The sequence below is a fragment of the Paenibacillus bouchesdurhonensis genome (genome assembly GCF_900155685.1).
GTDB classification, from domain to species: Bacteria; Bacillota; Bacilli; order Paenibacillales; family Paenibacillaceae; genus Fontibacillus; species Fontibacillus bouchesdurhonensis.
Map to the genome: position 1 here is coordinate 4,680,686 of NZ_LT732548.1, position 57,671 is coordinate 4,738,356.

At 45.5% G+C, this 57,671-nt stretch carries 55 protein-coding genes and 1 pseudogene (2 of these 56 running past the window's edge); 8 read left to right on the forward strand and 48 right to left on the reverse strand.

Going from position 1 to position 57,671, the window contains the following annotated elements:
• From CZ379_RS27030 to CZ379_RS25210, 6 genes and pseudogenes are all read right to left on the reverse strand, one after another.
• Positions 1 to 785, reverse strand: the 5' portion of a protein-coding gene (locus CZ379_RS27030) for a stalk domain-containing protein (RefSeq protein WP_199925775.1). Its footprint begins 2,671 nt before the window's first position; only the first 785 of its 3,456 coding nucleotides appear in the window; its start codon is at positions 783 to 785; its stop codon lies off the left edge, out of view.
• 290 nt (positions 786 to 1,075) lie between these two features.
• Positions 1,076 to 5,380: a LuxR C-terminal-related transcriptional regulator gene (locus CZ379_RS25190; protein WP_199925776.1), complete on the reverse strand. Its 4,305-nt coding sequence runs from the start codon at positions 5,378 to 5,380 to the stop codon at positions 1,076 to 1,078.
• 384 nt (positions 5,381 to 5,764) lie between these two features.
• A complete protein-coding gene (locus tag CZ379_RS25195) occupies positions 5,765 to 7,399 on the reverse strand; it encodes a formate--tetrahydrofolate ligase (protein WP_199925777.1) in 1,635 nt (544 codons plus the stop codon).
• Between the two features lie 314 nt (positions 7,400 to 7,713).
• A complete protein-coding gene (locus tag CZ379_RS25200) occupies positions 7,714 to 8,304 on the reverse strand; it encodes an ankyrin repeat domain-containing protein (RefSeq protein ID WP_110934555.1) in 591 nt (196 codons plus the stop codon).
• 211 nt (positions 8,305 to 8,515) lie between these two features.
• A pseudogene (locus CZ379_RS25205) lies at positions 8,516 to 8,711 on the reverse strand (class I SAM-dependent methyltransferase); the annotation flags it as partial.
• 140 nt (positions 8,712 to 8,851) lie between these two features.
• Positions 8,852 to 9,427 carry an SF0329 family protein gene (locus CZ379_RS25210; protein ID WP_110934141.1) on the reverse strand — a complete coding sequence of 192 codons (576 nt, stop codon included), beginning with the start codon at positions 9,425 to 9,427 and terminating at the stop codon, positions 8,852 to 8,854.
• 193 nt (positions 9,428 to 9,620) lie between these two features.
• Between CZ379_RS25210 and CZ379_RS27255 the strand changes: the two genes are divergently transcribed.
• Positions 9,621 to 9,776 (forward strand): DUF1648 domain-containing protein, encoded by a 156-nt coding sequence (locus CZ379_RS27255; protein WP_407668712.1) that lies wholly within the window; start codon positions 9,621 to 9,623, stop codon positions 9,774 to 9,776.
• A gap of 198 nt (positions 9,777 to 9,974) precedes the next feature.
• On the opposite strand, the gene CZ379_RS25220 is transcribed toward CZ379_RS27255, so the two are convergent.
• Both CZ379_RS25220 and CZ379_RS26445 read right to left on the reverse strand, forming a co-directional pair.
• A complete protein-coding gene (locus tag CZ379_RS25220) occupies positions 9,975 to 11,237 on the reverse strand; it encodes a sugar efflux transporter (protein WP_110934142.1) in 1,263 nt (420 codons plus the stop codon).
• A 322-nt stretch (positions 11,238 to 11,559) separates the two neighbouring features.
• Positions 11,560 to 11,784, reverse strand: a complete 225-nt coding sequence (locus tag CZ379_RS26445; RefSeq protein WP_199925859.1) for a hypothetical protein — start codon at positions 11,782 to 11,784, stop codon at positions 11,560 to 11,562.
• A gap of 368 nt (positions 11,785 to 12,152) precedes the next feature.
• On the opposite strand from CZ379_RS26445, the gene CZ379_RS25230 reads away from it, so the two are divergent.
• On the forward strand, positions 12,153 to 13,133 hold the full coding sequence (locus CZ379_RS25230) for an alpha/beta fold hydrolase (protein WP_110934143.1): 981 nt from the start codon (positions 12,153 to 12,155) through the stop codon (positions 13,131 to 13,133).
• 635 nt (positions 13,134 to 13,768) lie between these two features.
• Here CZ379_RS25230 and CZ379_RS25235 read toward each other — a convergent pair.
• Together CZ379_RS25235 and CZ379_RS25240 are read right to left on the reverse strand one after the other, a co-directional pair.
• Positions 13,769 to 15,391 (reverse strand): alpha/beta hydrolase, encoded by a 1,623-nt coding sequence (locus tag CZ379_RS25235; protein ID WP_110934144.1) that lies wholly within the window; start codon positions 15,389 to 15,391, stop codon positions 13,769 to 13,771.
• Between the two features lie 738 nt (positions 15,392 to 16,129).
• The gene (locus tag CZ379_RS25240) at positions 16,130 to 16,447 is read right to left on the reverse strand and encodes a hypothetical protein (protein ID WP_110934145.1); all 318 of its coding nucleotides are present in this window, start codon (positions 16,445 to 16,447) and stop codon (positions 16,130 to 16,132) included.
• A gap of 713 nt (positions 16,448 to 17,160) precedes the next feature.
• Between CZ379_RS25240 and CZ379_RS26450 the strand changes: the two genes are divergently transcribed.
• A complete protein-coding gene (locus tag CZ379_RS26450) occupies positions 17,161 to 17,337 on the forward strand; it encodes a hypothetical protein (RefSeq protein WP_199925778.1) in 177 nt (58 codons plus the stop codon).
• A 35-nt stretch (positions 17,338 to 17,372) separates the two neighbouring features.
• Here CZ379_RS26450 and CZ379_RS25245 read toward each other — a convergent pair whose 3' ends face one another.
• From CZ379_RS25245 to CZ379_RS25330, 16 genes are all read right to left on the reverse strand, one after another.
• Positions 17,373 to 17,804 carry a protein-export chaperone SecB gene (locus CZ379_RS25245; protein WP_199925779.1) on the reverse strand — a complete coding sequence of 144 codons (432 nt, stop codon included), beginning with the start codon at positions 17,802 to 17,804 and terminating at the stop codon, positions 17,373 to 17,375.
• Position 17,805: 1 nt separating this feature from the next.
• The gene (locus tag CZ379_RS25250; RefSeq protein WP_110934147.1) at positions 17,806 to 18,081 is read right to left on the reverse strand and encodes a hypothetical protein; all 276 of its coding nucleotides are present in this window, start codon (positions 18,079 to 18,081) and stop codon (positions 17,806 to 17,808) included.
• A 5-nt stretch (positions 18,082 to 18,086) separates the two neighbouring features.
• Positions 18,087 to 18,710 carry a hypothetical protein gene (locus tag CZ379_RS25255; RefSeq protein ID WP_110934148.1) on the reverse strand — a complete coding sequence of 208 codons (624 nt, stop codon included), beginning with the start codon at positions 18,708 to 18,710 and terminating at the stop codon, positions 18,087 to 18,089.
• A 780-nt stretch (positions 18,711 to 19,490) separates the two neighbouring features.
• On the reverse strand, positions 19,491 to 19,766 hold the full coding sequence (locus CZ379_RS25260; protein WP_110934149.1) for a hypothetical protein: 276 nt from the start codon (positions 19,764 to 19,766) through the stop codon (positions 19,491 to 19,493).
• A gap of 2,151 nt (positions 19,767 to 21,917) precedes the next feature.
• Positions 21,918 to 22,256, reverse strand: a complete 339-nt coding sequence (locus CZ379_RS25285) for a hypothetical protein (protein WP_110934154.1) — start codon at positions 22,254 to 22,256, stop codon at positions 21,918 to 21,920.
• Positions 22,253 to 24,310: a phage tail tape measure protein gene (locus tag CZ379_RS25290; protein WP_110934155.1), complete on the reverse strand. Its 2,058-nt coding sequence runs from the start codon at positions 24,308 to 24,310 to the stop codon at positions 22,253 to 22,255. The genes CZ379_RS25285 and CZ379_RS25290 overlap by 4 nt, the downstream gene beginning before the upstream one ends.
• 341 nt (positions 24,311 to 24,651) lie before the next feature.
• Complete coding sequence (locus tag CZ379_RS25295; protein WP_110934156.1) at positions 24,652 to 25,308, reverse strand: hypothetical protein; 657 nt, start codon at positions 25,306 to 25,308, stop codon at positions 24,652 to 24,654.
• Positions 25,308 to 25,454: a hypothetical protein gene (locus CZ379_RS26455; RefSeq protein ID WP_199925780.1), complete on the reverse strand. Its 147-nt coding sequence runs from the start codon at positions 25,452 to 25,454 to the stop codon at positions 25,308 to 25,310. Before CZ379_RS26455 ends, CZ379_RS25295 begins: the two co-directional genes overlap by 1 nt.
• 25 nt (positions 25,455 to 25,479) lie before the next feature.
• Complete coding sequence (locus CZ379_RS26460) at positions 25,480 to 25,644, reverse strand: hypothetical protein (RefSeq protein WP_199925781.1); 165 nt, start codon at positions 25,642 to 25,644, stop codon at positions 25,480 to 25,482.
• Positions 25,645 to 25,689: 45 nt separating this feature from the next.
• Entirely contained in the window at positions 25,690 to 25,983 is a 294-nt protein-coding gene (locus tag CZ379_RS25300; protein ID WP_110934157.1) for a hypothetical protein, read from the reverse strand.
• Between the two features lie 684 nt (positions 25,984 to 26,667).
• Positions 26,668 to 26,967 (reverse strand): hypothetical protein, encoded by a 300-nt coding sequence (locus tag CZ379_RS25305; protein ID WP_110934158.1) that lies wholly within the window; start codon positions 26,965 to 26,967, stop codon positions 26,668 to 26,670.
• Positions 26,968 to 27,113: 146 nt separating this feature from the next.
• On the reverse strand, positions 27,114 to 29,354 hold the full coding sequence (locus CZ379_RS25310) for a phage NrS-1 polymerase family protein (protein ID WP_110934159.1): 2,241 nt from the start codon (positions 29,352 to 29,354) through the stop codon (positions 27,114 to 27,116).
• An 11-nt stretch (positions 29,355 to 29,365) separates the two neighbouring features.
• The gene (locus CZ379_RS25315) at positions 29,366 to 29,551 is read right to left on the reverse strand and encodes a helix-turn-helix domain-containing protein (protein WP_110934160.1); all 186 of its coding nucleotides are present in this window, start codon (positions 29,549 to 29,551) and stop codon (positions 29,366 to 29,368) included.
• A 150-nt stretch (positions 29,552 to 29,701) separates the two neighbouring features.
• A complete protein-coding gene (locus CZ379_RS25320; RefSeq protein ID WP_110934161.1) occupies positions 29,702 to 30,007 on the reverse strand; it encodes a hypothetical protein in 306 nt (101 codons plus the stop codon).
• 179 nt (positions 30,008 to 30,186) lie between these two features.
• The gene (locus tag CZ379_RS25325) at positions 30,187 to 30,585 is read right to left on the reverse strand and encodes a hypothetical protein (RefSeq protein ID WP_110934162.1); all 399 of its coding nucleotides are present in this window, start codon (positions 30,583 to 30,585) and stop codon (positions 30,187 to 30,189) included.
• 23 nt (positions 30,586 to 30,608) lie between these two features.
• A complete protein-coding gene (locus CZ379_RS25330; protein ID WP_234405014.1) occupies positions 30,609 to 30,932 on the reverse strand; it encodes a hypothetical protein in 324 nt (107 codons plus the stop codon).
• A gap of 177 nt (positions 30,933 to 31,109) precedes the next feature.
• On the opposite strand from CZ379_RS25330, the gene CZ379_RS25335 reads away from it, so the two are divergent.
• Positions 31,110 to 31,736, forward strand: a complete 627-nt coding sequence (locus CZ379_RS25335; protein ID WP_199925783.1) for a helix-turn-helix domain-containing protein — start codon at positions 31,110 to 31,112, stop codon at positions 31,734 to 31,736.
• 149 nt (positions 31,737 to 31,885) lie between these two features.
• Positions 31,886 to 33,124, forward strand: coding sequence for a site-specific integrase (locus CZ379_RS25340; RefSeq protein ID WP_110934164.1), 1,239 nt, complete (start codon positions 31,886 to 31,888; stop codon positions 33,122 to 33,124).
• 169 nt (positions 33,125 to 33,293) lie between these two features.
• Here CZ379_RS25340 and rlmD read toward each other — a convergent pair whose 3' ends face one another.
• The 4 genes from rlmD to CZ379_RS25360 all read right to left on the reverse strand — a co-directional run bounded on the left by rlmD (position 33,294) and on the right by CZ379_RS25360 (position 37,419).
• Complete coding sequence (gene rlmD, locus CZ379_RS25345) at positions 33,294 to 34,955, reverse strand: 23S rRNA (uracil(1939)-C(5))-methyltransferase RlmD (protein ID WP_110934165.1); 1,662 nt, start codon at positions 34,953 to 34,955, stop codon at positions 33,294 to 33,296.
• Positions 34,956 to 35,332: 377 nt separating this feature from the next.
• Entirely contained in the window at positions 35,333 to 36,214 is an 882-nt protein-coding gene (locus CZ379_RS25350; RefSeq protein WP_110934166.1) for a diacylglycerol kinase, read from the reverse strand.
• Positions 36,215 to 36,235: 21 nt separating this feature from the next.
• On the reverse strand, positions 36,236 to 37,126 hold the full coding sequence (locus CZ379_RS25355; protein ID WP_110934167.1) for a sirohydrochlorin chelatase: 891 nt from the start codon (positions 37,124 to 37,126) through the stop codon (positions 36,236 to 36,238).
• A gap of 2 nt (positions 37,127 to 37,128) precedes the next feature.
• A complete protein-coding gene (locus CZ379_RS25360; protein WP_019639846.1) occupies positions 37,129 to 37,419 on the reverse strand; it encodes a YerC/YecD family TrpR-related protein in 291 nt (96 codons plus the stop codon).
• A gap of 229 nt (positions 37,420 to 37,648) precedes the next feature.
• Between CZ379_RS25360 and CZ379_RS25365 the strand changes: the two genes are divergently transcribed.
• A complete protein-coding gene (locus CZ379_RS25365) occupies positions 37,649 to 38,173 on the forward strand; it encodes a hypothetical protein (RefSeq protein WP_110934168.1) in 525 nt (174 codons plus the stop codon).
• 35 nt (positions 38,174 to 38,208) lie between these two features.
• On the opposite strand, the gene corA is transcribed toward CZ379_RS25365, so the two are convergent.
• From corA to CZ379_RS26465, 6 genes are all read right to left on the reverse strand, one after another.
• The gene (gene corA / locus CZ379_RS25370; RefSeq protein WP_110934169.1) at positions 38,209 to 39,168 is read right to left on the reverse strand and encodes a magnesium/cobalt transporter CorA; all 960 of its coding nucleotides are present in this window, start codon (positions 39,166 to 39,168) and stop codon (positions 38,209 to 38,211) included.
• 105 nt (positions 39,169 to 39,273) lie between these two features.
• A complete protein-coding gene (locus tag CZ379_RS25375; RefSeq protein WP_110934170.1) occupies positions 39,274 to 40,263 on the reverse strand; it encodes an inorganic phosphate transporter in 990 nt (329 codons plus the stop codon).
• A gap of 89 nt (positions 40,264 to 40,352) precedes the next feature.
• Entirely contained in the window at positions 40,353 to 40,967 is a 615-nt protein-coding gene (locus CZ379_RS25380; protein ID WP_055109632.1) for a DUF47 domain-containing protein, read from the reverse strand.
• A 193-nt stretch (positions 40,968 to 41,160) separates the two neighbouring features.
• The gene (locus tag CZ379_RS25385; protein ID WP_110934558.1) at positions 41,161 to 42,207 is read right to left on the reverse strand and encodes a DUF3048 domain-containing protein; all 1,047 of its coding nucleotides are present in this window, start codon (positions 42,205 to 42,207) and stop codon (positions 41,161 to 41,163) included.
• Positions 42,208 to 42,524: 317 nt separating this feature from the next.
• A complete protein-coding gene (locus tag CZ379_RS25390; RefSeq protein ID WP_110934171.1) occupies positions 42,525 to 43,355 on the reverse strand; it encodes an alpha/beta hydrolase in 831 nt (276 codons plus the stop codon).
• A 114-nt stretch (positions 43,356 to 43,469) separates the two neighbouring features.
• Positions 43,470 to 43,685 (reverse strand): hypothetical protein, encoded by a 216-nt coding sequence (locus tag CZ379_RS26465; RefSeq protein WP_199925784.1) that lies wholly within the window; start codon positions 43,683 to 43,685, stop codon positions 43,470 to 43,472.
• Positions 43,686 to 43,931: 246 nt separating this feature from the next.
• Between CZ379_RS26465 and CZ379_RS25395 the strand changes: the two genes are divergently transcribed.
• Entirely contained in the window at positions 43,932 to 44,642 is a 711-nt protein-coding gene (locus tag CZ379_RS25395; protein ID WP_110934172.1) for a DUF1129 family protein, read from the forward strand.
• Between the two features lie 103 nt (positions 44,643 to 44,745).
• Positions 44,746 to 45,477 (forward strand): hypothetical protein, encoded by a 732-nt coding sequence (locus CZ379_RS25400; RefSeq protein WP_110934173.1) that lies wholly within the window; start codon positions 44,746 to 44,748, stop codon positions 45,475 to 45,477.
• A gap of 103 nt (positions 45,478 to 45,580) precedes the next feature.
• Here the strand turns inward: CZ379_RS25400 and CZ379_RS25405 are convergent, their stop codons facing one another.
• The 12 genes from CZ379_RS25405 to CZ379_RS25460 all read right to left on the reverse strand — a co-directional run.
• On the reverse strand, positions 45,581 to 46,339 hold the full coding sequence (locus tag CZ379_RS25405; protein ID WP_110934174.1) for a hypothetical protein: 759 nt from the start codon (positions 46,337 to 46,339) through the stop codon (positions 45,581 to 45,583).
• A complete protein-coding gene (locus tag CZ379_RS25410; RefSeq protein WP_110934175.1) occupies positions 46,339 to 47,034 on the reverse strand; it encodes an ABC transporter ATP-binding protein in 696 nt (231 codons plus the stop codon). The genes CZ379_RS25405 and CZ379_RS25410 overlap by 1 nt, the downstream gene beginning before the upstream one ends.
• Before the next feature lie 41 nt (positions 47,035 to 47,075).
• Positions 47,076 to 47,459 (reverse strand): GntR family transcriptional regulator, encoded by a 384-nt coding sequence (locus CZ379_RS25415; RefSeq protein WP_110934559.1) that lies wholly within the window; start codon positions 47,457 to 47,459, stop codon positions 47,076 to 47,078.
• Positions 47,460 to 47,506: 47 nt separating this feature from the next.
• Positions 47,507 to 48,265: an ABC transporter permease gene (locus CZ379_RS25420; protein ID WP_110934176.1), complete on the reverse strand. Its 759-nt coding sequence runs from the start codon at positions 48,263 to 48,265 to the stop codon at positions 47,507 to 47,509.
• The gene (locus CZ379_RS25425; protein ID WP_110934177.1) at positions 48,258 to 49,208 is read right to left on the reverse strand and encodes an ABC transporter ATP-binding protein; all 951 of its coding nucleotides are present in this window, start codon (positions 49,206 to 49,208) and stop codon (positions 48,258 to 48,260) included. The genes CZ379_RS25420 and CZ379_RS25425 overlap by 8 nt, the downstream gene beginning before the upstream one ends.
• Before the next feature lie 131 nt (positions 49,209 to 49,339).
• A complete protein-coding gene (locus CZ379_RS25430; RefSeq protein ID WP_199925785.1) occupies positions 49,340 to 50,164 on the reverse strand; it encodes a response regulator transcription factor in 825 nt (274 codons plus the stop codon).
• Positions 50,136 to 51,911 carry a sensor histidine kinase gene (locus tag CZ379_RS25435; protein ID WP_110934179.1) on the reverse strand — a complete coding sequence of 592 codons (1,776 nt, stop codon included), beginning with the start codon at positions 51,909 to 51,911 and terminating at the stop codon, positions 50,136 to 50,138. Before CZ379_RS25435 ends, CZ379_RS25430 begins: the two co-directional genes overlap by 29 nt.
• A 55-nt stretch (positions 51,912 to 51,966) precedes the next feature.
• Complete coding sequence (locus CZ379_RS25440) at positions 51,967 to 53,016, reverse strand: NAD(P)-dependent alcohol dehydrogenase (RefSeq protein WP_110934180.1); 1,050 nt, start codon at positions 53,014 to 53,016, stop codon at positions 51,967 to 51,969.
• 113 nt (positions 53,017 to 53,129) lie between these two features.
• A complete protein-coding gene (locus CZ379_RS25445; RefSeq protein WP_110934560.1) occupies positions 53,130 to 54,737 on the reverse strand; it encodes a glycoside hydrolase family 43 protein in 1,608 nt (535 codons plus the stop codon).
• A gap of 243 nt (positions 54,738 to 54,980) precedes the next feature.
• Positions 54,981 to 56,234: an ABC transporter substrate-binding protein gene (locus CZ379_RS25450; RefSeq protein WP_110934181.1), complete on the reverse strand. Its 1,254-nt coding sequence runs from the start codon at positions 56,232 to 56,234 to the stop codon at positions 54,981 to 54,983.
• Between the two features lie 55 nt (positions 56,235 to 56,289).
• Positions 56,290 to 57,186 (reverse strand): carbohydrate ABC transporter permease, encoded by an 897-nt coding sequence (locus CZ379_RS25455; RefSeq protein ID WP_110934182.1) that lies wholly within the window; start codon positions 57,184 to 57,186, stop codon positions 56,290 to 56,292.
• A gap of 92 nt (positions 57,187 to 57,278) precedes the next feature.
• A protein-coding gene (locus tag CZ379_RS25460) for a carbohydrate ABC transporter permease (protein ID WP_199925786.1) crosses the window boundary here: on the reverse strand, positions 57,279 to 57,671 show its final stretch. 495 nt of this gene lie beyond the right edge of the window; only the last 393 of its 888 coding nucleotides appear in the window; its start codon lies beyond the right edge, outside the window — the gene reads right to left on this strand; its stop codon occupies positions 57,279 to 57,281.

Genomic DNA, 57,671 nt, shown 5'->3' on the forward strand with positions numbered 1-57,671 from the left:
TTATTGTCGATTGCAATACTGGTAGGCTCATTAAACTTAGCTGCTGACAACTCACCATTCGCGTAATCGCCTGCAGGAACCGCATATCCGGCAATAACCTCTACGACACGATCAGAAGGAGCATTCAGTGTAGTGACCTGGCCCTCCGGTGATATTTGGCGAATTAAATGATTTAAGGTATCCGCAACGAATAAGGTTCCGTCCGCAGCTACAGCAACATCTTGAGGATGATAGAATTTTGCTACTTTACCTTCCCCGTCAACATGGCCGAGAATGCCGTCTCCAGCAATTGTTGATACCATTCCATCTTTTGAAATTTTCCGAATCAGATGATTTTCTGTATCCGCTATATATACGTTGCCTTCCGAATCTGTATCCATGCCCGAAGGATCGTTGAATACAGCCGTTTGCTTCGTACCGTCGTTCCATCCTCCACTCGGAATTCCACTGGCATCTACGTCTAGTATAAAGCCCGCATAAGTGGAAACCTGACCATCCTTAATCTGTCGAATCAGATGGTTCCTGCTGTCTGCAACAAGCACAGAGCCATCCTTCAATACAGCCATTCCTTGCGGCATACGGAAAGACGCTTCCAACGCTGCTCCGTCCCAATCATTAAAATCACCGTTGCCTGCTATCACGGATACGCTTGTCAGAGCTTCATGGCTACCGCTTGAAGGTTGCTCACTTTGTATAGCAGCTGCTCCTGCAGCTCCTGCAACCGTGCTTCCAATCAACGTCAAAATCATAATAGTCATTATTAATTTGCGACCTATTACTCTCATATCGATCTCCTCTTCGCCTAAGTTATACCAATTGGTTGTTAAAGCATATAAATTAATTTTCACCAGAGAAGCAGTCATAGATTTTTAATTTGAATACTAGCCTTAAGAATCCCCTTCCTTTCTCGACCCTTTCTCATATGCCCGATATGATCGTTGCTAAGTCCGAATGCACACATCACAAAAAAACCTACTCTTCGAGGAAATCCCCTATCCTTCGAGCCTAAATGACAGCATAGATCGAATGATAGGAGAACGTATCCTACGAAAGTAGTAGAGTGCAAAAACTATCCTTAATTTTTAATAATATTTAACTCTTTCGCTCGCACAACGGCTTGTCCCCGCCGCTTCACACCAAGTTTTCCATAGATATTAGAGGTATGCGTCTTGACCGTTGTTTCCGAAATACCTAATCGCTCCGCAATATCCTTGTTGGACAATCCCTCAGCGACAGCGGTTAATACTTCGATTTCTCTTTTTGTCAGCGATTCGATCAAACTCTGGTTCGCCAGTTCTGGGACAGATGGAGCACGGTCTTCTGCAGCTGCCGTCTCCTCAAGCAGCATGCTCGAATAGATCATTCGTGTGGCGATAAGCTCCAGCACATGCAGATCACGATCTGTAAACACACATGATACCTGCCGATTTTCCAGATACAATATCAGAGGAGACCGCTCCCTCGGAACCCTAATCGGCATGCAGAGGATCGATCTCGGGCGCTCGCTCTGTATATAAGAGTCCTTCACATAGTAGCTTTGGAGTGCATCTTGCAGCACAACCGATTCATTCGTCATAAGGACATGTCGCAGGATGCTCTCCGAATATGCGCTGGACACCTCCTCGATCGACTCTTGTTCTGACTTGGCTTCGATCTGATAGCGGGCTTTCTGGTTGCTCAATACGTATCCGCGATCCGCACCCGCTTGTCGAAGCGCCGCCTCTAGGAAGCTTTGCTGCCACTTGTCTTTATTCAGCTTGGAAGACATTGTGACAACCTGCTGTATAAGCTCGTCTGTCGAATTCCTACGCTCTTCTGATGCTTTATGCTCCAACATTTTTACAACTGTATCCTTACTTTCGATCTCCAAGATCTGATCTTCTCGTGGCATCAACACATCATTTAATAGGTCATCATAGCGATTTCGGATCTGAGTAACTTTGGAGGTGATGCCCCATACGGAATAAGCGGTACAGGCATCCATCATGGCGATTGTCGCTCCTGAAGGGCTCCTCACAATCGTATGATAATACACAGCCAGCCGTTCACAAGCGATACCTTCCATTAAACCATACTGCTCTGCTCTCGCTTGATTAACCGCAGCCGAATATTTCTTCAGCACATCCAGCTGATTCCCATTGATTCGTTCCCATTCCGCTTTCAGAAGCAGATGTCCAGAGGTGTTTGATCCAAGAAACCCTCTCCATCTTTGCATTTTTCCTATTTGTGTGCGGATCGCTCGTCGAATGCGCTTACGTTCATGGTCATTCACTTCAGGGTATAATGCAGCCAGCGTCAGCGTTTCATACAAGCGCTGTTTACGGATTCGTACCCAATCGGACGCAAACTCATTCTCCTTTGCTCGTTCCGCCCAGTACATAGCTTCCCTGTAATAGCCAGATAAATAAGCTGCTTCTAGCTTGCAGACATAGCTGTAATTATCCTCACTATCGGGTTCTGAAGCACCTGACGAATCAGGGATAGCAACGAAGCTGCTTTGCAAAGTCTCATCTTGCAGAGCTGTTATATAGCTTCTTGCAACCTGCACGATTTCCAGCGTCTTATCGCTTGCGCTCACCCGCAGCTGATCTTCAAAATAATCCAACAAATCAGATAAGGTAAACAAGCTTCCATGATGCGTAATGAGACATGTGATCATGGCTAGATTAGCAAAGCCGATATCCCCCTGTCTCACTCCTCGACGCATCGCCTTATTCAAATAAGCGGATGCCTCTGCAGGCTTATCCAATTTAACAGACAGCGCGATGATATAATCGAGGAGATGATTCGACCACATATGGGAAGAATCCTGGTTGGTAGCACCGATCATGCTGGAAATTGGAATAGTTCGAGTATAGTTCGGGAGCGCTCTTTGTACCAGCGTTTCATAACTTATCATGATATTGATTAGATACTCATTCATCCCTGCCTTTATCCCGTAGCGAATAAATCTGGCCAACAATTCGATTAAAGCCTTTGCATTATGCATAAGCAGCGGTAAAGTAACCAGGAGTATAAGCCAACATAACGTCTTATAGTCTTCATCGTGATTAACAGGCAATTGATGAAGCTTATTACGCACTCGAGACAAGTGCAGCTGGGTATGCGCTACTTCCTTAACGATTGACGGATTAGATACTTTAGTTCGCAAGCTCCATCCATAATCCGCCAACGCCTCTCTCCCATACTTGATCGCAGCCTCGTTCTCAACAAACGTATGAAACTGAATCAAAGGCACCCAGATCTGTGAACGCTCTGCCAGGGTCATTTCCCGATCACACTTCGTCAATTCCAATAATATCTCTCTCGCTTGTTCCATATTGCTACTCATATATTCATTCCACGCCAATGCCAGCTTCAACTGAACATATAGAGAGCTCGAATCACTCTCTGTGTCTCCGTTTACAAACTTCATCCCGGCTTCGGCATATCGCTTCCCCTTAGCATATTCCCCGCGGGCGATAGCATTGCGCGCTGCATGAAGATTATACTCAGGGAGCTGCGCCTTCTCGTCCGCTTTCATATAGGTAGCACCAAGATTCAGATGATCGATCGGAGCTAATACAGTCTCGTCATTCCATTCAAGCTCGTGACGCTGAAGCTGCAGCCTTCCAATCTTCAGATGCGTAAGCGCGTTCTGTTTCTTATTAAATCCATAGGCGATCTGATGCATATGATCATCCAAGAACAGATAAAGCCCTTCATATCTATTGCCAGGCTCTGTATCATCCTCACGGCATACAATTCCTGCTGCCTCTGCTTCTTGCAGCAACCGAAATGTTTCTTGTGACGAATAATCACACGCTTCCGATAGGAGCGATAAACGAAACACCGATCCAATAACAGCAGCCGTGGACAATAGCGTCTTCGTATCATCGGAAAGATTTGTAAAGCTCGACTCCATTAATGAATGATTGGGCTCCAGACTGCTCATTTTTCCTATAATCTGACTATCCCATGTCCATTGGCGCCGCTGCTCGTCGAAACTGAGCTGCTGCTCTCTTACCCAGCCTTCCAGCAAACGTCGTATGGCTCCTGGATAACCTCCAGTTTGATCATACACAGATCGTGCCAATAATCGGATTCGAGCCGTGTCTTCAACTATCACATCGGATAAATATTGTCTGATGTCTTCATATTGCAGGTGGGAAAGAGCAACTTGTTCGGTAGAATGAACACGCATTCTCTCTGACAACCAATCAAGCTTAGTTATAGGTTTCCGACCCTCTTCATCTGAATTGCAATTCAGCTCCGTGCGCCAAGCCCCGATCAAGACGAGACCAGGAATCATTTCCCCCAGCGTAAGCTTACGAATGACAGAATCCGTTCCTTCATCCGCCCATTGCAGGTTATCCATAAATAGAACAAATGGAGATTTACCTTCAGCAAAACAACGAATCACGGCAAGCAGCAGCTCCTCGCAACGATTCTGATCCGTTATTTCCGAGGTTAATCTCTCATCCGACTGTTCTCCAATTAACGGCTTAATCTCAGGCAGTAACGAGGCTAGCACTCTCAAGTCGTGGCCGCATTCAGTATACAGCCTAGCCTTTAACTTCTCTATTACCTCGTGTGGCTCGCTCCACAGCTGATGAATCCATTCCCGCAAGGCTTGCAGAAGCGGCTCATAAGGCTTGACTTGCTTCTGTCGATCGTATTCGACGCTCCCTGTAACAAAGCTTCCGCCTCTGTACGCAATGTCCAGCTGAAGCCTATGAACTAGAGTAGTTTTTCCGCTCCCCTCACCACCCGTCACCCAGCGAAACACTTGCAAGCCCTGTACAGCCTGTTCCAGCCCATCCTCCAACTGTTTCATAGCGAAGCTGCGACCGTAGAATGCGTCCGATAGGCCAAACGAACGGAGCTTATCCATTGAGCCTAGCTCAAAAGAAACTAGCGTTCCGCTGCTCTCCAGCATGCTCTCGCATTGCTTAAGATCATCAAGCAAGCTATAAGCGCTCTGGTAGCGTTCTTCTGGCGACTTAGCCAGCAGCTTCAACAGAATCGATTGAAGTGGTTCATCCCATTCCTGTCGAATTTCGGACAACGGCGGCGGCATCTTATAAATATGTATGTCATCCCAACCCTCAGCATGTTCAGGTCGAAACGGCATTTGTCCCGTCAACATCTCATAGAAAATGACCCCTAAAGCATAAAGATCACTTCGATTATCTGGCACACGATTTAGCCGCCCTGTCTGCTCTGGAGCCCGATAAGCTGCATCCCATTCCGGGCCTTCACCTAGAGTAGCTTCCTTACTCTCCCATTGGATGCTGATATTCGAAGGGTTCAAATTCCCAATCATTGCGGTCTGATGATGTGCACGACAAACCATCTCTGTTACTATGATCGAAAGTCGCACAAATTCTGCTGATTCCATAGGCGAATCTGCTATGTAATTAATTAGTTTCTGTCGATTGTTATTAATCATAAGAACACCTAAAATTTTATATTTTAATCCTTATACTTCATGATAAGAAACGATTAGTCAAGTAGTTAAAGGGATGGATCAAAAAGAAAAAGCCGAGCGACGTTCAGGAGTATCTCTGAACAGCAATATCTCCGAAGAGACCATTTTCCTGCAGATCTAGGCTTCAACCATAAGTTTTGGGTAGTTTCCTTTAATTTTTCGACCCAAAGCAAATCCGTATAGTCAGTCACTTTGGATAAGCCTAGATATAAAAAGAGAGGAAAGGCTTGCTGGGTCTAGGTCTTCCCCTTCACCACTTCCTTTCCCCTACTTATCATGGTAAAAAAGCCAAATTCAAAATAAACCTTCGATATGTCCTGTATCATCCAGTTTTATGCGATATGCCGCTGGTTCCGCAGGCAGCCCTGGCATGGTCACAACCTGGCCTGTCAGCACAACAACGAATCCTGCGCCGGCAGACCAGTGGACATCCTGCACTTCGATGGTAAAGTGCTCCGGCGCTCCAAGCATAGTAGGACGATCTGTAAATGAGTACGGTGTCTTAGCCATGCAGACAGGAATGTCTTTCACGCCAAGCCGCTCCAATTCCTCCAGTGCTCGCTTCGCAGCCGGACGGTATTTGACGCCGTCTCCGCGATAGACACGCTTAACGATCGTTTCGATCTTCTCAGTAAGCGACATATCATCAGGATAGAGCAACTGGAACGTATCCGCCGCCGATTCGTCAGCCAGTGCGGCCACTTCCTGTGCCAATTCACGGCAGCCTTCACCACCGCGCTCCCACGCGTCTGAGGTGATCGCCTTCACACCAAGCTCTGAACAGAGAGTCGCAACCTGCACCAGCTCGGCCTCTGTATCGGCCGCAAAGCGGTTTATAGCAACGATTACTGGCAGGCCGAAGGCACGCATATTCTCAATATGGCGCTGTAAGTTGACGAATCCGGATCGGATCGCCTCCGTATTCTCAGATAAGAGTTCCTGCTTCGGTACGCCGCCGTTGTATTTTAACGCACGCACGGTCGCGACAATGACTACAGCATCCGGCTGAAGGTTTCCCAGTCGGCACTTAATGTCAATGAATTTCTCCGCGCCCAGATCGGCGCCGAACCCCGCTTCTGTCACAACATAATCGGCCAGCTTGAGAGCATAACGGGTCGCCCGTATACTGCTGCATCCGTGAGCGATGTTGGCGAACGGCCCGCCATGAACGAACACCGGGTCGCCTTCGAGCGTCTGCACCAGATTCGGATGGATCGCATCCTTCAGCAGGGTGCACATCGCGTCCACCGTCCGTAGCTCACCCGCCGTCACCGGTCGCTTATCCATGTCATACGCTACAACAATCCGGCTAAGCCGCGCTCGCAAATCGGGCATATTCTCCGCTAAACACAATACTGCCATCACTTCCGATGCGCTCGTAATAAGGAAGCCGTCTTCGCGAGCTGTGCCGTTGTTGTCACCGATTCCGATTACGATCTGACGCAGCGGCCGATCATTCATATCGAGCGCACGTTTCCATACAATGCGCGCCGGGTCAAGACGCAAAGCGTTGCCTTGGTGAATATGGTTATCAATGAGTGCCGTCAACAGATTGTGCGCTGATGTTATCGCATGGATGTCGCCTGTAAAGTGCAGATTAATATCCTCAGCCGGCACGATCTGGGCTCTGCCGCTTCCTGTGGCGCCACCCTTCATGCCCATGCACGGTCCGAGCGACGGCTCGCGCAGCGCGGCAACCGCCTTCCGTCCAATCCGATTTAATCCTTGCGTGAGCCCGATCGTTGTCAACGTCTTGCCTTCTCCTGCCGGCGTCGGATTCATGGCGGTAACGAGGATAAGCTTACCGTCAGGACGCTGCGAGACGGATTCCCATACATCCTCGGTTAGCTTCGCTTTCCATTTTCCGTAAAGCTCAAGCTGATCCGGCTCCAGGCTCAGTTGAGCTGCTACTTCTGTGATTGGTTTCATAATATGATGCCTCCATACCTATTCCGCTTAATTGACTATTTTATTATTAGTTGAATCCATCTCCCTATAGAATATTATAAAAAACTCACCCCAAGCCTTTCTAGTGCACTCACAAAAATTTGTGAGTCCGGTTTTTCTTAATTCCTTTTTTCTTCAGAGATAAGAAGTTAGTGGTACTAAAAAAGGATATAGACGAAAAAATGCGCCTATATCCTTATGACTCTTACTATAAAGTCAAAATTGTCCGGATCTGATCCACTCTCCACGTGTCGTACAATACCTTAATCGCATTTTGCAACGTAAGCATTAAGGAGTTATGCCCCTGCTTCGATTAAAATGTCGGCAATTTCTTGAAATCCTTTTTGACGCGCATGCATTAAGGGAGTGACCCCATTTCCATCACCAATATTCACATCGGCTCCATGGTTAACTAACAGTTGTACGATTTTTTGATGCTTCTCTCCGCCGCTACCTAGAATGACCGCTTCCAACACTGCCGTCCAGTGCAAATTATTAATGTGGTTGACATCGATGTCTGAATGACTAAGCAGTTCTTGGACAACCTCAACATGTCCGCGTTCCGAAGCAGGAATCAGCGCAGTTCCTCCATACCGGTTCGTAAGTTGGGGGTTGGCACCGGCATCAATCGCGAGTTTGACGATTTCAAGAAACCCTTCCGCTCCAGCATATAAGAGAACATTATTTAAGCTTTCGTCGCGAAGGTTAATGTCCGCCCCCTCTTGAATAAGAGCCTTTACTGTTTCAGCCTTATTGTTATAAGTTGCTGCCATGACGGCCGTTCTTCCACGTCCATCCGTTGCATTGATGTCTGCTCCGTCTTGAAGCAGCTTCAGAACGTCTTCAACCTCTCCTTTTTCTGCCGAGGCAATCAATTGTTGATTCATCACTTCCACCTTCTTTTCGTCAGAATTTGATTCATTGGATAGAGGCTGCGAGGAACCGGAATTGATTTGACACCCGGCCAGCAGGAGAACCACGACAATCAGCAAGATACGAGACAACGTGCGGCCTCCTTTATCGTTCTTTATAAATATGCTACCATGAAGGAATCTAAATGAGAAATATATTAAAAGGTTCTAGGAAACCCAACTCTATCTATTTTATAGCCATATGCATTGCTGCGACGCCGCCACTATAGCTTTTTACATCTACTTTGGAAAATCCCGTTTCTAAACAAACTACTTTTCCATCTGGTTTTGATACTCGATACATTTCCTGTAAAACGGTTGAATAATCTGGTACATTTCTCAAACCAAAAACCAATGTTTACATAATCAAATGAAGGATCCTTCAAAAGGAAATCCAATTACTTCTCCGTGCGCTCCTCAATACTCGGTTTTCAACTTGAGGTCTACGAGGTGCTGCCATTTCTTTAACCCCCGTCCACCGTCCAGTATGGTTATTATGTATCATCCAATACTTAAGAGTGATTTATTTCCCTAATGTACTTAGCCTTAATTCATAAAAATACTGTACGATTGGATGCTTCAATCTCATCTTCTCGCCCATATTTATCATTCGTTTTTTTCCAACTCGTCTGTCCACCAAAGCTAGAATATTCAGTAAGATATCATCGGACTCTATGCTTTCCTCTATAGAAGTAGATAAAAACTTATTAGCCACAACGATAAAATTTGATTTACTTAATGAAACCTGTGCTGACAGAAGATCCTTTGCATATTCTGACATTTTTCTATTTCTAGCAATTACGATTAGGCGATCCTCCGGAACGTTCCCCGTAGTATCTTTTCTGACCGCTTCAATTTCTTCATTGTTGATAGGAATCTGGATATTTGAATCATTCTTAATTTCCAGCTCCGTTTCATACCATTTAATTAAGCTCGTTTTATCATTCATATTGAGTACATTCTTTTTATCTACCGAAATATAACAAACTCCCGCTTTATCAGGTAAATAACGGTAACTTGTTGCACGATATTCGACCCTTCCATATAACGCAGGACTGAGAAAGCTCTCCATTTGCTGCTTCAATTTACTCCAGGACATGTAATCCTCCTATAATCTACTAGAATTCGAATAATTCTTGATACAAAAAACAGAGGAAAGTCTTGATGGATCTGAGTTTTCCCCGTTCCCCATTCATTCCTTTCCCAATTTTATCACATCTTATTTCAATTTTTAGCACGAATCTATTGCGAATGTCATACGTGTAAGCACGCATTCGTATTTCATTCCATTTATTATTTCGGCATTCTACTACAATAAGCTCCCTGACCAAGTTGCCATTCACTTTGATCATGCTGGCAATCCTGATAACTATGAGCCGAAGTTTCTAGCCGCATTTGGCATTCCTGCTCTGATGCTTGTCGTATATATATTCATGGTTTCGAAATAAAACCGATCCGAAAAAGAGTTCTTTAGAAGCACTGCGATCACTATTTGGGTGGCTTTATCTTCATTGTAAACTCATTTAGAGCTAATCCTTGGTTGAGCATCAGCGTAATAGCTCTAATGATTGCCATCCCGTTTTTTTATTCCTACAACTTATACAAACGCAACCGATATTAGGTCGCGTTGTTTTGATAAATAAGAGTTATGCATTTATGGACGAACTCGATCCGAACTGGACTCGTTTGGCTCTTACTAATGCGAAGAGCAATATCATGGCGAGAAAGGCAAAGATCGCACACCATAGATAGACGTTACGATACCCGAACGTATCTGATAGTACACCGAATAGCAGGAAGCCGAGCATGGAGCCAATTTTCCCAGTATTGGAATAGAGAGTCATTGCAGTACCCGGCATATTCGGTATGAAGTCCTGGAAGTAGGTAATCGCAATGCCACTTGTAATAGCAATGTATGCCGCGCTAAGTATTTGGATAGGGAAAATGTGCCAGATATCAGTGGCGAAGAAGGTGGTGGCGAAATATGCAAAAGCAAGCAATGAGCCTAGACGAATCAGGTTGTCGCTCTTGACCCGCAACGCCAAAATTCCAAACCCAAGCATAAAAGGAACTTCGAATACAGGCGGAATACTGAAAATGATACCAACATGCTTCTCTTCCCCGTTCAATACTTTCGTTACGAATTGGGCCATGTTCAAGGAGCTGATCGTAGTCGCTGTTGAAATCAGTGTAAAGGCGATTAAGTTAACAAAAATAAAAGGTTGAAAGATGACTTGCCGTAGAGGAATCGTTGCTTCTGTTGGTTTGGGTTTTGGCTTTGCCATTTCTTTCTTAGATGCCTTTTTGAGAGAAAGCAAAGTAATACCTACAACGATGATATAACAGGATGCCGCTACCAGGAACATCCCTTTGAAACCGAAATATAGCAGCACATACGCCGCAATGGCAGGGCCTACGGTCCAAGATAGGGCGAATAGGACACGCAGTATGTTCATATACAGTGGAATCTCTTTGGCTGGTACCTTAGATTTCACTAATACCTCTCGTCCGTAAGCAAAAATTTGTGAAAATGTGGAGGCAGATATACCCAAAAAAATAGAAGAAATCGCAAGAAGCACATAATAGTTACGGGAATAGGCATAACCGATATATCCGATCGCTCCAGCGATAGCACAAAGAATAAGAATCAGCTTACGGTCAGATACTCGGTCAGACAACTTGCCGATATAGGTGCTGAAGCCGACACCACAGAGCGTGGAGATCATCATAAATATACCAAACTCCATATTAGTCATACCAACTTCATCAATCCCAAAGATAGAGCTGAAAGGCAATACAAATGAGTTCGCGATGCCAAGAAACACATTTAACAGCAAAATAATCGGAAAACCATCAATGGCCATTACGGATTGTGCTCGATTTCTAACTGCAATAAAAAAGTTATTCATGCCATTCCCACCCTTTTCATCTATGTATCTCGTATATTTGAATTAATAAACTTTACAATATTAAACAGATAATCACAAAGAATATTTTTCCAAAAGTGGGTGGTTATCGATTGTTCGCGGAATATTTGCAGATTCTTTCCTCTTCGCTATCGGTGAATCAACCCCGTCAATCTTTACACATTAATGCCCAAGATTTTCAACTGTTCATTGATCTTAGCCTCAAGATCAGCGATTTCTTGCTTGTCCTGCTCTAATAGCTTAATCACTTCATCAAGGTCAATGACTTGTTCTTCTTCAAACGTATCCACGTAGCGAGGAATATTTAAGTTAAACTCATTTCCTTTGATTTCTTCAGGACGACCATCGTGAATGCTCCTTTTGATGCTGCGCTGGCAAAGTATACGTTTGCCCGATCCGTTATGATCTCGATAACGGCCTGATTGTTCTCCATGTTCTTGACCGTTTGACCGCTCCATTCGACAACGACATCAGACTTCGTGTTAACCCGAATCGTCACAATCGAATGCTGTCCTTCGGTCGCAAGCATGTTTTCCAGCTTTGACTGATCAAAAGTGACGATGGTGACGGTTTGTCCATTCCGCTCGGTTGCCGTAGGTCACACCATGAAGATAGCTACCCATGGGCAAAAGACTCCTAATATTCACTCGTCCAAATAACCGGCAGCGACATGAGCAGGGAGGAATCCTGCCAGAAGAACAAGTACCGCCGATAAAAAAAATATCGTCTCAGCAACCTTTTTTCACCGTACCTTTCTAGTAATGAAGTCACGCTCAGCATGTATTAATTGGACTGTTGCTTCCTATCTGGTCTTGCAATTGAATAGTTCACGGAAATAACTTACTATAAACGATGTAACAGTTTCGTAACAGTTCATTTTAGTGGAGGGCAGGATCCATGCCTTTTTTGACAATAAACCATCTTAAAACATATTACGAGATTCATCCTGCGAGAAATAAAGACGCCGAAACGATCGTCATGATCCATGGATTTGCTATGGACAGCTCTCTATGGAAACCTATGCTTACTCATTTGCAACATCGCTCCCAGATTGTAATCTATGATTTGCGGGGACATGGGCAAAGTGAAATAGAAGGCTCCAAGCTTGGCTGGGAGCTGATGGCAGAGGATCTTTGTGAGCTGATCCAGCATCTTGAAATTGAAAAGTTTCATCTCGTAGGTCATGGGCTTGGAGCCCATCTTGCTGTTCATTTTGCAAGCAAGCATACGGCTTATGTGAAATCCCTCATCCTGCTTTCTTTACCGTTTATGCATATCAACAATTACCCTTATCAGCTTCTAATACAAGCTTTTCCACATATTAAGCAAGCAGTCAAAACTGGCAACATCGATGATCTAGCTCCTTTTCGAGATTTACTTCGTCTATATACCTCTTTAGAGGAAGAGTATCATGGATTGGTTCAGTATTTTCACGTACTTGCTCAGCTGCCTGACCATGTATTCGCCCAATTGTCGGTCATGACGATGCATTCTCCTTTATTAAATGATCTGACCCAAATCTCTATCCCTACACTTACCATTGCAGGGGATCAAGTTGCCATTACTTCCTATGAACTAGCCAATACGCTATCGTTTTCCCTGGAGCATTATACGCAACTGGTGATGCCAAATGCATCGTTTCTGTTCTTTTTAGAGCAACCTGAAATGACAGCAAAGTGGATCGATTACTATATCCAATTTAAGCTAGACCCGAGGAAAGAAAATCAAAATGATGTTCACTCTAAATTTGAAATGGCCTATCGCAACTTTTTTGTACAACACAATAAATATGAAGCCGCCCCCATACTAGAGGTTAACCTGATCAATCAGTTCGAGGTAAGTATTGATGGCTATTCGATAAGAGAAGGGCTCCATTAACGCCATGCAAAGCGTTTACTTGTCTATTTAATCTTTCATCCCATGTTTTGAAGTATCAAGCAACTAACGGGGAGGCTTACGAGGAAATCATCAACCTATACTGTGCTATGAACTTACCAGATGAACAGAAACGCTGGGAAGAAAGAAAACAGGCAGTACTCGAGGAGCATTGAATAGATCGGATTCAGAGGAACAAAATCGTTAACGCGATCTTTTCAGTATGCATTCTAGCCTTTATCTTTGTAACTCCTGAAACTGACGAATTATAGACGGGCATCTTTCAGGGTGATACACCAGTAACTGGAATAGACTTCTACCTTTGAAAGGATTGATGTACATGGGGATGTTCAGCAATTAGTACCGTTGATTGGTGGATAAACTTTGTAATGAGAATTTCGATGAGGGCAAGGCATATGAGTTTGCTTTATTCAAAAAGGATTCACCAAACGATTATGTTGGGAATTGTGGATTGGTCAGTATCTCAAAAGAACATAACAATGGGGAACTCCCTCAGCTATTAATCTTTCCTGACTAACAGGGAGCAGCACTCCACATGCCTGGTCAAAAATGATACCGATTAAACCTGGTATCTCCTTGGGAGCAGGGGGTTATATTGACAAATTTACTTGGGTAACTTATTGCAGCAAGATTGAATCTATATAAACAGAACCGCTGTCTGTCTGGTCAAAAATCATTTCTATGGATTCAATACGCTTCAAATTAACATCTTTGAATTCATTTAATGGCAGGTTAATGGCGGAAATAGGCGATGCAACAGACCAATAATAAAGAGTTTCCTCAAATACTTGTGTGGAATCTATTTTCCCTGATGTATAATCTAAAGCATTCAGACCCTCAGGCAAAACAATCTTAGAGAAATTCCCGTCAACATCCCGTAATCCTATGGTAAACCGCTGGGAATTGTTAGGCTGATTCAATTCATCTGCCGAATCTATTACCATATTCAGGGTCAAAGAGGTGAATTTGCTGAAATCCTGCACCCGTGGTGAAATAATCACACGGCTGTCACTTTTCTCCCACTTTATATTGATCAGTGCTCTTAGATTATATGGCTCTAAACCGGATGTTATTGTATCAATTAATATTTTATCATCTTTGTAAAACCAGGAATCAGTGGTAGCTTCTATGATAGCCCCCTCTGCAATGAAATCATCAGTAGTGTCTACATCAACCAAGTCAACAGCCTGTTCTGATCTAAACATTGATTTAACATCTAACCCATACATTTTATCGGGCTGTGGATTATGGATATTGATAAAATGCTCATTATTCCCCCGGAATGACGAATCGAAAAAACCTACAGCATAGTCCATTAAGAAGCTCTCCTGCTGTTCTCTGGTCAATTGATCACTGATGTCCTCTGTACTTCTCATCAAGGCATCATTTATTTGAATATTTCTATTGAAGTAATTATGATTTGCTCCCTTTAGCAAGGTTACATAATGGTTTCGGTTCTTTTGCCCTTCTGAGTTCAGGATTCTATACATATTAAACCCATCCAGTTGTATAACATCTCCATCATATTCGGGTACTAGAATAGCCACATTTGTATCCGGCCATTTCTTCTCAAAAAGCATGGTTGGCGCAACTGAAAGTATTGCCTTGATATCAATCTCTCTGTTTTTCTGATCCATAGCAATATCAAATATGGTTTCCCCTCCCCGTGAGTGTCCTATCAAACCAATCTTTTCAAAGTCGATTTTGTCTTTTAAATCCACTGGATATCCCGGATTGTCTCCTTTATTGGCTTTAAGCAGACTTTCAACATGATCGTTTGCCACAGGAATGGATTTTTCGTCGTCGTCATTGTCGCCATACTTCCATATATAAGGTTTGCTCATGTCCATAGATACCGTTACATACCCGTTCTCAGCCAAATAACTTACCAAGTAGTCATAACCGGTATCAAATCTTTTGCTCTCATCATCATTGGAATGGGAACCATGGGTTATGAGGATAAGAGGAAAAGGACCATCGCCTTTAGGTACACCTATTATTCCTTTAATATTATATGGCATGATTTTTTTTGCATTTGATAAATACTCTTTTTTGCCAAGGTCAAATTCGGATACCACAGCTGTATACTTGTTTTCTGTAGAGGCGGCTATGCTGTAAATGCCCAGATTATTTATTGTTTCTTTTGGTGAAGAAGGCGCAGGAGACCCACCCATCTCACTATTTGTGCAGCCTGCCAGGACTAGTATTATCGATACAAATATTGCTAATATTGATTTCATGTTTTATGCTTTCCTTATCTTACATATATTTTACTTGTAACTCGTGCCCGAAATCTGTCCTCTGGACTTGTCCCTGTGAGCCGATAAAACCATGATTTTCAGGATTATACATGTGAATTAGGCCGACTTGCTCTAAGTCGCATAGCATTAACCCTGTTTCTTCTTTTACTTCGCGAATTGTTGATTCGTAAATCATTTACTCCTTATATTATATGGTTATTATTCACTTAACCCGCGACATCAATACCACACACTCCACATGCACCGTATGCGGGCAACAATCCCTTTATAATACATTGTGTTATAGTGTAAAGAAACCGCGCCATTTATAGGTTTTCTACAATCCTTTATCATCTTTTGTTATTAAATCCAATCTAATAACATCAAGTTTCACATCAATTTCACATCAATTCATACTTCTTTCCTGTAAAGATTCAGCAATAGCTAATTTACAGCGATCGGGCAGATCTGTTTTGTAAGATCGATTAATACCCTCTTACCACCAATGAGCATATACTCCCCTACTACCTTCAATCTTTTCCGCTTTGCCATCTCAATTGATTTCTTACTTATGGCTTCTCCATAAACTCGAGGCTTATAAGTCCCATTTTTTATGTCCCGTAAAATCTCCTTTGCACAAATCCAATATATAAAGTCCTGCGTTTCTTGTGAAAACTGGCTGATTATGTAATTGGATTTATCCTCTTTAACACAGTTTGACCATTACTAATCAACTCATCATTCCCCGCCCTCGTTCTCTTCATCATCACTATAAATAGTTATAGTATCATCTTTAAATTCAATTGCTCTTAAAATATAACCGTCTTCATTAAACATTGGACAAACGAGATCCCATCCTTCGATTGATAGATCCTCCAATATTTCAATTAATTCCGAAGGATCGTTTTCCCTTAAATCGTATTCTCTTATTAGGTCAGGACCACTGAATTCCCAACACTTTTCTCTGTCACCTGAATCGATGCTATAACGTGTTCTTAATATAAGTGTTGCGTACTGCTTATACTTCACTTCAACAATGCGTCCCGAATCCTCCAATTCACTTCCTCCTTATGAATAAAATGTTTAAATGCGCATATGTGGACATAATAATAAGTTAATTTTGACAGGAATATCCAACTCCCATAACCCGTTTATCTCTTCCTCATCTTCAATCCGTATCATCAAGCCACTGAATTGCTCTCAATAAATACCCCTTCTCTTCGACTAATGGACAGACTAACTACCATCCTTCAGATGAAAGATCATCTAGTACATCTACTAACCTCGAATCCATTCCATATGTTCTTTCGAGATCACAACAAGTAAATATCCAAAGCTTTTCTATCTCCAAATCGCTCATTAATTCAGACACTTGCATAAGAGGAGCATGTTGCCTGTATTTTATTTCTTCTTCATAATTTTTTCAAGTTCATACTATCCCCTCACGTTTGACTTATTCAGGACTAATGATCCTTTCGGTTGTTCCTCCCTATCATTCAAATTATTAAGTTCTTCAATGTATTTCGGAAAAATACGTGCAACAAACATATGGAGATTTTTCATAGCTTGTTCTGAAGGATACGAAAAAGGGGATTAAGGGGAATTAAACTTACATCCCTTGATATATAAGGCTTTACAGGTATTTCTTTTTCCTAAATTAGTATCCGAATAAGTCGGGGATTAAGGATCGGATCTAATTTTGTTTTCGTATGATTATTTTTAATTGTGGCTATCATATGTAATATCACACATCCAAGGGGGCGATGAGTATGAATAAAACACATGAGCCATATAATCCAGGATTGAGTGAAGAGGCTTGGGAAAAACTACATGCCTTAATCGCTCGTCTCTCCATTAAATATTCAGACCGAGTAAATAAGGACGCTGCACTTGAAGCCTTACCGCGAAAAGAATCGAAAGTAAAGAAAATCCCACCGACCATATAGGTTAGTGGGCTATACTTCTTGAGAAAACCTTTGTCTTATGTATTTTCGATTTTGGAATTGGTCTGTTTTTCTTTTTTTTGACTATCTATTAGAGCTAAGATATTGATGGTCGGTAAAATTATAGGTGATATATTTGCTTTTATAGATATATCAGAAATAGAACTTCTTAAATATGGGAAAAGTATTGATAGTGTATTTCTTTCGCATAAAGCCTTAATATCTTCTGAATCCTTTTCCCTTCCGTCACCAACAGCGATTTCAAAGAAACCATTGAGAGTCAATTCTAGATTTGATCCAGCTTCATCACTTATTTTGCAGTTAAGAATAACTTCAACGTTATTGTCGTCCCTATAAGCGATATCGTGAGAAAATTGGACGTTGTTTTTATCAACGCTTTCCGATTCCAAATTATATTTCATTTCTATTCTAGAAACATAGTAATGTTTCAATTGAATTTCTGCATACAAATTAAGCCACCCCATTAATCTTAAAAAAATTAAAATTTGTCTCTTCTATAATGATTTTTTTTGGTTTTGCAACGATAAAATCATTCAAAGTCACAGAAATTATTTCATCGATATTATTCATATTGTTGGTTTCATTCCAAACAAGGTCATTAACTGTAAATTCTTTTCTTGTATTCCCATCATTAATGTGAATTCCAGGGCGATCGCCGTTCAGTTTGTAACTAATGCCCCACTCATCAGCCAATTTTATAATTTCTTCCCTGCTTATTTCGTACATAGTAATCACCTCTTATTAGTACTTAAACTGGTTTTCCTTTTTTTACTCGTTTTTGTCTTTATTGCTCGCGGCATTTCTTGCACTACTTCCGCATTAGCAGTTATTGCCTTCTCATCTCGAACACAAACCTGTGTTCCTTGCAAAAATAATCCAGTCATTTTGATTATGTGGTTGTTGTCAATGCTTTTTGAAGTTCCTTGTCCTTCAAAAGTCCTCTGTATCACAGTATATTGTTTAGGTAAAGAATCTATGATGAAACATCTTGCCTCATTTTCAGAAGCAAACTCTAATTCGATTCCTTCTTCTTTCAATTTTCTCAAGAAATTTGTTCCATGTTCCTTGTACTTGAACAGTCCTTCACGGCTGTCTAAATTTAAAAAGTTATCTCCTTTTACATCAATATTAATTTTAATCACATGATAATTACTTACCATCGGACATTTTTGGAATTTTAATATCGCCCACGATAAAGCTTGAGATTGATCCTCCCTAAAAAAATAAATACCGTTTCCGATCCAGTGATCTTTTTTCTTCTCAGGGAGTTTAAAACCATTCTTGGTTATATTATTCGAATGGTTTTGACTTGTTCCATGATACAACAACAAATGATATACATTATTATCTGTCATTCACTCACCTTTATCCTCCAAACAATAAAAAAAGTACCATACAGCGAATGCCGCCATATAGTACTTTGCCATATTTAATTTTTTGAAATTAAACATGGCTTCGACATTGGATCAACGGACTCCTTCTTTTTTCGGAAAATAATTTGGAAAATGATGAAAAACTCAATATTTATGTATGTATAACACCTATAATATATATTTACAACGATTTAAAGCAAGTCAAGGGACTATCACCGGACATGTTCCGGACAAGAAAGTTAAACAAAAAAAGCCCCACCATAAAGGCAAGACATATACTGATAGGCTCAGAAGTACGCTAAACTCCTATTTGACGCCATTAATTACCATGTATAAAATGGCGGGAGTTTGTCTATATTTATAACTTGGAAAAGTGGAGCCAGCTTGCTATTAATAGTACTTAGGGAAATTTTGGAGCTGGGAGGCCGCGCTATGATTGGACTCTTGGACAAGCCTCTACACCGCTCCCCCCCCTTTTTTTGTAACAGATTAAACTTGAGGACACCTCTACACACTAAGTTTTTCTAAGTCTGTCCACCTGTGGTCTGCTTGTAGTCCGCTTTTGGTTCCCCAATCGTGATAAATCCCGTAGTTACATATGGTTATGGTGGTTCGTTTGTAGTCTGTTTTCTTTTGAATTTATCGAAGGTGAAGACTATTCGCCAGTTTTGGCGAAAACCTCTTGGCATGAACCGATCCGTATTTTCGGATGCGTTCCACAGGTAAGGTATTTCGGCATATTCTCACAGTCCAAAATTGGACTCATTTCATTAACCGACGCAAAATTGCGTTCGTTGGCCAATAAGAGCCTATTCCAGTAATTGGATTGAGTTGTTTTGTACAGCTGCAGACAACCGGCACAATTTGGTGCTGATCTCTGACTCCCGGAATCTCGGGAATCGTCCGCTTGATTCCGTTGAGCCAATCCAAAAATGGATTTACCACGCTCTGCCCTTTCATTGCCCGTGTCTTTGCCGTCACTCTGCCCCCTGTCCCGATATACACCATATATTGCACGGCTAGCAGCCTTCTTTTCATTGCCCCTCATATTGCCCCGGTGACACTGACAGGAACCTTCTCCCCAAATCCGGGGAATACTACTAACGACGATAAGAGACGCCGCCATAGCGCCTGTAATGACTGTTCTAGCAGTTTTGTAGCCGACTTAGCATAAATACATGGTAAACGAGTGCGAGGCCTTAAACCGCAACTCAGAACGCCTATTCGAATCCAGGTCTTTCTTTTATATAACTTAAAACCTTAACATCCTTTAACAATCTACTCGAGTATGAACTTTCCAAGAAAAAAATCACTGAGGGGAAAATCTCCTTTAGTGAGTACTCCCGATTTCTGAGCTGAAAAGGTGTTGTCCGTTTGGTGGACAGCATCAAACCCCAGATTTGGGGAATGATGATTGAGTTTGTTTTGTAAAGCTATGTAGTACCCTTCCAGGAGCTCGCTTCCTAACATGGTGGATCGCCATATAAGAAATCCTGAGAACGCAATTTTCCGTTTTCTAAATACTGGCCATAAGTATATCGTCCTGGTGGTTAAGCTGCTGGTTACTCTGTTGGTTGCTATCCCCCTATGATCTGCATGGTGACTGGCCTTATTGCTGGTTGTTCTGCTGGTTGTTCTGCTGGTTACCTCGCTGGTTACCTCGCTGGTTATCGCATTGAAATACTCACAGGAGTTTTGTTGGTAAATTTGTCCATACTCATAAAATGAGTACTTCGTTCCTCTCTCATATGTCAGTTTTGCTTTTACTCAGTTTTGAGTAAAATCCGAGTAAAAAGCGAGTACTGGTGCTGTCGGTCTTTTTTGACCAAAAGCTAGAGGGTAGCGCAAGCTGCACCATCCCGATTAATGTATAATACATAAACCCTGGTTTATTCCGCTGCGTGGTAACATAAATGCTCATGCAGCATCTCACACCCGTCAATTTGACGGGTACTGAATCCATTTGCGGACTGAGTAAAGCGAATTTTCTGAGGCCTTAAAAAAGAGAGCGTTTCAAACCGTCGAATACTGACGGATCGTGAATTTCAAGGTTTGCTGTAAATCACCGGTCATGCCTCCGTCGTCCACGGAGTCACCGAGCACAGATGAACGGAAAATTCCGTTTAACAAATATGAGCTGCTACCTCTTTTTTGAGTAATAATCTCTTGGAAAACGCATCTTAGAAATGTACTTCCTAAATTCGGAACCACAAAAAGCCACCCCCTACCAAGTCGGTAAGGGTTGCTGAACCTTCAGCGCACCTTGACATTACAAGCGTATAAAAAAGTACGGTTGCAAGATCTTCCCTTAGACGAACGGAAAGTTCCGTTGGTTATTAAAGCTCAATGTGCTCCTTAATCCAATTTTTCAAACCTCTAATAAAGAGGATTACTTTGATGGTGACCCAAAAATGTCGCTACCCTCTGAACGGAAAATTCCGTCGAGTGGATCTGCTTACTAGAATTTCAGTAAGCGGTACACACTTTAACGAATTAACGCGACCTACATATGTACAAAATTCATATTTTAACCACATGTCTACGCTGATACTGCAAAACGACAAAACCGCACCGCTCTTGGGTTCTCCGCAAATTGCTGGTAAGCACCATCTTGTGCTCGCCTCGGTAAAAGTCACAAAGTTGCACTATTTTGACGTTTTAAGAGGTTTTTTGCCTTGAAATTCGCTTGTATTGGTTTCCGAAAAAAGAGAAACCAACCCAAGATCGGATTAACCAAAACGGTAAAGCTGTCCTGGATATTGGTCGGTCATTTTTGGACAACCAATATTTTCATTTATTCACTCACCATAATTTTATGGTCAGTTGCGGACATTTTTGTCTTCTTCTCTCTATAAAGGGGTGGACAGACTGTCCAGGCCTTCTCTAACATTCCGATCCGGAAGGCTAGAGGTTCGGATATGGCGATTCACCATGTCTGCTACTCGCAACAATTTTGTTGTGATCGCCTCCATTAGTAAGGATGCGGTAACTTGTCGCCCCCTTGCAGTGTGACGTTCCCCCGTTTTGGTGAGCGTGTTTTCTCACCCTCCAATTTTGGAGGATCATCTTTCTTTATGTGTAAAGGTTAGCAATTGTTAGCCCTATCGTACGAAATTCGTTCGAAGCTGCCAAAAAAGAAAAGGAGCCAGGTTCACCGAATTAATCGGCATACCTAGCCCCATGTTCACCTTAACCCTTTCTTCCCTTCCAGTAAAACCCCTTACGCTTCAGCAAGGCCATTAACCGACGATTAAATAGCGAGGGTTGTTCTAGTACATGATCAGGAAGATCAAACCATATAGCCTTAGCAGGAAGCCCGAGTTCATCCTGGATGTCAAAAACCATATACACTACTTTATGAAGTGGAAATGTTTCTATTGTTGTCATTCCGCCACCGTGATCAAATCTAACATGGATGTTATAGAGTCCATCGGCGTTAGCTTCAGCAACAACATATTTTCCAGCCGGGAACCGCTCAAAGGGGTTATGCACCTTCAAGTCATATGTGTTAAATGTCGCCGTGCTCATTCGTATATTAACCTCGATCCGCCCGACGCTATTTCTTCTTCTAATCTACTGGCAAGCCTGGCGGCAATTTCATCAATATCAGACTCCTGTCTCACGTGCATGCCCCCCTCGACGGATACAGTAGGTGTTAGGGTTACATAGTTCTGGATCGACTTCATTTCTGCCAGCTCACGCATCGTTTTGAGGTCTTCGCTGCTGATATCCACTTTATCCTCAATCTTGCCTATTTTGTTCACTTTGTCGATGTTCTTTATACCCTCGCCTGGCAACATCCCCGCGCCTCCGAATGCTCCAAGACTATTGGCCATGTTAGCCTGCTTCGCTATCTGGTCTTGTGCCCTCTTGTTGGCACGGTCGTTTAGGAAGTCCGTTTCCTTCTGTGCTCTTTCCTGAGCTTTCAGACCCGCCATTGCATAGGCCGCATCCTTCTGAGCACCAGCAAATTCAGCAATTTTACCCGCGACATCTTCCATGTTGAATTTGGCTTGAATTTCATAGCTAGAGCCAGTCACTTTATTGATAAGTTCTAGAACCGCATTAATCCCGGATATAATGCCATTTATCACAGTGTCATAGATTTTCCCGATGCTACTAGCCCACCATTCAAAAGGCTTCATCATCCACTCAACCAGCTGCCAAAAATACGCCGGGACCGTATCGAAGAAGTTTAGAATGGCATTCCAGGCTCTGAATAAAGCTGCCGCAAACTTATCATTAGTGTTCCAAAGGTGTATAAGCAACGTTATAAGCCCTATTACAGCCGTTACAACCAGAAATATGACATTAGCCTTCATAACCGCATTCAAGCCAGCCCAAGCCACCTTAAGCCCCTGTGTGACCGCTATTTGAGCGAACATAGCTAGCGTCTGTACCGTTGTCGCTGCCGCAGTTGCTCCTTGGGCAATTGCGTTCATCATCACAACGGATTTCATAACTACAAACGCCCCCACCACTCCATACACTATAGGTGCTATATATGGCCAGTTCGTTGAGAAGAAGTTATACACCGCTAGGGAGGCGTCAAACAGCCAAGTAAGCCCCTCTATGACGCCCTGTATACCCACGGCTAACATATCAAAATACGGTTGCATCTGTCCGGACTGAAAAGCCTGGTTTATCCTCTCGATCGTCGGCACCAGGGACTGTAACGCGCTATTTCCCGCATTGGCCAAATTGAATTTAAAGGTGTTCATAATGGATTGCCATTTTGCGGCTGGTGAATCTAACATCTTCTCAAACGCTTCTTGCGTCATGTTCTGCTGGTCTAGTAGCTTGTTCATGCCAGCAATGAATCCCGTAATATTGCCATCCATACCCGCTAGTCGCGCCTCGCTGTCTTTCAGTAAAGTTCGGGACATGTTGAACCTTTCGGCAATGGATGTGTAATCACCAGACATGAGTTCCTTCAGGGAAAAAGCCGCTCCTTCCAATCCTTCTGCTGGATTCAGCTTGGATAGGCGCATTGTAAGCAAATTAAGCTCCCCTAATTGTGCCGGATCCATCGTATTAGACATGAAGGACATTGTCCCTTTTAGTGCTGCGTTAACATCTTGGCCATATTTCAGGGCTACCCTAGAAGCTTCCCCATATATCGCTCGCCCTAAATCCTGGTTACCCGCTCGCGCCGAGAATGCGTCAACCATCTGCTGTTGGTTCATTGCTCCCCCGATAGTAGAACCGAATAAACGACTTGCAGCGTTTAAGGTGAGGTAGGTTGCAGCGACACCCTTCAATGTTCTGAGTAAGCCCGAGGCCTCTTTAGCCCCCCTATTAAGGCCATTATTAAAGTGATTAACAGAATTGTTTGTTTGGTTTACTGTGTTGTTTATTTGGTTGTAATTGTTGTTGATCACCTGAGTCAATTGAATGATTTGCTGGTTGTTGGAGATCATTTTTTGTTGATTCCCTAAGACACTGGACGATCCGGCAGCACCATTCATGACGGCGTTCATTTTTTGGCCGCGCTGTACAAAAGCATCCATCTTCTGGATCATCTTCGTTAGTGGATTAGTCCATTGATCCATCATTTTCATTGTCGAAGTTATAGTAGCCATAGCATTACCTCCTGATCCAGGAGGCCGTCAACTTCCTGGACGTTAGCATTAGTTAGCAATTCATTTTTGAGCATATACATTTCCCCTTTTTGTTTCTTATTTGCACCTTATCATTTACTAGCATTTACTAGCATTTCTGCACCCTTTTATCTTAGGATTTCTTAGTAACCTTTGTGTGCGTGCGTCTAGCCACCAGATGAACAGGTATACTCCGCTGTACCCTTTTTTTGTGAGCATTTGCAAGCATTTTTTGTGTGCACTACCTACGCGCGCGCGAATGTCTGGTTTTGTTAGGTTCTCATTTAAGAAAAGGCAGCAAGGTTTCCCCTGCCGCCATCCGTTTAAGTTTCTGGTGCGCCGTCACGTTCGCCTTCGTATTCATGTACCCAGTCAGGCACAACACCCGCATTAGCCGCTTGCATCATTTCCTGAGGAGTATGAAGAATTCCTATTTTTTCATCGGTGTCACCTAGTACGCTGCGTATATCGATTCCCCAAGGAATAGAACGTCTATGAGTTCTATCATCCGCCACTCGTTCAGCTCTATATACATCTTCATGTAACTGGTACAGTTCGGCATACGCCTCTTGGTGGGCTTTCTGCAGCAATAGAATCATTCGGGCTCGATGGCTTCTTAATTCGTGGAATATCCCATCTAAAACCACTTTCAACTCATTTTCTCGCGCCTGTACGCCTTGTTTTGCAGCTTCAATTAGGGGCTTTAGCTGTTTTCCCTTGGCTTCCTCAATTCTCCCTACCCGCTCTCTTGCAAACTCTATATCACCTTTCAATTCAGCCAATCGGTTCTTGATTTTGTTAAACTCCGACATGCTGTAGTGCTTTGTTCCTGCTGTATCCTCTTCATTCATTTTGCGATATTCCTGGTTAAGCTTTGATTGCTCCCTTTCCATGCTCCAAAGCTCATTTTTTACCTCCGTTAATCTTTCCTCGAATTCCTCTTCCGCTGCCTTAAACTCTTCCAATTCTTTGATTGACATTAGTGAGTGACCCTCCCAAAATAATGTTCTTCCGTTTGCCCCGGCTTATCACCAAAATAAAAGTCTAAGCCAGCTCGCACTTTTTCATTTTCTGCTTTCGTTTGCTCGCGCATTTCAATCAGTGCCTGTTGAACGGATTTATCCATGTTTATTTCACCTTCCTGCTATTGTTTAATTCCATCCCCTGTAGTTATTAAGTGCTTGCTGATCCTGGTGCCATTGCGTTTTCTTTTCAGCTTCCTCTCTGTACTTTTCTTTCTCATTCGCTTTTTCTGCAAAATCCTTCCCCAGATCGGTAACATTGTTGTGCCAGTCGTCATTCATTTTGTCCGTCATTTTACATTTCTCCCTTAATGTGATTTAAAAACTTTATCAACTTGCCTATTCCTGCATAGGAGCCTTTTCCATTAGCCCTTGCCAAAAGCTGAAGTCATTCAGTGGCTCAGGTTCTTCTAGCTGTCGTCGCTCCTTTTTAGGCTTTCGATCCTCTAGGATGAACTCGTACCGCATATTGATACTTGCCATGAAACTATCTAATTCCTCTGGCTTCTTTCTCTCATATTCGTACATTATGAGCCTGAGTAACTTGTCCAGCGTACGAACCCTTGTCCTGTTTGTTTTAATGGTTACTCTGCTGTCGTCCATGCATATTTCAAAGGATTTCAGCTTTTTCAAATCAGATCACCGCCATTTTATGATTACGCTCAAAGGCTGTTTCGGAGTCAACCTGCAAATATAAATCGGCATACCACATCCTCTCTTAAGCAGGTAAACCAGGCTTTGTGTTTGCTTGGGACACCACTTGTGTAATGCATTTGCATAGCAATTGCATCCATTTTGTTATTCGTTTTGCTGTTCAACACCTCTTCATCAATCGCTCTAAAAGTGTTGGCACTCTTCAGATTATTCTCTTGTCATTGTTGTTCACCTTGCTGTTCGCGGTGCTGTTCTTTATCCGTTCCAAGTTGACGATCCAATGGCTAAACAATGCTTTTATGTTACGGGTTTACCCTCAATTAGTAGTGTTCTCGGTTAGGCTTTTATGGTGTTCTTGGTTGACGCATTTAAAATACTGGGTTTTACTAGGATGCACGCACACAATGTGATGGTCGGTGACGTCGTATGGGTTTCTTTAAGCTTGTGAACTGCTATCTTTCTTTTATATACGTTTCAATTTCAACGTTCTTCAACAATTCATCATAGGTACGGATTTCGTACTTTAAATGATAAAATGAAACGTCCTATCACAGTTCATACCAGTTTGGTAGGCACTGAACCTCGGTTATAACTCAAATGTCGACAAAGTGGGGACAGATGTTAATCCGAGTGTTTTAATGTAAAATTAACGAATCTCCATATTCACCACCCCCTTTTCTTCGTAATAAATGCCATGTACTTATTAGCTTGCTGTACTGCAATATCAAAAGGAACTTTATTCACAATGGATCTGATTGAAATAGAATGTCCCTTCCCAGGCTGCCATGTTTCACGCCATGCGCTCCATTTACCACCTTTGATCATGATAAATACATGGCTGTTGCTGTTGTACTGCGCCTCGTACGCCTCACCTGAGACTAGAGGAAGGAACCCGGCCTTTTTTGCCTTCTTATCCATTCTCTCTATCTCGTTCAAACGAATGATTTCATTTGCTGTTGGCATGGTATCCTTCCTCTCGATCATTTATTTGTATTTATCCTATGAAAAAGGGGATATAGGGGATTAATACCGAAATTCCTTGGCTTGACCGTGTTTATAGTCTTTACTTATTCCAGAAATAAGTTCGGAATAATTCGGGTATTAAATACTCATGCAATCTCACTTGATTGATTCAGTTCAATTAATCGTTTTGGTCTCCCCCGGCCTGGTATTGTTTTCACAGTGATGAGGCCGTTATCTTGCATTTTCTTTACTGCACCTTGAAGCTCATCACTCTTAACCGTTCCCTTGAATAAATCGTTAATATCAGTAAGGCTTAGCCCCTCTGATTGCTCCTTAAGCCTACTTAGTATTTTGCTAATTATAGGATCGTTGGTAAGCTCCTGTTCGCCAAAGATGAACACCACCGATTTATAGCAGTAATCCCATAGGGCTAACGCTGCCCTTAGGTGTTCTACCCGGACAATGTTAGACAGGTCTAGTAGGGCGTAGATACAAGCCAAACGCATTACATAAGGAATAACCCGACTTGTAGAAGCTCCAATGATACCAGTCGCATCACGCTGTAAAGGTTCATAAATGCGTTCCCATAGCTGATTTGCTGCTTCGTCACGTTCCATAGGGAGCGCATCCCCATTATCGTCAAGCGGCATTCCATTCATGGCATAGTCACAGGTTTCTTTGATCCTGTTAACGATAGGCTCAACGTCTAACTTGTGGAATTCACCGCCGCTGGGTAATGATTTGGATTGCTGAACATACAACCACAAAAAGCGATTCACAAAGCCGTTATGAATCTCATTCCCTGTTAATAGCTTCCTTAGTTCCTCGGGCGTGATATGACCTAATATGGAGATATGTGACCTTGATGCTTGTAAAGGGTTCTTGGTTAACGTTCTTATCTCTCCGCTTCCGTCCCAGGCATTTCTAATAATGGCCGATAGAGTATTGCCCTCCCGGCGTAATACGTTAAGTACGGATCCGAATTCACTTTCAACGACTAATAAACGCTTATCTTCAACACCTGGATCAATAATTACATCCTCGTATTCCCCCGTAGGTCTCTTATCTTTTCCCTTTCCTTCCATAACTGGTCTGGATTCAATTACTTGATCCCTTACTGAATAAATAAGTCCTTCACCGCTGGACAGACCTGATTTCTTGCGTTCATTGAATTCCACATCTATGGCATTCATAAGCTTCAGTACTGGATCAAGAGACGTTCCTTTTTTCCCTCGGAAGGTTGCCCCAACCAACACAGCAAACAGTCTCATACGGTGTTTGCCACCTGATACAACAAAGTGAGGACTGTCACCAATCATGTTTCCGTACATGGTAAGAAAATTAATAAGTACAGCTGCTGGATCAGCTTCTGTATGAGGATCAATGAACCTGACAATTTCACCAGCTAACCCATATAGCGCAGCTTCTCCCAACTTGCCATCAAATTCCGGTCTAGGATTGAAGATAAAGTCAAACTCAGTCTCGTCAAATTCCCTAGGCTGTGGTATATTATTATTAAGCTTTGTACTATTGGACGGATTATTATATTGCACTACAACACCCTCTAGTGCCTTACTTATAGTTCGTTCCCGGTAGTCATCACGGTTCCATTTATCACGCATTAACCCACTGTTCCTGAACAAACGGTCAATTTGTTCGGGATTTTTTGTGTAAAAAGCAAGCATATTGCATAGGGCTTGTTCAGCTTCGCTTTGACTGTTGTATGCACTCCACTTGCCGGAGTATAGCATTTCAAACCTTGCCCCGTTATTTGCCTTCCTAGCAAGCTTCAGTACCGTTTCATCCTCTAGGTTCGGCCCTTTAACAGGTCCGACTTCATGAAAAGGCGTTTGCGCTGGAAACAGGTGATTATATAAGTTAATAAGTTCTGGCTGCCTTTCCTCGATATGTGACGGTGTTCCCTTCACATGATCTCCTGTGAATACAATGAACCTCAGGTCGTCGTATATCTCTATGTTACGTGTCCTACTTCGTTCTCCCGGTTTACTACCCCGTATAACGATATGAATGCCTTCACCGCTCTGGCTACGTTCCGTATAGCTATCGAACCTTGAGATAATATCCCTCGACTCATTATCTAGCCCTCCATTTTTGACACAACCGTCAATGTCAATCACCACAATTGAATGATCAGTTTGATGTTTTGTAAGCACGAATCCTATCCCGGAATATGTCTTGTTGTCCCCAAATGCTGTTATTACTTCCTCGAAGGTAGCCCAAGTTGACGGATCGTTTACAGAAGCGTGCTGACCTGTTGAAGAGTATGGAACTTTTGTTGGCTTGGCCCCAGCCCTGCGCTGTTCCAGTTTCCACAATACCCATTGAGGAATGTTCTTTAGTTCAAACGGTATCTTTTCAAATAGCATCAAATCACCGCCTAAGCTTGGCTTACTTGCGCATACTCTCCACGCAACCAAGTCTCGATTACATCCCGATGGAATAGAATCCGCCCCCGAACCCTCGTATGTGGAATTTGCCCCTCTCTTGCCATCGCGTAAACCGTATTTTGAGATACACCAATCAATTCTGCGGCTTCAGTTACTGTTAATGTGATACGTTTCATTTATGCCACCACCTTGCTAATATTTTTAAAATTGAACAATGTCTTTTTCCTTTGAACCAAAGTGTTTTATGTGAATTTTTGCTATAATTTTGTGCAACTTCACCCATGCCCTTTCTGAATGCCAGGAGGCTACTGTACGCCCAGCGTCCCTCATGCACTAGCCGCCTCACTTTCTTCTTTAACAGTTTTAAATAGCGTCTGGGTTAATTCACTCGCCTTTTCCGACGAACCTCTCAATTCACCCAATACGTGCCGCATTAAATGAGACAATAGCCTTACTTGTCTGTGGTGTTCTCTGTAGTAAATTTGTTGGTCACCCCTAAACACCGCATTATCCATGTCTTCGCGCAAGTGCCCAAATTCAGTATCTATATCTGATAAAGTCTCGACGGCCGCCTCAATAAAATTCGCGGTATTATCCAATTCAAAAGCGATTTCTTGTATTTGATTCTTCATGACTTTTACCCTCCGAAATAATATTTTTTATCGAAAGAGATAGAGTACTCCACAGGGATGACAAGCTACATGAAAAGCAAATTTGTCATTCCATAACCCAACAGAATCCCGACTAGGAATACAGCTGAAAACAACACAGCGTCTTTACGTTCCTTTCTCATAATGCCCTTCCCCTTCCGTTATTCTTTCTTGCCTAGCGCAACGATCCAAGAGCCAGTTTCGTCTAACCAATGATCCTGGAGAGAATAACCATCTTTGATATGTTTCAGAATCGTATCGAATTGAAGAACCAGTTCCACACTGTCATTACATGGGTCTAAATGAATCGTTATACCTTCTTCCCGTTCCCTGATCGTATCAGCTGCCATTTTAATTTTTTCAAGAATATAGTGAAACATCTCCATGTCATGATTGAACAGGTTTGAAAGGATTGTTCCCACAACGGGAGTAAGCTCCTGTTCTACATCAAAATCAGTCATACTACCCTCTTCGGCCTTCTCCAGCACTTCAAGACATTCATCGATCGGCAGAACACCTAGATTCTCCTGTAAGTACTCCGCATAAGTCATTTTTTCCATTGTTCATTCCAGCCTCTCTTAAATTAATAAATCGAACCCCGGTAAGCATCGGCAGCTTCATTTAGTGTGACAAAATCAAACGATCGGTACATTGCCCTTACGAGCTCTTTGGTTAATGTCTCGTCCCACTTCATCTTCTCAGCTGCAAGGATCGCATAGCCTAAGCAGGATTGATTGTTCCACTCCTGTTCTGCTTGTCCTTCATACAGCCCGGCAAGGTATGCGTCTTTAATCATGGTGCCCACTGTGTCCAAAAGCTGGATCATATCCGAAGTCATGCCATCGGGAAAGTGCTTCTTCTCTAGTCGGATACGGTTTTCAAGAATTGTGTAGTCTATATTGCTCATTCGTTTCACCTCACTCATATCATTTTGATTTAAATTCCCACCAAATTGTTCAGTAGTCTGATCAATTTGATAAAACAAAGATACCAAATGATATTGTATATGTCAATACAAACTGTTGAATGTATAGAGCAAATTGTTTATACTTTAAAGCAAAATAACAATATAAGGTGGTAAATAATGATAAAGTGCAATTTGGCAGTTTTGTTAGCTGAAAGAGGAATGAACATTTCTGAATTGTCTGAAAGAACGGGGCTATCTAGAAATACGCTAAGCGCACTTCAAAACAATACGGGGAAAGGAATTCAATTCGATACAATGGATGCGATTTGTAAGCTACTCGATGTTCTCCCAGGTGAATTATTCACATACGCAGATGTGGGCTTTAAATATGTTTTTACCCACCCAAACAAACAACAAATTAAAACAGATGCTACGGGAACAAGGGTATTATATGGGGTTAAATATTCTGGTTTTTACGAGGTAGAGATTTTTTATAACGAAAAGATAATTACAATGCTAGGTCTATTGAACACAGATGACTATCCTGAACGTACACAAGTTGTTTTTTCGGTTAAAGATAAATCCCGTCTTGAGAAGATTCCCTTGATTTTTAGACAAGAAATTTTTAATAATATCACTGACCTTGCGTTAAACGAAATAAACGTTTCATATGACCTACCGATTAAAATAGATAAAAGTTCTATAGAAGTAAAGTTCTTGGATGATGAGTTCATAAGAAAAGAAATTAAAGATTTTATCAATTCTCAAGATGGTGAATTAGACGAATTCCTAGAAAAAATATAATGTCTATAATTAATCCCCGACTTATTCAGAGGTTATTTTAGGAAAAGGAAATACCTTTAAAGCCTTATATAGCAAGGTATCTCGGTTTAGTTCCCCTTTATCCCCTTTTTCCTAGGGTATACACATTTGAATGCAAAGGAGTGAATGAAATGGCTAACATTCAGAAGCGTGGTGAAAACTCATGGTTCTTTACTGTTTACACTGGTAGAGGACCGAACGGAAAGTATGGCCGTAAAACAAAGACAATCACAGTGACAGATGAAGCGTTGTTGAAAACTACAAAGAAGCTTCAAAACTATTTAGAAGATGAATACTCCAAGTTTCGCCAAGAAGTTGAAGCCGGGGAATATATTGCGCCACAGCGAATGACGTTTAGTGCCTTCATAGAGGAATGGCGTACAAAACACGCTGTCAAGCACCTTGAACATAAAACACGTTATGCCTATGAATCGCATTTAAAGAAACGAATCATTCCTACTTTTGGTCACATGAAGTTAGAGGACATAAAGCCGATTCATATGGTGGACTTCCTTGAATCATTATCCCGGGATGGAAGCCGTGGAGATAACAAAAGCGGTAGCTTATCTTCGGGAACCGTTCAGATGAACCACAGAATACTAAAGAACATCTTTACACGTGCTGTCGAATGGAAGATTATAAAGAACAACCCTGTCGCCTCTGTTCAAAAGCCTAAGGTAACAAGCAAAGAAATTGTCCCCTATGATGAAAATGAAGTGGCTCAGCTGCTTCAAGCTCTTGAAAAGGAGCCTTTCCACTGGCGTATGATGATTACTTTAGCTCTCACAACCGGGATGAGGCGCGGTGAATTATTAGGCCTTGAATGGAAACACATCGACTGGAAAGCAGGCCATATTGACGTTACACAAACGTTAGTTCATGCGCTTAAAGGTGAAATCATCGTTAAAGAACCTAAAACCAAAAATTCTAGGCGTAAGGTTGCGCTCCCAGCTTCTGTACTTGAAGAGCTAAGGGAATATTATACCCATAGAGTAAAAGAGAGGGACAAGCTCGGTGATGCCTGGAATGGAAGGGATCGGGAAGGCCGTGAATGGAACTTTGTATTCTCACACGCTGATGGTAAGCCATTTCACCATGAACGCCCGTATTTGTGGTTCAGACAATTCATAATGAAGAACGGCTTGCGTTACATCCGATTCCACGATTTGCGGCATACATCGGCAACGCTGCTAATTAACCAAGGTGTTCACGCAAAGATCATTTCAGAACGGTTAGGACACGGAAACATCACAACAACCATGAATATATACGGGCATGCTCTGCGATCCGCTGACCAGGCAGCAGCAGATAAGCTTGATTCTCTGTTTTCTACACGCAAAGAACAGCATAGCAAAAAGACACTCGGTTAATTATGCTGAGTGTCTTTTTTTATGTCGAATTATCACCATTTATTGTAGAGTCACAGGAAGTTTCACATCAATTTCACATCAATTGTCGATTTTCACGTCTGTTACATTGAAAATTTAACATCTGTGTTATCAACAAAACCCTTGATAAACAAGGCGTTGAGAAGCTGTATTACTTCCTGACCAACAAAGCCACGTTTTCGATATGTGTTGTATGCGGAAACATATCCACCGGCTGCACCTCAACGGTGCGATATCCGCCATCCTCTAGAATCCGCAGATCTCTTGCCAGCGTCGATGGATTACAGCTTACGTATACGACTCGCTCCGGTTTCATCTCTAGGATCGTCTCCAGTAAACGAGGATCGCAGCCTTTACGCGGAGGATCGACCACGATCACATCAGCTTCGATGCCCTGCTCCTTCCAGCGAGGAATAACATCCTCAGAAGCTCCCACCTCAAAGGTAACATGCTCCATCCCATTCAGCTCTGCGTTAGCTTGGGCATCTTCGATCGCCTCTTTGACAATTTCCACGCCGTAAACGCGTTTGGCATGCTGAGCTAGGAATAGCGAAATCGTGCCGATGCCGCAATAAGCGTCAATTACCGTCTCATTGCCAGTCAGTCCGGCGTACTCTACGGTTTTGCCATAGAGCACTTCTGTCTGCACCGGGTTCACTTGATAAAATGAGCGAGCAGAGATAGCAAACTTCACGTCACCAATGTAGTCATAGATGACATCCCGACCCCAGAGCACACGGGTGATGTCGCCGAAAATGACGTTCGTCTGACGTGTATTGATGTTCTGGCAAATGCTGACCACATTGGGCAGTTCCTCACGGATCGCTGTGATCCATTCGCCTTCGCGCGGAATACGCCCGCCGTTGGTAACGAGGACGAGCATCATTTCGCCAGTACGGAAACCCACCTTGACGACGATATGGCGCAGCAAGCCTTGTCCACTCTCTTCGTCATAAGCGGTGATGCCCAGACGGCGGCCGATTGCTTTGACACGCGCGACTACATCATCGTTACTCTCGTGCTGGATGAGGCACGTCTCCATGTCGACGATGCGGTGGCTGCCGCGGGCATAGAAGCCGCCGACCAGGGCGCCGTCAGTCACGCCGACGGGCACCTGAGCCTTGTTGCGGTAGCGCCAAGGCTCCGCCATGCCCAGCGTCGGCAGCACGACGACGCCATCGCGGGCAGGCGGCTCAACGCCTGGCGCCGCGGTGTCGGCGCCACACGCTGCTCCCAGTGCCCCGGCGTTCTCGTTCGCCACGTCGCTGCCCAGCACCGCGCCACCCTCGCTCGGCGCATCCGCCGACACGCGCAGCTTGCCGATCCGCTCCAGCGCATCGATCACATGCTGTCGCTTCCAGGCCAACTGGCCGGCGTAGCTCAAGTGCTGCAGCTGGCAGCCGCCGCACTTGTCGTAAATGCCGCACGGCGCAGCTACGCGGTCCGAGCTGACCTCCCGTAGCTCGATCAGCTTGGCATAGCCGTACTGCTTCTTCGTCTTCAGCACCTTCACGAGCGCCTGCTCGCCCGGTAGCGCTCCAGCTACAAACAGCGTGTAGCCATCTGCCCGGCCCACGCCCTCGCCGTTGTGATTCATGCCGATAATGTCGATGACGACTTCATCGTTTTTGCCGACGGGCAATCCGGCGATTTCTGGATCCTGCTGTTTTTTAGCGCCACGCAAATTACCCGCACTTCCATTTCTGCTTCGTTTACTAGAGTTGCGGATACCTGTCTCGCGCTCCGCCGATCCACGGACACGGCCCGCCGATTCCGTCCTGCCCGCTGCCCCATTACTTCGCTGCCTCTTCATTGCTGGTACTTCACTTCTTTCTAATAAGGTTGTTCCTCCGAATCAAGCTAACCTGCGGACCCTTCTCGCCTAATTTCATCGACAATGCAGCTCTTCTAAGTGCTGATGTTGGCGGTCGGTCTACCACAGCTTCCTACGCTACCTTCATGAGCCGGGGCTGTTCCCCAGCATCCTATCCTGCATGCTTCGGAAACAGCCCCTCTATATCCGTCAAACTATCGACTTGTCACCAAATTAGCTCACTAACGCCGCTGTCTAGGCCAGCCGAAGGACGCTAAAGCCATAGAATAATTTTCTTCATCAACGGCTCTCAAACTAATACCCCCACCTGCCACTGGCCTCTTGCCAGACAATCTCTAACCCGCTAACTCTCACACCTACGCAAAAATCCGCAAATGCGACGGCAAAATCTCGAACACGCCAGGCAGTTCTCCGCCTAACTCACCATCCAGATTTAGCTGAACCAGGCCCGGCGAGGTTACCTCCATCCGACTCGTCTTGAAGTAAACAACGCGCGGATCGCTGAAATGATCGCCGCGCAGCGCCATCGTCAGCAGACGGATGAATTCGGCCAAATTGCATTTGCGCACCGCAATCACATCCAGCAGGCCATCATCAATTCGCGCATCTGGCGCCAGCTTCTCAAATCCGCCAACAGAGTTGCTGTTCGCGATCAGGAAGAGCATGAACTCGCCCTCCAGCACACCATGCCCCTCAGCACGAATAATCAGCTCTGTAGGAGATAAACTGGCAACCTTCTCAATCCCCTTCATATAATAGGCCAACTGCCCGATCATCGTCTTGAGCTTGCTCGGCACTTCATACGTCAGTTCTGTGAGCGAGCCGCCGCCCGCAATATTTATAAAATGGCGGCCATTGACCTTGCCAATATCGATCGGCCGCGTCTTATTCTCGATGACCAGGTCGCAATAGTCTTCCCAGCGCTTGGAAATCCCCATTGCACGGGCGAAGTCGTTCGTTGTTCCCATCGGAAAAATGCCAAGCGGCGGCAAGTTATCAAGTCCGGCCATGCCGTTCACGACTTCATTCAGGGTTCCGTCACCGCCAGCCGCAATAATAATATCATAGCCTCGCTCTACCGCCTTAGCTGCCTCTCGCGTTGCATCGCCCTCGCCAGTTGTTGCATGGCAAGACGTCTCAATACCAGCAAGATCCAAGCGATCCAGCACGTCGGGAAGCAAGCGCCGCATCTCCTCCCGTCCGGAGGATGGATTATAGATCAACCTAGCTCTTTTCATGATATAAACGCCACCCGTTTATCATAATTTCAATGACCTCATTATATGCAATATTTGCTCCAACATCCAGTGAGGCAATAGCGAATGGGGAAGCAGCGCTTCTCCAGAGTAGCGATATGTCAATCCTTCCAGCCTGGAAGGGATTTCTTTCTTCGTGAAATAGCCTGCGCTGAGGAACAACGGGGCAATTACCACATCATATCCCCGTTCTTGCCAATAACTGACCTTCTTATGCACACTATCAGGATTTAAAAGCGCAAAATCGGTCATAGCCACGCCGCCGATCTCTTTCACCCGCTGAGCCAGCGAGGAGATTCCTCGCTCCCAGCGCTGACGGAAGCCGTCATGCCTGCTGCCATGCCCGATCAACAGCAGCGCTTCTCGCTCCGGCTCCCGGGACAACGGCTTAACCTTATCCCAAATCATTTGGGCAACCAAAGGATGGTCTTCTACAGGCTCGCCAAATAACACGCGTGCAGAGAGGCGAAATTTCTCCAAATCCGTCTCCTTCTCCGGCGTGTCCTTTGCCCCGAGCGCATAAGCAATCTCATCCACATGCGTGCTTCCGGAGGACATGAACAGAGGTATAACGATCATATCAGTGACACCCTGATGCTCCAATCGATCGATGCCATCCTGAATCAAACGGCCTCCCACGAGTTCAAGGAAAGAGGCCTCCACTGGAAGCCCCTCCGGTAATTCCGCTTTGACTGCGGCTACTGCATCATCGACAAGCTTGACCCAGTAGCCGTCCGGAGAACCGTGACTGATGACAAGTACTCCGGGCCGCAGCGGGCTTTCTGCTAAAAGCTTTTTTTTTGCAAATCCTAATTCCTCGTTTACTTGCCCTTGACCCTGACCCTGCTCCTGAGCTACACCAAGCCCATGCAGCATATCCAAGCCCCGGTTCATACTTAACGTCCCAGACGATCCAGCGTCATCTTATATCCGTCATTACCGTAATTCAAACAGCGCTTGACGCGGGAAATCGTCGCCGTACTGGCTCCGGTCTCTGCCTCAATTTGATTATAGGTGTTGCCTTTGCCCAGCATGCGTGCTACTTCCAAGCGCTGAGACAGAGATTGTATTTCATTAACTGTACATAAATCGTCGAAAAAGACATAGCATTCCTCGATATCCTTCAATGTAAGAATGGCTTCAAATAATTGGTCGATCGTTTTATCATTCAACTTCTTAAGTTGCACTGATTAATCATCCCCTACCGTTACTATAAACACATCTTCATTGTACCTGAGCAGTGGCCCCCTTTTCAAGCGTTAACGATTTCACGCATCACAGAAACAACGCCCAAAATACAGCAAAAGCCTATCATACCCGGGACATTCGTCTATACACTCGATACACGCGACACATACAGTATAGTATACAAACGCCTATCTCCACCCTAAATTATTTAAAAAGGACAGTGATATCATGCCTCATTACTATCCCCCTCGCCGCAGCATAACGCCCTCTTCGCCTTATACGGACTATTACCCTGGGGTCAATCCGTATGAGACGCCGCTTACCGATAAAGCGGAAGCTTCCGCTTTAGTTCCTTATTCACCGCAAGCCGTAGCAAGCGAAAGCACAGCTCTTCCGGCTGCTGGGGGCGGAGCTGCCAAATCAACCGGAGGATTCTCCATACCGAATCTTGGCGATATCAAAGGAATCGTCGACAGACTTGGAGGAATCGAAGGAATTTTAGCAACAATGGGTAAGGTACAAAAGGTCATGCAAACCGTTCAACAATTTGCGCCAATGGCTAAACTTATTACGGGACTCCTCCCCGGAGGCAAAGGCTCAAAGCTCCAAGGCGGAAGCGACAAGCTCGACGAATACAAGCCATCCCGTCGGCGCCGGAGCAAGGGCGGAAGCAGAAATAACAGCCGCAAAGGAAGTTCGCGCCGTAAAACGGCAGCCCGGGGGCGCAGCAAATCAAGCAAACGCCGCCGCTAGTTCAGCGGCGGCGTTTTGCCGTTTTCCATTTCCCCTCATTTAAACCAGCCTCGTTTCATGAATGCGAGAATCATCCATATGCCTAACGTTGCCATAATTCCAAGAACGAAATAATAGCCATATCTCCACTCCAGTTCAGGCATATTTACAAAATTCATCCCGTAAATTCCCGCAATCAATGTAAGCGGCATAAACACGGTCGTAATAACCGTCAGCGTCTTCATGATCCCATTCATCCGGTTGGAGTTCAGCGAAATATAAGAATCCCTTAAATCCGCTGTCATTTCCCGATTGCTGTCGATCATTTCAGACAGCTTTAACAGATGATCATAAATGTCAGAGAAATGCACCCGCGGCTCCTTCTCCCCCTGAATATGCTGGGAGTTCAGCACGCGATACATCAAATCCCGCATAGGTACAATCGTACGCCGCAGCTTGAGCAGACGGCTTCGCAGTGTAAATACCTGATTCATCAACATCTCGACCGATTCCCGGCTTCCTTGCTTCTCGAGCTCGTCCAGATCGTCCTCAATCGAATATACACATGGAAAATAATTGTCCACCAGGCTATCGATAATCATATAAGCGGCAGCGTAAGGCCCCTGTGACCAAATTTTACGATCATGCGTGCGGCTCAGCATTTTATCCCAGGCTTGATCGACCTCAGCTAGCGTTTTTTTATGATAAGACACAATGTAGCTGTTCCCGATAAACAAATCAACCTCGACCGTACGGAGCGTTTCTGGGTTCATCGCATGCAGCACCAGAAACTGATAATCCTCGTAATAATCCAGCTTCGGCCGCTGCAGGACGTGGAGGCAATCCTCGATCGCCAGAGGATGGAATCCGAAAAAAGAAGCCAGCAGCCCCGATTCATCCTCCGTCGGTTCATTGAAATCTACCCAACACCATGCATAACGTCCAAGATGAACCTCCTCTAGGGAAAGACCAGGCTTAACTTTATGATCATGCGTGATCCCCATAATGCGCAGCATTTCCACCCTCCTTACCCATTCCATGAACTCTAGTCTATGGCCGTACCTATTCAAAAAAGCCAATCCTCAGTATTAACCCTAAGTGATTGGCTTTTCTAATGCGATTTAAAACAAAATAACGTAAATTAATCCGGCAAGGACAGCCACGATTGGGATCGTAATGACCCAAGCGACCACAATGCGTCCGGCAACTCCCCACTTCACCGCCGAGAACCGTTTCGCGGAGCCTACACCCAAAATCGCGGATGTAATTGCATGCGTCGTACTCACTGGCAAGTGGAACAGCGTGGCGCCAAAAATAACCGAAGCCGCCGACAAATCGGCTGCGAAGCCATTGACCGGCTCGATCTTGAATATTTTTGTACCCATTGTCTTAATAATCTTCCAGCCGCCGACCGATGTTCCGAGTGCCATCGCAGTAGCTGCCGCGACCTTAACCCATAAAGGTACGTCCATATTGTCCTGATAATTGGCCGTTACGAGAGCAAAAGTTATAATCCCCATTGCCTTCTGTGCATCATTCGTGCCGTGAGTGAAGGCTTGAATCGCTGCCGTTACAACCTGCATCGAACGAAACCCTTTATTCACCGTATGCGGACTTCGTTTAGCGAAAATCCATTTTAGAACATGCATCACGACATAACCGATAGCAAAGGCAATCAATGGAGAAAATATAAGTCCTTGAATGATTGTCGTAAACCCGCTCCAGTTCAGGTTCTCAGAGCCAGCGCCAACAAAAACCGCACCAGCCAGAGCGCCGATCAATGCATGCGAGGAAGAGGAAGGGATACCGAACCACCAGGTAACCAAATTCCATATAATCGCCGCAAGCAATGTCGCAACTAGAATCTCCAGGCCGTTATCCAGCTTGGCTGGGTCGGCTACACTACCGCCAATCGTCTTCGCTACGCCCGTGAACATCATGGCCCCGACAAAGTTCATAACCGCGGCAAGAATAATTGCTGTCCGCGGTTTTAATGCCCTCGTCGATACCGAGGTGGCTATCGCGTTGGCTGTATCATGGAACCCGTTGATGAAGTCAAAGGCTAGCGCCAGAAAGATGACAATCAGTATGATGATTAAACTCGTATCCATAGTCTCATTTATTGCACAGATCGTTGTATTTGTATATCATCCGCGCAATTCCAACCTCCCGAATAGTGAATGATAAAGCGAAGTTATGTTTATGAATTGCGCATGATAATGGATTCCAGCATATTGGCAACGTGCTCGCACGCATCTGTCGTCGTTTCGAGACGTTCATAAATTTCCTTCTTCTTAATTAAAACGATTGGATCAGTAACTTTTGCGAACAGCTCTTTAATGCAAATACGCAGCAGCTCGTCTCCCTGATTCTCCAAATCGTTCAGGCGAATGGTATGCTCCCGAATCGCAAGCAGCTTCTTCTGGGATAGCAAATGAACCGCTTTTTGAATTTCATAAGCAGAAGTACGTAAAATTTCAGCGAACTGAACAATATGCTCGTCCGGCTCACTCAAATGATACATAAAGAAACGAGAGGTTGTTGCCTCCAGGCCGTCGATAACGTCATCGAGCGTTGTCGTCAAGTTCATGATGTCATCTCGTTCAATCGGTGTAATAAACGTTTTGTTCAGCTCGACGATAATTGTGTGCGTAAAACCGTCACATTTCGACTCAAATTCCTTCATTTGCTTGGCAAACTGCTCTACATCCTTTAACTCCGATACCTGCTGGGCGAAATAATCCGCCGAATGCACGATCGTATCCGCCATATTCTCTAATGTTTGGAAAAAGATATCCTTCTTTTTCGCTCGCATCTCTTATCCCCTTTTCTCTAAGTGTGTTTCTGATACACTCGGATGACATAACCTTGAATATCTTAACACAATTAGCGACAACATGAACACTTTTGTTACAAACATTTCACGTCTTCCTTCTATAATTACCCTTTGTTTACCGTTATCATCCCTAAATTTGCACGGAAATGAAATACTTTCCTAATTATTCGACTTATTCGACTGTAAACCGAGTTTCAAAACCCGGTTGATTTGGCACAACGTTAACATATGTAATCCCGGGGTAAAAAGGAATCTCCACATTGTCCTTCACAAAACGAATAACGTCGCCGGATTTACGTATCCATTGACCGCGAATCATTTGGCCCCGTTGAAATATAACCGCTTCGCCGCCCATTTCCAGATTCACGCTTAGACGGCCGACATCATCTAGAACCTTATGATCCGCCCCCATAATAACCACATTAGTAGCTGTCAATTGACTCCCTGTGTCGAGATCATTATGTGGTGAATCATTAATAGAACGTTTATATAGTTTTGCAGCAGAGTCATATTCATAGCTTACCCGATAATTGTCGAGTTGAAATTTAACCTCAACCTTTTGAACGGGAACTCCTTCACCCGGATCTTCTTCATCGCGGAACGGATAAGTCGGCACCTCCTCGTCTTCAATGGCAAAATTTCGTTTAGCTGTCCCTTCCAGCAGCTTCTCTATGTTGGTATACAAATTATGCGGTGCTTTCCGAGATTTATCCCGCCAAAAATAGGCTCCGGCATTCGTAATCTCATCCAGATCCTCTTTGTGCTGCCGCTGAAGAATAGCATAGGCGTCATTGCTCGCTCCCGCATGGACGAGTACGCCATGATAGCTCTCGCCCAGATCAATCATATATGGACGTATACTGCGAACAGGCCCGATCCGAGTCGTCTCGTCACCGCTTTGATAGATCGCGATAAGTCGGGTTACCCCGCCTTCAGCCAGCACCTCGTATACAATATCTGCTTGACCGAGCCCGGACTGCGGTCTCGCCGCTGGGGCATTATTAATCATCACCGCCAGCGGCCTCCGGGTAATTGGCTCTTCCGAGGGCAGGCCCGTCAACGGCGCTTTGTATGCGAACGCAGGCTCCTCCGCCACCAGTTCCTCGAAGATGGGCTCCGGCGTATCCTGAATCTCATTTCCGTTTCCCGGCATAGCGGCCTTCCCTTGTCCGCAAGCGGGGATAATAAATAAACTAAACACCAATAAGAGCAGCAGCATAAGTTTTGATCGGCTTGATCGATTAGAATAGTTCAAATTTCTTTCCTCCGAACACCATGTTTTTCCTCATATTATACGCTGATTGTCCATGTGACGGAAAGACATGATTCGCGTTTCCTTTACTGTCATAGAAATGAGCTGTCCAATAAGTGGCACTACCTGGCGGAACTGAGCAGCGTTATGCAACGAAATGCGGCCGTTTTTGAAAGCTAAACCGCACCCGCCACCATAACAGCAAAAAGAGGCTGTCCAGCAGTCCGTTGTCACCGACTTTCTGGATGCCCCTATTGAATTGCCTTGATATATTGTCCCTATCCCTATATCATCCAATGCTGCCAATCCGTCTGGACAGCTTCCAGACCATTGAGCCACTCCTTCGTCTTAAGCAGCAATTCATCGCGGTGATCGCTTGAAGAATAGGTGTGATCGCCCTGAAAAATAATTTCTTTATCACAGCGGCCCTCAGGACGCATCCAGAACACCTTCTGAAAAAGAAATGCATAGTCCACTGGAATTGCGTCGTCCGATGTCCCATGAATAACAAGAACGTCCCCGGAAAACTTGATCGCCTCCTGGAAAGGCTGATAGGTGCCGAGCGAGTCAAAGAACACGGGACTTAACCCATAGCCAAGATAATCGGCCACCCCTCCGGCCTTGGCCCTATCATAGACGTCCCTACCAGTAATCTTCACGATATCATTAAAAGGATAGCCGACAGCGGACCAAAGAATAAGCTTCTTAACGCGCCGATCACGCACTGCGGTGAGCAGCGCAATCGCTCCTCCCAGACTATGTCCGATCAGGATGACCCGAGTCGGGTCAATGTCCCCGCAGCTGAGTCCGTAATTCAGAACCGTGCGCGTCTGCGCAATCATGGAATCGATGCCTTCTTGCCCGTAATCCCCACTGCTCTCGCCGCAGCCGATATAATCAAATCGTACGACAAGGTTTCCCTCACTGGCCAGTTCCCGGGCTGCCTTGACGAACAGGCGGTCTACCCCGATTCGGCTGCCTACAAACCCGTGGCAAATGACGATCAGCGGGACTCGATCCTTACACCGTCCTTGCTTGATAGCTGTCTCCCCGGGGTAATGAATACTAGCTGTTATTTTCTCTTCCCCATGCTGAATAACGATTTGCCGTTCCATCCGCGTTGCCCTCCCTCGACTGTAATGCCATATATCAATTAATCCGATAAGTTTAATGTGAATTATAAACTTATCTTAGCATCACACGAGGCTAGGTGTCAATCGCTTCTACTATTATTCATAATACAGACGAAAAAAATTTTGCGTTAACTGCTGGCCTTCCATCGAATCTACTCCCTGGCTGCCCTCGCCAAGCCATGGCTCAGAATAATCCTCCCGGAGTTGTTGATCCGTAGACACTGCATCCATCGCCGCCACCTCATCTAGACTTCCCCTCGAGTGACTGTTAAGCAAATACTTCCGAGTTAGCTCTGAACTGAACTGTCCCATGGCTATCGCACCTCGCTCGTTTGGATTTGGAAGAATATTGTCCGCTTCTCCCTGCTTATTATTGTTGGAGTGACACCATTTTTTTATTCGGTATCCCCGTGATTCTCCAGACTCACTCTCAAGGACACTTCCGAGGACCCTTGCGAGAAACCTCGAATATGAAGTATACTACTGGAGAAAATCGGTAATTCAAACACATATATGGGAGATTGCAATCTTAGCCAATCCGCCTGGAGGGAAAGATTCATGTACATTCATGAGATGATCAGAGAGACGAATCAATTAAGAGGGCAGATGTCCCCGGCTAATGAGGCTTATTTCGGAGAAATGGTGATGTATTTTCGTTCTGGCTCCAGTTCGTTGACCGAGGCCAAAGGAGAAGAGGTTCTCCTTGAGCTGGCTCGGCGCATTATTAAGAACCAAGAGAAGAATATTTCGGCTTCAGAATTATTCGGTGATGATCCGAAGGCTTATTGCGAGCAGCTTGCCGATGATGTATTGATGAGGAAGCCCCGCAGCCTGCAGGACAAAATCAAATACTATACGATGATTCCCTGGGTCGCATTGACTTGGGTATTCTTTATTTACATGCTCACAGGATTTTTCAGCAAATGGTTTGGCGGTGAGCTCGAATACACCCAAATTAGTACGGCTTCCCTGCTTCTTATCGCTGTTCTCTCGATTCTGCTGATCGAAGGGGTAACCCGATTTCTCGGCCCAGGGACTAAACGGCGAACAGAGCAGGAGCAACAAGAGCATCCCGATCACCAATCTGCGAAATTCAACCCGAAGATGTTCGGGATTTATCTCGGAACTACTCTAGCCATTGCAGTAGTCGGCCTCATATTAACTCGGCTGCTGCCCGTGTTCACCGTATCGCCCTGGGACAGCCTGATTATATTTGTGATTGGCATTATCGGCCAGAAACTGATCTTCGGTCGAAAGAGCAAGACATAATACATCTCTCGCATGCAGTAAAAAGGCTAAACAGGTTATCCTGCTTAGCCTTTTTAAATTATAACGAGTCGTAAATATATTCCAATAAAAGGAGTTGCTTATTTTGATAAATAAATATTTAAATATATGTATGCTATCCGCGGCGATAGCTCTTGCGCTTGCTGCCTGCAGCAGCCCTAGCGGCAACAACCAGAACAGCATTACCAGCAATAACGGCAACGCATACTCGTCAACAACCGACGATAAGGACTTAATACATCTAGTCAAAGCCGAAGACATCATCATTTCTGCGCCGGCAGCTGCAGATTCAGATGTTTATACTAGTCTGACCGTTCAAGCCGGCAAGCTGAGCAAGACCTTCCCTTGGAAGAACGTAACTAACCCAACGTACCAGCCTACCGTTCACATCGCAGATGTCGACGGCGACAATCAGAATGAAATTATCATAATCCTGACAAGCGGCTATGGAACAGGTGTAAATGAACAAGAAATTCATGTGCTCAATAAAGAGGATCTATCTGAGCTTGCCTTCGAGAATCCCCTGCAGGTTATAGAAAAGGAGATCACCTCGCAAATTATACATAACGAGGATCAAATCAAAGTCATGGTCGAGACGACCGGCAAGAAAGTGGAGAGAACCTACTCTGAATCGGATGCAGTGATGTGGAATGAAGAGGTCGCGTTCGAGTCGATGATTAGCTACAGCGTCACCGATAACGTAATTACCGCAACCGTTCCGGGGAGTGTGTCCCCTGCTTTATTTGCCGTGTATGCCAAACTGGAGTATGACTCGAGCCTAAAAGTAAAGACGATCAACATAGAGCCCATTCTATAAACCAGTAAGCTATAATAAGCACAAGTAAAGGGTGAGGAGTGGATGTGCTCCTCAGCTTATCCAAACGAAAGAACCTCGCGCGGCGTGCCGCGCGAGACTCTCTCTATATTTCGACTTTCTTGCTCAGCAAATAGTCGATAAGCACCAGCATCAACACCATGATCGCTCCCTCAAACAGCAGCTGTCCTGCCGACAGCAACGGAGTCGTAGATATGACCTCGGCATTCACACCCATAGTGGAGTGCTGCACACTGCCGATTCGAAACAGCATCATATCATATCCTCCAAAGAGCCACTGCTCGACCAATCCCACTGCATTTTGAATCAAAATGAACGCAAGGAGTCCGACCCAGGTACCTGCTTTGCCCCGTAAACTTACACTGGCTCCGATCGTCATCGACACAAGAATGCTCAGCATCAAAAAGGTGAGGGACCAGCCTATTAGAAAAATAATTTCGAACCAGCCCAGCACATCAGCAACGACCAGCTCCTGCGGCCACCATAAGTCAAAATAGACAAATCGACTATAAATCCAATAATGAATAAAGGCTACAGCCCCTAACACTATGTTAAACAACCACCATAGGACTATGCAGGATACTGCATTCCACATCGGACGAATCGGCAGTAACCTGCGGCTGTAGGCTTTCATGTTATTCTCGTACGTCTTTGACGCAAGAATAATCAGAATAATTCCGGTCATCACATACAGCATAATGGAAAGCATAAACATGATCGACTGTTCCCAGCCTCTGACATTGCCTACGACTCCGATTGCGATTTGCAGAACAACCAGCACAGCAAGAAGTCCGAGCGATAGATTCGCGTTCCGCTTCCAATCGTACTTAAGCAGCCTCAACATTACGCATACACCTCTTTAAACATGTCATCGACACTTTTGCCATACTTCATTCGGATCTCCTCTACCTCTTGCTGCATTACGACTTCACCCTCGCGGATAAAAATGACTTCATCGAAAATCCGCTCGATATCCCTTACGAGGTGGGTCGAGATGAGCAAACTGCTATCCTCGTTATAAAATTCAACGATGGCATCAAGAATTTTATCCCGCGCAACCGGGTCAACTCCGCCAATCGGCTCATCCAGCAAATACAGCCTGGCGTTTCTCGATAACGTTAAAGTCAAATGCAGGCGCTCGTTCATCCCTTTGGACAAAGAGGTGATCCGATCCTTTTCATTTAAGCTCATAAACTCAAGCATCTTGCGCGCCTTTCCTTCATCAAAGTCCTGGTAGAAATCCCGATAGAAATGAACCGCATCACGAACCTTCATCCAAGATTCTGTTAAGAGCTGATCCGGCATGAAGGCTACGTCCGTCTTTGTCTGGAGGCCCGCAGGATTACCCATCACCGCAGCCGTTCCGCGATTAGGCCGTATAAGCCCTGCAGCGATTTTCATAATCGTGCTTTTGCCGCTGCCGTTTGTTCCGAGCAGACCGACGATTTTTCCAGCCCCGACAGAAAAAGAAACATCGCGTAAAGCTTTCTTGGAACCGTAGGATTTGGATACATTTTGAAAGTCCAGTATATTATTCACTGTATTCGTTCCCCTTCTCTAACAATGATCTGACTAAAGCCTTAGTCGTTAGATTCGTTTGAATCGATATGAACCGCTTCAGCGACGATCGCGGCGATATCCTCACTCGTAAATCCGAGCTCCTGCATGCCATGAATGAACCGTTCCAGCAAATCTCCCGCCATTTCTTTTTTGATCATCATAATTTTCGATTCCTCACTTGTCACATATCTTCCTAACCCTCTTCTCGTCTCTACAATCGCTTCCCGCTCCAGTTCCTGGAACGTCCGTTGTATGGTGTTCGGATTAATTTGCAGCTCAGCAGCAAGCTCGCGAACGGATGGTATCTTGTCTCCCGCCTTCAGCTTGCCAGTGACGATTTCTCTCTTGATATAGTTCATGATCTGCAAATAAATCGGCAAATTATTATCGAATTCAATACTCACAATGTGTCGTACCCCTTTCCGCCCTATGCCTTCCGGAGCCATGCCCCTTAGGCGACATCCCGTTTCTTAAACGTAACAAAGCTAGCTCCGAGAAACAAGAACATATAAACAGCCAATACGATGAGCGAAAAAGTCATGGTCATTCCCTGGAATGGCGGGCTGCCGTTTGCATACACCGACAAATCAGCATTCGCAAAAAGCAAATATTTACCGAATGAATATCTGGACATCATGGCAACGATAAGCCCTTCCAGCATAAGCAGCGTCATTCCGATCCCAATCGTCGCTCCGCCGGAACGTATGAGCGTCCCGATCATAAACGTGACGGTCACATAGATCGTCATATATACGCCATGGTACAGCGCAGCGGCAAGCAAATTGCTTAGCTCGGCAATCCCCGAGAAGCCAAACATCACTGCTCCCGTAGCCAGCCCTACGAATAATGAGTACAGCGTCAGCACTATCGAATACAATAAAACGATCGTATACTTGGAGGCTAGAATTTTGCTGCGGCTGACCGAGCGAATCAATAACAGCTTGATCGTACCGCCGCTGAATTCCTTAGAAACGATGCCCGCCGTGCTGATGATGCCCAGTATAACCAGGAGCTGTCCCAGCCCATTTTTCGCCACGACGACCTCCGCAAACTGCGGAGCGGTCAGGACATTTTGCAGTCCCCCCATAAACTGGGTCAAATATGCAAACAGTAAGATGAATACTGTAATGATCGCAAAGGGTACGAAAAAACTGCGCTTCTTGAACATTTTCAGCCATTCATTCCATGCGAGATTACCAAAACTACGCAATGCAATTCCCTCCCGTCCATTTGAGGAATTCATCTTCCAGCGATTCCCGGCTTTCCTCCATCCGGTACAAGCCGATCCGCTCTTCACCCAGCGCCTGCACAAGACGAGGAACATGACGATCGCGCACGACAACTGTGATCTCTCTTTGCTCCGCAGCAATTCCAGCAATGGTAACCTCCTCCATTCGCTGAAGCCTTTCTTTGGCCCGTCCGGCATCATCGATGCGCAGCTTCAACTTCACGTACTCCATCTCATTTTGCGGCGTATCCAAATCTCTTACCGTCACGAGTTCGCCTTGCTGGATCACGACGATCCGGCTGCACATCAGCTCTATCTCCGACAACAAATGGCTGGATACTAGAATCGCAATCCCTTCCTCCCGGGCTATCTGCTTCAAATAATCCCGCATCTCCCGGATGCCTGCCGGATCAAGCCCGTTCGTCGGCTCGTCAAGGATAAGAATCGACGGCCTGTGCAGCAGCGCCTGCGCGATGCCCAGCCGCTGACGCATGCCGAGCGAATACGCCTTTACCTTCTTATGCAGCGCCTGCTCCAGTCCTACCAGCTTCGCGACCTCTTGAATCCGCCCCTTTGTAATTCCTTCCGTCATCCGTTGATACTGCTTCAAATTATCGTAGCCGCTCATATAGCCGTAGAATTCAGGATTCTCAATAATACCGCCGATATGGCTGATCGCCTCCGTAAAATGTCGGCGCACGCTCTTACCCTTAACTAGAATATCGCCCTCACTCATGGAGATAAGCCCGACAATCATCCGGATGGTTGTCGTCTTGCCCGCCCCGTTAGGCCCCAGCAATCCGACGATCTCTCCTTTTTGTATATCAAACGACAGCCGGTTTACAAGGTACTTGCTCCCTATTTTCTTGCTCACCTGATTCACCGAAAGCACGGTAGGATATGTCTCTAATTCGAGTACGCTCATCATTCCACTCCCTTGTACTAGTGTTATAGTTGAATAGTACACTAGCACCGAACAACTGTAAAGCCCTTTTTTCCTTTTTCGAAAAAAAACCGCCGGAGAGTTGTCTCTCCGGCGCCGGGTTATGAACAGGCTTATCTCATTTTCACTTGATCGCGATATTGTTTTGGGGTCATGTGTTCAAATTTCTTGAACATGCGGATGAAATAGCTCGTCGTTTGCAATCCGATTTGCTCCGAAATAGCATCCAAGCTTAGGGTCGAGCCTTCCAGCAGCTCCTTCGCTTTCTTCATCCGAAGCTGAGTGACGTAGTCGATGAAGGTAAGCCCCGCCTCCTCCTTGAACAACACGCTGAAATAGCTCGGATTGAGATGAACCTGCTGAGCCACCTCCTTGATCGTCAACACGTCGGAAATATGCTCATCGATATATTGAAGCGCTTTGACCACGTACTCATTGCTCGTATGCAAACTAAGCGGGTCTTTCCCTTGGCTGCGCTCTCCGTCCTCCTGTTGTGATTCCCCTGGTTTAAGCTGACGGGATTGCTGCTTCTTAAGTCGCTCCCTTCGCTCTTTCGCTAATCGAGCCGCATTCAGGGCTTTCTCGGCGGTCTGAATGAGCTCGGATTGCTGCACTGGCTTTAAGAGATAATCGATGGCCCCAAGCCGCAATCCCTGCTGTGCGTATTCGAATTCCGCGAATCCGGTGAGCAGAACGGCGGCAACCTCATTATTCTCTTCACGCAGCGTTTCCAGAAGCTCGATGCCGGTCATCAGAGGCATGCGGATATCGGTGATGAGCACATCATATTCCCGCTCACGCAGCATTTTCAGCGCCTGCATCCCGTTTTCCGCCACAGCGATTTCGGCCTTGTCGCCCTTCCATTGCTGCAGCGTATAGGATACACCCATTCTCGTGTTGTATTCGTCGTCAACGACTAATATCGCCGGTATGCTCATCCGGTTCCACCTCCTCCCGAGCAGCTGGAATCCGCACCTCAACGACAGTGCCTTCATGGGGACGACTGTAGATTTGAATGCCGTAATCAGCGCCATAATGGAACTGAATCAGCTTGCTGACGTTGAACATGCCAATCCCTTTGCCGCTGGACATAAATTCGACATTCATCTCATTTTGCAGTCGGCTTCTAATCTCATCCAGCTTGTCCGCGGTCATGCCGACACCGTTATCGGCAACAATGAACGAGACAACTCCATCCTGCTCCCGAATTATCAGCTCAATCATTCCTCCGCTTTCCAGCGGTTCAATCCCATGAACGATCGCATTCTCAATAAGCGGCTGGATCGTCAGCTTCGGAATCCTCAGCTCATGCACTGCCGGGTTATCACGGATCTTGACCTGCAACCGTTCGTGCCAACGCATTTTCATAATATAGACATAACGCTTTACCTGCTCCAGTTCCTCAGCCACCGTCACAAAACCGTCTTCCCCCTTCGATTGAATACTGTAGCGGAACAAGTCGGCAAGGCGAATGACCATTTGAGCGAGCTCATCCTCTCCTTTGCGGATATGCGCCCAATACAACGAATCGAGCGTGTTAAATAAGAAGTGCGGATGGATTTGCGAATGCAGCGCTTTAATTTCGCTCTTGCTCTTGATCAGTTCTTTTTCATAGACTGATTTGATTAGGTGGTTGATCTCCCGTACCATATGGTTGTATTTCACGTTCAACAGATTGACCTCGCGGTTAAAATATTGATCAGGGTTTTCGCGAGGAGTCCCGCTTTTTCCCTTCTGCATCACTCTTGTCAGCCTTTTGATCGGAGAAGTAATCAGCAAGGAAAGGTAATAGGATAGAAGCGCAAAAACGATGATGCTGAGAGTGCTGGCCCAAATCAGGACGTCCTGCAGGAAATGAATATCCTCCGTTAAAGCTTCCTTCAAAATCATAATCTCCAACTGCCAGTCGGTCGCCTTGATCTTCCGCTGTACCGTGACGTAGTCCTCCTTGTTGATCCCGTCTCCGTCGGGGGGAAGAGGCAAAGCCAAAGTGCTCCCCGTCCTTGTCAGCGAAATCTCATTGCCATCTGCATCGAGCAGCCGCATGATGCTGCCCTTTGCTTTGGCGACATCTTTACTGATGAACTCAATGAGGGAGGGCTTGATGCGAATGACCAAATATCCGCCGTTTCGATAATCCAGCTTCTCCAGCTTAATCCGCCGGATCGCCAGCAAATCCCCTGCATTCTGCGGGTCAAGGCCGATCCAAATCATCGACCCAACCTGATTTACATCGTTCGCTTCCTGGATATAACGTTCGCCAACACGCCCGGTAATCGTTTGGTCTACAATCGGGTAAAGGCTGTTCTCCTCAGAGAACAGCTCAATTTCCCGGATCGTCTCCGAATATGCTGTTTTATCGATCAAAATTTTACGCAGCTGCATTTTCTCATCGTAAGTCGTAGCTTGCCCCTGCAATTCATCGGCAAGCTGCTCCTGAATCCGTTCATCCATCGTCAGTTGCAGAGTTAGAACATTAATCTCGCTGAGCAAGGATTCCAATCGCCCGCCAACCTGCTCGGCAATTTCGTCGATATATAGAGCAGCGTTCTCCTTCTGCACCTTGGACAGTAAATAATAGAGGCTGCTGACCGTTAAAGACAACACGATAATCATCATAACAATGAAGCCTACAAAAATTTGCCCTCTCGTCTTGTCCAAGCCTAGTTTGCTCAGCAGTCTCATATTTATTGCCTCCAGATTGTTCTAAGGGGAATAGCGAATCGGGCGGGAAGCCCGACTACAGCTTTGGATAAATCATTACCTTGATGCTTGTTTCCTTCTCCGTACGAGCGACTTCGATCGCTTCCTGAATATCCTGGAGCGCGTATTTATGTGTAATGACCTGTTCAATGTCGATATCGGATTTGCTCAATGCCTGGATCGCCGATGGATACGTGTTCGCGTAGCGGAACAATCCGTAGACATCGATTTCGCCATCAATGATCGTATTGATATCGACCGGAATTTCCGACGCCGCCGGCATGCCGACCAGAACAACCCGGCCTCCGCGATTCACAGCGCCAAACGCATCGGCGATGGCACGGCCATTACCGGAGGATTCGACGACAACGGTAACGCCTTTCCCACCGGTCAGTTCGGCAAGGCGCTCCTTCAGATTCTCCTTCGACGGATCAATAACAGCAGTTGCTCCCATTTTCATCGCCAGCTCCTGGCGGAACGGAACAACATCGGTCGCATAAATTTCTGTGACGCCGTAAATTCTAGCGGCTTGGATCGCGAGAAGTCCAATTGGGCCAAGCCCTGTAACGAGCATCCGGTCAGCCGGGCTTACCTTGCCGCGGATCATCGCATGCATGCCTACCGAAAGCGGCTCCAGCAGAGCCCCCTCTTCAAAACTCATCTCATCCGGGAGTTGGAACAAGAAATCACTGCGTACAGCAACATATTCTGCCCAAGCTCCATCGACCGGAGGCGTCGCCATAAACACGACGTCCGGGCAAAGGTTATACCGGCCAGATTTGCAATAATCGCAGCGTCCGCAAGCGACTCCCGGCTCCACGGCGACCCGGTCGCCTACCGCCACATTGCTTACCTTCGCCCCCACCTGCATCACTTCCCCAGCCAGCTCATGACCAAGAATGATTGGCTTCTCCACCACATAACGCCCGATCCGGCCATGCTCATAATAATGAACATCCGAGCCGCAGACGCCGATGCAGTACACTTTGATGAGTGCTTCATCCTCTTTAATGCTAGGAATGGGCACCTGCTTGATTTCAATATCCATCGGTCTATTCAGTATGGCTGCATCCATCATATTCGACATAGTCAGCTCTCCCTTAGTTTGAAATTGTTAAACTTCTGCCTCTCCGGCTCAAACATAGAATATATTAAGATCCTGCACTTCACTTATCTCGAATCATTGGCCGAAGCTTGTATCTACTCATCCAGCTCGCGGTATGTGAAATAATCGAAATCGGCATGCAACTGGCGGCCGCTCAAGTCCTGGGCGCATATGCCGATAAAAGCTCCGGTAAAGCCCTGATCCAGAGCAATGCCGTCCTTGACCAGCTCCGCGTTCTCATCCGAGAGCTTGGTTGCGTCCATTTCCCCGCCGATCGGCAGCCACTCTACCCCATCCCTGGAATAGTAGAATCGCAGCACCTCCCTGCGAATGACCGCCTTCATATAGCAGCGTTCCCAGCCCTCGATAGAAATCGGCGACTCTAGGGGCTCGTCATACACTCCACGGTCGCTGGACATGATGCCTAAGCATTTGCCCAATTCCTCATCCCAGCTGATCCATAGGTAATAATAATTTTTCGTATTATAGTAATAAATCAGACCTGCCAGCTGCTGATATGTCTCCGGCGCAAATTCGACAACCGTCTCGGCTTCTGCCAGAAAAGATTGCTGCCGGCGCGCCACCAGACTTTGCCGGTGATGCGAATACAGCGACTCCCGGCCTTTCAGCCGCAGATAGCCCGGGCGCTCCTTCAGCGTCGCCCACCCCTCGGCGAGAGGCTCGCGCAGCGTGCTGAAGTGGCGACTGATCTCCACGCCGTCAAAGTGCTCCGTCTCCGGCTCCGGTGCAAATGGATGCTCCGGCAAGCTCGGCCCCGCTACGCGCACCTGCGGCTCATGATCACCCGTTGTCAGACGCAGCCAGCCGTCCTCCGTCCATTCCACCTTCTGAATGGCCGTCTCCCGGCCGAGCGTGCAGCACATCGATGGCCGCAGCGGCCGTCCGCACAGATGCACAACGTACAACTCGCCCTGCTGCGTCTCCACCAGGCTGCCATGACCCGCCCGCTGCAGCGCAGCTTCCGGGCGATCCGCCGAGGTCAGCAGCGGACCATTCGGGTCAGCCTCATAAGTGCCGAGCAGCGTAGCTGAACGCGCCATCGTGATCGCATGCCCGTAGCGGGTTCCGCCTTCCGCAGTCATCAGATGATAATAACCGTTGGCTTTATAAATATGAGGCCCTTCTGTCAAACCTAGCGGCGTTCCCCGGAAGATGTTATGGATCGGGCCGACCAGCCGCTGCTCCTCCTCCGAGTACTGCTGGATGACAATGCCGCCGAAATGGTTATTCCCTTTGCGGTGATCCCAGACCAAGTTCAGCACCCATTTCGTGCCATCCTCCTCGTGGTACATTGAGGGATCGAAGCCGCTGCTGTTCAGGTAGATCGGCTCTGACCACGGGCCGCGAATATCCTTCGCGGTAACCAAGTAGTTATGCGTATCCTTGAACGGTCCCATATGGCTTTTGACATCGGTATATATTAAATAATAAGTTCCTTCATGATAACTCAGGCAGGGTGCCCACACTCCGCCGGAGTCTGGATTCCCCATCATGTCCAGCTGGCTCGTCCGGCTCAATGGATGGCCGATGAGCTGCCAGTTCTTCAAATCCCGAGAATGGTGGATCTGCACCCCCGGAAACCATTCAAACGTTGAAGTAGCGATATAATAATCATCGCCCACCCGAATAATCGATGGATCTGGGTTGAAGCCCCTCAAAATCGGATTGATAATTTCAGACACCGCATATTCCTCCACTTCTGTTCTAGTTGTCTGCATCACTGCAAACTGCAGCTTTAACTGTTATAACTTCTCCTTAAAATTCTTTAAGTTGCGTGCACTAAGCTATCTTGTACTATCACGTACTATGATGATCTTGTACTATGATGATCACGTACTATGATAATCTCTTCCTCGGAATCATTGTTCTCTCTTCCCTGCATCCATTCTTTAATTCAACTTATATGATTCGATTCGCCGCAGCCCTTACTTGATCTTCGCCAGTTCTTCCTTCACGTCATTATTGCTCTGACCTACGATGGCTCCCATCAGGTCAAGGAATTGGTCGGCACGTCTTGCGTCGAGCGTCTGGTCGTAGTATCCGAAGAAGCCTTCCAAGTTATCACTAATCGACTTATCGTATTCATAAGCGAGCGGATGCATCTTGGAGTCGTCGAGTCCCGGATTTTTCATCGGGCTGATGTTGGCGCCCTCGTAAATTTCCTTTCTTTGTTCTGGACTGGACAGGAAACGAATCGCGGCATAAGCTGCATCCTGATCCGCCTTCGAGGAAATCGCCATACCTACGCCGAAGCCGCCTTGATACACATTGACGCTGCCTTCGCCCCCGCTCACCGCAGGGAATGGCACGAAGCCTACCTTCTCCGCGAACTCATCGTTCAGAAAAGCCTCCATCGCCCATTCGCCCTGTAAATACATCGCCGCGCGTCCATTCACGAACAGCGATTCTGCAGCAGCATAATCCAATCCTAAGAATCCGTTTACAAAACCTTTTCTATCGATAGCCAGCTCTCTTAGCATCTCGCCAGCCTGGACGAAGCTGTCCTGCGTGAAATCGGCTTCCCCATTTTTGGCCTTCTCGAACGGCTCCGTTCCACCGATGCGCTGAGCCAAATAAGAGAACCAGTGCAGCATCGGCCAGCGTTCTTTGCCAGCGATCGTAATCGGCGTAATATCCTTCGCATTCAACTGATCCACCACAGTCAAAAGTTCATCATAAGTCGTAGGCGGAGTCAAGCCATTCTCGGTGAAGATCTCTTTATTATACCAAAGTGATACGCCGCTGAATAAGACGGGAATCGCATAGGTCTTGTCCTCGTAAGTAAATGTATCCAAACCGCCTGGCAGCACATTATCTCTGAATTCTGCATCCTGGTTCAAGCTTTCCGTAATATCTCCCAGCATGCTGGTCGAGACGAGCGTATCGAATGTTTCCCCACTCCAATACGTAATGATGTCCGGCAGCTGATTGCCCGCAATCGCTACCTTCATTTTCGTTTTCAAGGCTTCGTCTTCAAAAAATTCGGCGGTTAGCCGGATATCCGGATGCTCATCATTGAATTCTTTAATCGAGTTCTCGATCGTTTCCCGGCTTCGCGTCTCCATGCTCCACATCGTTAATTCCTTTACGCCCGCCTGCTTCTTGCCCTCTCCTTGATTGGAGCATGCCGTAACTGTAAGCAATACAGCAAGCATCACTAGTACGAATGCCTTCTTCATTGGTGTTCCCCCTCGTTTTGTTAGTTTTATTATAAACCCCAGCCTGTCCCTGCTTCTAGCCCTTTACCGAGCCAGCCACAACCCCCTTGTGAACGTACTTCTGCAGGAACATGTACATGATTAGAATCGGGGCTGTAGTTATGACCAATGCCGCGCTGATCAGTGAATAGTCTGCGCTAAAGTTGCCTTTAAACATCATCAGTCCGATCGGCAGCGTTTTCAAAGATTCTTTGGAAATCATCACTAACGGAAAGACGAAATCATTCATGATATTGAAAAAGGAAACGATGGTCACAGTGGCCAGCACCGGCTTAGCTAAAGGAAAGTATACGCGGAAAAAGCTCTGGTAAATACCGCAGCCGTCCACGGTTGCCGCCTCCTCGATCTCCCTTGGCACCTCCCGGAAAAATCCATAAGACAGAAACACCGCCACCGGCAGGTTAAAAGCGATGTATGGAAAAAACAAGGCCCAAAACGTATCATAAGTACCGATCCGATTCGAGATCATGAACAATGGAATCAGCGTGCTGTGAACCGGTATAAGCATGCCTAGAAAGAACATCCCCAGCAAAAGACCGGAGCCTTTAAACGGACGAGTTGCAAAATAAAACCCGATCAAGGTCGCCACGATAAGCAGACCGATCACAGAGAACAGCGTAATGTACATACTGTTGAACAAATAGCCGCCGATTCCCTCGTTCCACGCTTTGGCAAAATTATCAAACCGCCACTCCGATGGCAATCCCCACGGATTCGCGAAATATTCCTTGTTGCTCTTAAAGGATGAGATGACCATCCAAACGAACGGATACCCCGTAAATACCAGATGAGTGAGCAGAATGACGTACAGCAGGGATCTCACGGCAGTTTTTCGGTTAAAAAATCGTCTTTCGCTGTTCACTCCCGTGGTCTTCGGCTGTTGAGAATGCGCTGCTGCATGAGCTCTAAGCAAGATGACCCTCTCCTTTCTTTAGGATGATGAAATTAAATCCATTCATAAGCTTCTATTGCCTACGTTTAAGCTTCCTAGAGCTTGCGATTTTCCTATTGAAATTTGGCACTGCCCTTGTTCAGCAATTTGAAAATAAAGAATGCCAGGAACAACCCAAACAGCAGCAGGAAAGTCGAAATTGCACTGCCATAGCCGTAGTCCATCAGCTTGAAGGCGTTCTTCATCATATAACTGGCAATAACTTCGCTGGAGTTGTTGGGGCCGCCGCCCGTCATAATATAGATCAGGTCAAAATACTTCAGCGAGTTGATGACGCAGTTCAGTACCGTGAACGTAATCGTTCCCCAGATCAGCGGAATCTGAATGTTGAATACGATCCTCCATTCACTAGCTCCTTCGACCCTCGCCGCCTCAAGTACTTCGTCCGAAATATTTTGCAGCGCGGCGAAATATACAACGACGTAGAAGCCGATAAATTGCCAGGC

What these genes read in the sequence shown, in the direction of transcription:
- CZ379_RS25190 (WP_199925776.1), bottom strand. Translation starts at nt 5,380, where the DNA reads ATGGAATCAGCAGAATTTGTGCGACTTTCGATCATAGTAACAGAGATG.
- CZ379_RS25195 (WP_199925777.1), bottom strand. Translation starts at nt 7,399, where the DNA reads ATGAAACCAATCACAGAAGTAGCAGCTCAACTGAGCCTGGAGCCGGAT.
- CZ379_RS25200 (WP_110934555.1), bottom strand. Translation starts at nt 8,304, where the DNA reads ATGAATCAACAATTGATTGCCTCGGCAGAAAAAGGAGAGGTTGAAGAC.
- CZ379_RS25210 (WP_110934141.1), bottom strand. Translation starts at nt 9,427, where the DNA reads ATGTCCTGGAGTAAATTGAAGCAGCAAATGGAGAGCTTTCTCAGTCCT.
- CZ379_RS25220 (WP_110934142.1), bottom strand. Translation starts at nt 11,237, where the DNA reads ATGAATAACTTTTTTATTGCAGTTAGAAATCGAGCACAATCCGTAATG.
- CZ379_RS26445 (WP_199925859.1), bottom strand. Translation starts at nt 11,784, where the DNA reads ATGCTTGCGACCGAAGGACAGCATTCGATTGTGACGATTCGGGTTAAC.
- CZ379_RS25230 (WP_110934143.1), top strand. Translation starts at nt 12,153, where the DNA reads ATGCCTTTTTTGACAATAAACCATCTTAAAACATATTACGAGATTCAT.
- CZ379_RS25235 (WP_110934144.1), bottom strand. Translation starts at nt 15,391, where the DNA reads ATGAAATCAATATTAGCAATATTTGTATCGATAATACTAGTCCTGGCA.
- CZ379_RS26450 (WP_199925778.1), top strand. Translation starts at nt 17,161, where the DNA reads ATGAATAAAACACATGAGCCATATAATCCAGGATTGAGTGAAGAGGCT.
- CZ379_RS25250 (WP_110934147.1), bottom strand. Translation starts at nt 18,081, where the DNA reads ATGTACGAAATAAGCAGGGAAGAAATTATAAAATTGGCTGATGAGTGG.
- CZ379_RS25255 (WP_110934148.1), bottom strand. Translation starts at nt 18,710, where the DNA reads ATGACAGATAATAATGTATATCATTTGTTGTTGTATCATGGAACAAGT.
- CZ379_RS25260 (WP_110934149.1), bottom strand. Translation starts at nt 19,766, where the DNA reads ATGAAAAGAAGGCTGCTAGCCGTGCAATATATGGTGTATATCGGGACA.
- CZ379_RS25285 (WP_110934154.1), bottom strand. Translation starts at nt 22,256, where the DNA reads ATGAGCACGGCGACATTTAACACATATGACTTGAAGGTGCATAACCCC.
- CZ379_RS25290 (WP_110934155.1), bottom strand. Translation starts at nt 24,310, where the DNA reads ATGGCTACTATAACTTCGACAATGAAAATGATGGATCAATGGACTAAT.
- CZ379_RS25295 (WP_110934156.1), bottom strand. Translation starts at nt 25,308, where the DNA reads ATGTCAATCAAAGAATTGGAAGAGTTTAAGGCAGCGGAAGAGGAATTC.
- CZ379_RS26455 (WP_199925780.1), bottom strand. Translation starts at nt 25,454, where the DNA reads ATGGATAAATCCGTTCAACAGGCACTGATTGAAATGCGCGAGCAAACG.
- CZ379_RS26460 (WP_199925781.1), bottom strand. Translation starts at nt 25,644, where the DNA reads ATGACGGACAAAATGAATGACGACTGGCACAACAATGTTACCGATCTG.
- CZ379_RS25305 (WP_110934158.1), bottom strand. Translation starts at nt 26,967, where the DNA reads ATGCCAACAGCAAATGAAATCATTCGTTTGAACGAGATAGAGAGAATG.
- CZ379_RS25310 (WP_110934159.1), bottom strand. Translation starts at nt 29,354, where the DNA reads ATGCTATTTGAAAAGATACCGTTTGAACTAAAGAACATTCCTCAATGG.
- CZ379_RS25315 (WP_110934160.1), bottom strand. Translation starts at nt 29,551, where the DNA reads ATGAAACGTATCACATTAACAGTAACTGAAGCCGCAGAATTGATTGGT.
- CZ379_RS25320 (WP_110934161.1), bottom strand. Translation starts at nt 30,007, where the DNA reads ATGAAGAATCAAATACAAGAAATCGCTTTTGAATTGGATAATACCGCG.
- CZ379_RS25325 (WP_110934162.1), bottom strand. Translation starts at nt 30,585, where the DNA reads ATGGAAAAAATGACTTATGCGGAGTACTTACAGGAGAATCTAGGTGTT.
- CZ379_RS25330 (WP_234405014.1), bottom strand. Translation starts at nt 30,932, where the DNA reads ATGAGCAATATAGACTACACAATTCTTGAAAACCGTATCCGACTAGAG.
- CZ379_RS25335 (WP_199925783.1), top strand. Translation starts at nt 31,110, where the DNA reads ATGATAAAGTGCAATTTGGCAGTTTTGTTAGCTGAAAGAGGAATGAAC.
- CZ379_RS25340 (WP_110934164.1), top strand. Translation starts at nt 31,886, where the DNA reads ATGGCTAACATTCAGAAGCGTGGTGAAAACTCATGGTTCTTTACTGTT.
- rlmD (WP_110934165.1), bottom strand. Translation starts at nt 34,955, where the DNA reads ATGAAGAGGCAGCGAAGTAATGGGGCAGCGGGCAGGACGGAATCGGCG.
- CZ379_RS25350 (WP_110934166.1), bottom strand. Translation starts at nt 36,214, where the DNA reads ATGAAAAGAGCTAGGTTGATCTATAATCCATCCTCCGGACGGGAGGAG.
- CZ379_RS25355 (WP_110934167.1), bottom strand. Translation starts at nt 37,126, where the DNA reads ATGAACCGGGGCTTGGATATGCTGCATGGGCTTGGTGTAGCTCAGGAG.
- CZ379_RS25365 (WP_110934168.1), top strand. Translation starts at nt 37,649, where the DNA reads ATGCCTCATTACTATCCCCCTCGCCGCAGCATAACGCCCTCTTCGCCT.
- corA (WP_110934169.1), bottom strand. Translation starts at nt 39,168, where the DNA reads ATGCTGCGCATTATGGGGATCACGCATGATCATAAAGTTAAGCCTGGT.
- CZ379_RS25375 (WP_110934170.1), bottom strand. Translation starts at nt 40,263, where the DNA reads ATGGATACGAGTTTAATCATCATACTGATTGTCATCTTTCTGGCGCTA.
- CZ379_RS25380 (WP_055109632.1), bottom strand. Translation starts at nt 40,967, where the DNA reads ATGCGAGCGAAAAAGAAGGATATCTTTTTCCAAACATTAGAGAATATG.
- CZ379_RS25385 (WP_110934558.1), bottom strand. Translation starts at nt 42,207, where the DNA reads ATGCTGCTGCTCTTATTGGTGTTTAGTTTATTTATTATCCCCGCTTGC.
- CZ379_RS25390 (WP_110934171.1), bottom strand. Translation starts at nt 43,355, where the DNA reads ATGGAACGGCAAATCGTTATTCAGCATGGGGAAGAGAAAATAACAGCT.
- CZ379_RS26465 (WP_199925784.1), bottom strand. Translation starts at nt 43,685, where the DNA reads ATGGGACAGTTCAGTTCAGAGCTAACTCGGAAGTATTTGCTTAACAGT.
- CZ379_RS25395 (WP_110934172.1), top strand. Translation starts at nt 43,932, where the DNA reads ATGTACATTCATGAGATGATCAGAGAGACGAATCAATTAAGAGGGCAG.
- CZ379_RS25405 (WP_110934174.1), bottom strand. Translation starts at nt 46,339, where the DNA reads ATGTTGAGGCTGCTTAAGTACGATTGGAAGCGGAACGCGAATCTATCG.
- CZ379_RS25425 (WP_110934177.1), bottom strand. Translation starts at nt 49,208, where the DNA reads ATGAGCGTACTCGAATTAGAGACATATCCTACCGTGCTTTCGGTGAAT.
- CZ379_RS25430 (WP_199925785.1), bottom strand. Translation starts at nt 50,164, where the DNA reads ATGAGCATACCGGCGATATTAGTCGTTGACGACGAATACAACACGAGA.
- CZ379_RS25435 (WP_110934179.1), bottom strand. Translation starts at nt 51,911, where the DNA reads ATGAGACTGCTGAGCAAACTAGGCTTGGACAAGACGAGAGGGCAAATT.
- CZ379_RS25440 (WP_110934180.1), bottom strand. Translation starts at nt 53,016, where the DNA reads ATGTCGAATATGATGGATGCAGCCATACTGAATAGACCGATGGATATT.
- CZ379_RS25450 (WP_110934181.1), bottom strand. Translation starts at nt 56,234, where the DNA reads ATGAAGAAGGCATTCGTACTAGTGATGCTTGCTGTATTGCTTACAGTT.